This is a genomic window from Paenibacillus taihuensis, from assembly GCF_003386535.1.
Classification (GTDB): Bacteria; Bacillota; Bacilli; order Paenibacillales; family Paenibacillaceae; genus Paenibacillus_Z; species Paenibacillus_Z taihuensis.
In genome coordinates, this window is the sequence record NZ_QTTN01000007.1 from 57,203 (window position 1) to 114,873 (window position 57,671).

Annotated in this window: 53 protein-coding genes (1 of these 53 cut by a window edge); 11 read left to right on the plus strand and 42 right to left on the minus strand. The window is 50.6% G+C overall.

The genetic code is table 11. The features are described 5' to 3' along the window. Window positions 1-5: 5 nt before the first annotated feature. The 6 genes from cyoD to A8990_RS07920 form a co-directional block, all read right to left on the minus strand. Window positions 6-356, minus strand: coding sequence for a cytochrome o ubiquinol oxidase subunit IV (cyoD, locus tag A8990_RS07895; RefSeq protein WP_116188477.1), 351 nt, complete (start codon window positions 354-356; stop codon window positions 6-8). A gap of 1 nt (window position 357) precedes the next feature. After that, complete coding sequence (gene cyoC / locus A8990_RS07900; RefSeq protein ID WP_116188478.1) at window positions 358-984, minus strand: cytochrome o ubiquinol oxidase subunit III; 627 nt, start codon at window positions 982-984, stop codon at window positions 358-360. Continuing rightward, the gene (locus tag A8990_RS07905) at window positions 985-2,958 is read right to left on the minus strand and encodes a cbb3-type cytochrome c oxidase subunit I (protein ID WP_116188479.1); all 1,974 of its coding nucleotides are present in this window, start codon (window positions 2,956-2,958) and stop codon (window positions 985-987) included. A 21-nt stretch (window positions 2,959-2,979) separates the two neighbouring features. Further along, window positions 2,980-4,017, minus strand: a complete 1,038-nt coding sequence (locus tag A8990_RS07910; protein ID WP_116188480.1) for a ubiquinol oxidase subunit II — start codon at window positions 4,015-4,017, stop codon at window positions 2,980-2,982. Window positions 4,018-4,309: 292 nt separating this feature from the next. Further along, a complete protein-coding gene (locus A8990_RS07915; protein ID WP_116188481.1) occupies window positions 4,310-4,612 on the minus strand; it encodes a hypothetical protein in 303 nt (100 codons plus the stop codon). Between the two features lie 109 nt (window positions 4,613-4,721). Next, window positions 4,722-5,255 carry a DinB family protein gene (locus A8990_RS07920; protein ID WP_116188608.1) on the minus strand — a complete coding sequence of 178 codons (534 nt, stop codon included), beginning with the start codon at window positions 5,253-5,255 and terminating at the stop codon, window positions 4,722-4,724. A 212-nt stretch (window positions 5,256-5,467) separates the two neighbouring features. Here A8990_RS07920 and A8990_RS07925 point away from each other — a divergent pair, with 212 nt between their 5' ends. Beyond that, a complete protein-coding gene (locus A8990_RS07925) occupies window positions 5,468-6,211 on the plus strand; it encodes a YjgB family protein (RefSeq protein WP_245995893.1) in 744 nt (247 codons plus the stop codon). A 97-nt stretch (window positions 6,212-6,308) separates the two neighbouring features. On the opposite strand, the gene glgP is transcribed toward A8990_RS07925, so the two are convergent. From glgP to A8990_RS07940, 4 genes are all read right to left on the minus strand, one after another. Then, window positions 6,309-8,507: an alpha-glucan family phosphorylase gene (gene glgP, locus A8990_RS07930; protein ID WP_245995894.1), complete on the minus strand. Its 2,199-nt coding sequence runs from the start codon at window positions 8,505-8,507 to the stop codon at window positions 6,309-6,311. Between the two features lie 205 nt (window positions 8,508-8,712). After that, window positions 8,713-8,817: a YjcZ family sporulation protein gene (locus A8990_RS32025; RefSeq protein WP_245995895.1), complete on the minus strand. Its 105-nt coding sequence runs from the start codon at window positions 8,815-8,817 to the stop codon at window positions 8,713-8,715. A 100-nt stretch (window positions 8,818-8,917) separates the two neighbouring features. Beyond that, on the minus strand, window positions 8,918-10,258 hold the full coding sequence (locus A8990_RS07935) for a phospholipase D-like domain-containing protein (RefSeq protein WP_181909457.1): 1,341 nt from the start codon (window positions 10,256-10,258) through the stop codon (window positions 8,918-8,920). Window positions 10,259-10,385: 127 nt separating this feature from the next. Further along, window positions 10,386-11,165, minus strand: a complete 780-nt coding sequence (locus tag A8990_RS07940; RefSeq protein ID WP_181909458.1) for an SDR family NAD(P)-dependent oxidoreductase — start codon at window positions 11,163-11,165, stop codon at window positions 10,386-10,388. A gap of 109 nt (window positions 11,166-11,274) precedes the next feature. Between A8990_RS07940 and A8990_RS07945 the strand changes: the two genes are divergently transcribed. Beyond that, window positions 11,275-11,775, plus strand: coding sequence for a CBO0543 family protein (locus A8990_RS07945; RefSeq protein WP_181909459.1), 501 nt, complete (start codon window positions 11,275-11,277; stop codon window positions 11,773-11,775). 26 nt (window positions 11,776-11,801) lie between these two features. Here A8990_RS07945 and A8990_RS07950 read toward each other — a convergent pair whose 3' ends face one another. Together A8990_RS07950 and A8990_RS32030 are read right to left on the minus strand one after the other, a co-directional pair. After that, window positions 11,802-13,640, minus strand: a complete 1,839-nt coding sequence (locus A8990_RS07950) for a glycoside hydrolase family protein (RefSeq protein WP_116188485.1) — start codon at window positions 13,638-13,640, stop codon at window positions 11,802-11,804. Window positions 13,641-13,778: 138 nt separating this feature from the next. Further along, the gene (locus A8990_RS32030; RefSeq protein WP_245995896.1) at window positions 13,779-15,005 is read right to left on the minus strand and encodes a hypothetical protein; all 1,227 of its coding nucleotides are present in this window, start codon (window positions 15,003-15,005) and stop codon (window positions 13,779-13,781) included. A 185-nt stretch (window positions 15,006-15,190) separates the two neighbouring features. Between A8990_RS32030 and A8990_RS07965 the strand changes: the two genes are divergently transcribed. Then, complete coding sequence (locus A8990_RS07965) at window positions 15,191-15,880, plus strand: C40 family peptidase (RefSeq protein WP_116188486.1); 690 nt, start codon at window positions 15,191-15,193, stop codon at window positions 15,878-15,880. A gap of 123 nt (window positions 15,881-16,003) precedes the next feature. Beyond that, entirely contained in the window at window positions 16,004-16,618 is a 615-nt protein-coding gene (locus A8990_RS07970) for a hypothetical protein (RefSeq protein WP_116188487.1), read from the plus strand. A 55-nt stretch (window positions 16,619-16,673) separates the two neighbouring features. On the opposite strand, the gene A8990_RS07975 is transcribed toward A8990_RS07970, so the two are convergent. From A8990_RS07975 to A8990_RS07995, 5 genes are all read right to left on the minus strand, one after another. Next, window positions 16,674-17,525, minus strand: a complete 852-nt coding sequence (locus A8990_RS07975) for an RMD1 family protein (protein WP_116188488.1) — start codon at window positions 17,523-17,525, stop codon at window positions 16,674-16,676. Window positions 17,526-17,649: 124 nt separating this feature from the next. Beyond that, window positions 17,650-18,174: a DUF6376 family protein gene (locus A8990_RS07980; protein ID WP_116188489.1), complete on the minus strand. Its 525-nt coding sequence runs from the start codon at window positions 18,172-18,174 to the stop codon at window positions 17,650-17,652. Window positions 18,175-18,363: 189 nt separating this feature from the next. Then, window positions 18,364-19,596: a carboxylate--amine ligase gene (locus A8990_RS07985; protein WP_181909460.1), complete on the minus strand. Its 1,233-nt coding sequence runs from the start codon at window positions 19,594-19,596 to the stop codon at window positions 18,364-18,366. A 23-nt stretch (window positions 19,597-19,619) separates the two neighbouring features. After that, window positions 19,620-20,450 (minus strand): sugar phosphate isomerase/epimerase family protein, encoded by an 831-nt coding sequence (locus A8990_RS07990; RefSeq protein ID WP_245995897.1) that lies wholly within the window; start codon window positions 20,448-20,450, stop codon window positions 19,620-19,622. Then, on the minus strand, window positions 20,450-21,523 hold the full coding sequence (locus A8990_RS07995; RefSeq protein ID WP_116188492.1) for a Gfo/Idh/MocA family protein: 1,074 nt from the start codon (window positions 21,521-21,523) through the stop codon (window positions 20,450-20,452). Before A8990_RS07995 ends, A8990_RS07990 begins: the two co-directional genes overlap by 1 nt. 165 nt (window positions 21,524-21,688) lie before the next feature. Between A8990_RS07995 and A8990_RS08000 the strand changes: the two genes are divergently transcribed. Further along, complete coding sequence (locus A8990_RS08000) at window positions 21,689-22,027, plus strand: YrdB family protein (protein ID WP_116188493.1); 339 nt, start codon at window positions 21,689-21,691, stop codon at window positions 22,025-22,027. Window positions 22,028-22,148: 121 nt separating this feature from the next. Here the strand turns inward: A8990_RS08000 and A8990_RS08005 are convergent, their stop codons facing one another. From A8990_RS08005 to A8990_RS08075, 15 genes are all read right to left on the minus strand, one after another. Further along, window positions 22,149-22,745 (minus strand): YdeI/OmpD-associated family protein, encoded by a 597-nt coding sequence (locus A8990_RS08005; RefSeq protein ID WP_116188494.1) that lies wholly within the window; start codon window positions 22,743-22,745, stop codon window positions 22,149-22,151. Between the two features lie 33 nt (window positions 22,746-22,778). Further along, the gene (locus A8990_RS08010; protein ID WP_116188495.1) at window positions 22,779-25,034 is read right to left on the minus strand and encodes an ATP-binding cassette domain-containing protein; all 2,256 of its coding nucleotides are present in this window, start codon (window positions 25,032-25,034) and stop codon (window positions 22,779-22,781) included. 27 nt (window positions 25,035-25,061) lie between these two features. Continuing rightward, complete coding sequence (locus tag A8990_RS08015; protein WP_116188496.1) at window positions 25,062-25,460, minus strand: SRPBCC family protein; 399 nt, start codon at window positions 25,458-25,460, stop codon at window positions 25,062-25,064. Then, window positions 25,457-25,789 (minus strand): ArsR/SmtB family transcription factor, encoded by a 333-nt coding sequence (locus tag A8990_RS08020; protein ID WP_116188497.1) that lies wholly within the window; start codon window positions 25,787-25,789, stop codon window positions 25,457-25,459. The genes A8990_RS08015 and A8990_RS08020 overlap by 4 nt, the downstream gene beginning before the upstream one ends. 161 nt (window positions 25,790-25,950) lie before the next feature. Then, window positions 25,951-26,859, minus strand: coding sequence for a phosphotransferase family protein (locus A8990_RS08025; protein ID WP_116188498.1), 909 nt, complete (start codon window positions 26,857-26,859; stop codon window positions 25,951-25,953). A 30-nt stretch (window positions 26,860-26,889) separates the two neighbouring features. After that, the gene (locus A8990_RS08030; RefSeq protein ID WP_116188499.1) at window positions 26,890-27,843 is read right to left on the minus strand and encodes a hypothetical protein; all 954 of its coding nucleotides are present in this window, start codon (window positions 27,841-27,843) and stop codon (window positions 26,890-26,892) included. Window positions 27,844-27,925: 82 nt separating this feature from the next. Further along, window positions 27,926-29,560 (minus strand): sulfatase family protein, encoded by a 1,635-nt coding sequence (locus tag A8990_RS08035; protein WP_116188500.1) that lies wholly within the window; start codon window positions 29,558-29,560, stop codon window positions 27,926-27,928. A 19-nt stretch (window positions 29,561-29,579) separates the two neighbouring features. Continuing rightward, on the minus strand, window positions 29,580-30,860 hold the full coding sequence (locus A8990_RS08040; protein WP_116188501.1) for an ankyrin repeat domain-containing protein: 1,281 nt from the start codon (window positions 30,858-30,860) through the stop codon (window positions 29,580-29,582). 117 nt (window positions 30,861-30,977) lie between these two features. Continuing rightward, window positions 30,978-31,955: a hypothetical protein gene (locus A8990_RS08045; RefSeq protein WP_116188612.1), complete on the minus strand. Its 978-nt coding sequence runs from the start codon at window positions 31,953-31,955 to the stop codon at window positions 30,978-30,980. 143 nt (window positions 31,956-32,098) lie between these two features. After that, window positions 32,099-33,445, minus strand: coding sequence for a glycoside hydrolase family 30 protein (locus A8990_RS08050; RefSeq protein ID WP_116188502.1), 1,347 nt, complete (start codon window positions 33,443-33,445; stop codon window positions 32,099-32,101). A gap of 47 nt (window positions 33,446-33,492) precedes the next feature. After that, window positions 33,493-34,839 (minus strand): glycoside-pentoside-hexuronide (GPH):cation symporter, encoded by a 1,347-nt coding sequence (locus A8990_RS08055; RefSeq protein ID WP_116188503.1) that lies wholly within the window; start codon window positions 34,837-34,839, stop codon window positions 33,493-33,495. A gap of 24 nt (window positions 34,840-34,863) precedes the next feature. Continuing rightward, window positions 34,864-36,207, minus strand: a complete 1,344-nt coding sequence (locus tag A8990_RS08060) for a glycoside-pentoside-hexuronide (GPH):cation symporter (RefSeq protein WP_116188504.1) — start codon at window positions 36,205-36,207, stop codon at window positions 34,864-34,866. A 37-nt stretch (window positions 36,208-36,244) separates the two neighbouring features. Beyond that, the gene (locus A8990_RS08065) at window positions 36,245-37,615 is read right to left on the minus strand and encodes an aldehyde dehydrogenase (RefSeq protein WP_116188505.1); all 1,371 of its coding nucleotides are present in this window, start codon (window positions 37,613-37,615) and stop codon (window positions 36,245-36,247) included. Window positions 37,616-37,643: 28 nt separating this feature from the next. Beyond that, window positions 37,644-38,870: a class II aldolase/adducin family protein gene (locus tag A8990_RS08070; protein WP_116188506.1), complete on the minus strand. Its 1,227-nt coding sequence runs from the start codon at window positions 38,868-38,870 to the stop codon at window positions 37,644-37,646. 35 nt (window positions 38,871-38,905) lie between these two features. Then, window positions 38,906-40,384: an aspartate aminotransferase family protein gene (locus tag A8990_RS08075; RefSeq protein WP_116188507.1), complete on the minus strand. Its 1,479-nt coding sequence runs from the start codon at window positions 40,382-40,384 to the stop codon at window positions 38,906-38,908. Between the two features lie 205 nt (window positions 40,385-40,589). On the opposite strand from A8990_RS08075, the gene A8990_RS08080 reads away from it, so the two are divergent. Then, on the plus strand, window positions 40,590-41,243 hold the full coding sequence (locus tag A8990_RS08080; RefSeq protein WP_116188508.1) for a TetR/AcrR family transcriptional regulator: 654 nt from the start codon (window positions 40,590-40,592) through the stop codon (window positions 41,241-41,243). 27 nt (window positions 41,244-41,270) lie between these two features. Further along, window positions 41,271-42,872 carry a xylulokinase gene (locus A8990_RS08085; protein WP_116188509.1) on the plus strand — a complete coding sequence of 534 codons (1,602 nt, stop codon included), beginning with the start codon at window positions 41,271-41,273 and terminating at the stop codon, window positions 42,870-42,872. Between the two features lie 214 nt (window positions 42,873-43,086). On the opposite strand, the gene A8990_RS08090 is transcribed toward A8990_RS08085, so the two are convergent. From A8990_RS08090 to A8990_RS08100, 3 genes are all read right to left on the minus strand, one after another. Further along, window positions 43,087-43,515, minus strand: coding sequence for a VOC family protein (locus A8990_RS08090; RefSeq protein ID WP_181909461.1), 429 nt, complete (start codon window positions 43,513-43,515; stop codon window positions 43,087-43,089). Window positions 43,516-43,664: 149 nt separating this feature from the next. Beyond that, a complete protein-coding gene (gene cysI, locus A8990_RS08095) occupies window positions 43,665-45,386 on the minus strand; it encodes an assimilatory sulfite reductase (NADPH) hemoprotein subunit (RefSeq protein ID WP_116188511.1) in 1,722 nt (573 codons plus the stop codon). 14 nt (window positions 45,387-45,400) lie between these two features. Beyond that, entirely contained in the window at window positions 45,401-47,254 is a 1,854-nt protein-coding gene (locus A8990_RS08100) for an assimilatory sulfite reductase (NADPH) flavoprotein subunit (RefSeq protein WP_116188512.1), read from the minus strand. Between the two features lie 297 nt (window positions 47,255-47,551). Here A8990_RS08100 and A8990_RS08105 point away from each other — a divergent pair, with 297 nt between their 5' ends. Beyond that, window positions 47,552-48,658: a GerAB/ArcD/ProY family transporter gene (locus A8990_RS08105; protein ID WP_116188513.1), complete on the plus strand. Its 1,107-nt coding sequence runs from the start codon at window positions 47,552-47,554 to the stop codon at window positions 48,656-48,658. Here A8990_RS08105 and A8990_RS08110 read toward each other — a convergent pair. The 5 genes from A8990_RS08110 to A8990_RS08130 all read right to left on the minus strand — a co-directional run bounded on the left by A8990_RS08110 (window position 48,644) and on the right by A8990_RS08130 (window position 53,679). Further along, window positions 48,644-48,877 (minus strand): hypothetical protein, encoded by a 234-nt coding sequence (locus A8990_RS08110; RefSeq protein WP_116188514.1) that lies wholly within the window; start codon window positions 48,875-48,877, stop codon window positions 48,644-48,646. The genes A8990_RS08105 and A8990_RS08110 overlap by 15 nt on opposite strands. Beyond that, window positions 48,874-50,055, minus strand: coding sequence for a Ger(x)C family spore germination protein (locus A8990_RS08115; RefSeq protein WP_116188515.1), 1,182 nt, complete (start codon window positions 50,053-50,055; stop codon window positions 48,874-48,876). Before A8990_RS08115 ends, A8990_RS08110 begins: the two co-directional genes overlap by 4 nt. A gap of 15 nt (window positions 50,056-50,070) precedes the next feature. Further along, the gene (locus A8990_RS08120) at window positions 50,071-51,516 is read right to left on the minus strand and encodes a spore germination protein (RefSeq protein WP_245995898.1); all 1,446 of its coding nucleotides are present in this window, start codon (window positions 51,514-51,516) and stop codon (window positions 50,071-50,073) included. A 195-nt stretch (window positions 51,517-51,711) separates the two neighbouring features. Next, a complete protein-coding gene (locus tag A8990_RS08125; protein ID WP_116188517.1) occupies window positions 51,712-53,034 on the minus strand; it encodes an MFS transporter in 1,323 nt (440 codons plus the stop codon). A 60-nt stretch (window positions 53,035-53,094) separates the two neighbouring features. Next, window positions 53,095-53,679: a TetR/AcrR family transcriptional regulator gene (locus A8990_RS08130; protein WP_116188518.1), complete on the minus strand. Its 585-nt coding sequence runs from the start codon at window positions 53,677-53,679 to the stop codon at window positions 53,095-53,097. Window positions 53,680-53,856: 177 nt separating this feature from the next. On the opposite strand from A8990_RS08130, the gene A8990_RS08135 reads away from it, so the two are divergent. Genes A8990_RS08135 through A8990_RS08145 form a run of 3 tightly spaced genes read left to right on the plus strand, consistent with a single transcriptional unit; the run spans window position 53,857 to window position 57,313 of the window. Further along, window positions 53,857-55,167, plus strand: a complete 1,311-nt coding sequence (locus tag A8990_RS08135) for a spore germination protein (protein WP_181909462.1) — start codon at window positions 53,857-53,859, stop codon at window positions 55,165-55,167. A 2-nt stretch (window positions 55,168-55,169) separates the two neighbouring features. After that, complete coding sequence (locus tag A8990_RS08140; RefSeq protein ID WP_116188520.1) at window positions 55,170-56,264, plus strand: GerAB/ArcD/ProY family transporter; 1,095 nt, start codon at window positions 55,170-55,172, stop codon at window positions 56,262-56,264. Beyond that, complete coding sequence (locus tag A8990_RS08145) at window positions 56,261-57,313, plus strand: Ger(x)C family spore germination protein (RefSeq protein WP_116188521.1); 1,053 nt, start codon at window positions 56,261-56,263, stop codon at window positions 57,311-57,313. Before A8990_RS08140 ends, A8990_RS08145 begins: the two co-directional genes overlap by 4 nt. Here A8990_RS08145 and A8990_RS08150 read toward each other — a convergent pair. Both A8990_RS08150 and A8990_RS08155 read right to left on the minus strand, forming a co-directional pair. Beyond that, the gene (locus A8990_RS08150) at window positions 57,305-57,487 is read right to left on the minus strand and encodes a hypothetical protein (RefSeq protein ID WP_116188522.1); all 183 of its coding nucleotides are present in this window, start codon (window positions 57,485-57,487) and stop codon (window positions 57,305-57,307) included. The two genes, A8990_RS08145 and A8990_RS08150, sit on opposite strands and share 9 nt — an antisense overlap. A gap of 87 nt (window positions 57,488-57,574) precedes the next feature. Continuing rightward, a protein-coding gene (locus tag A8990_RS08155) for a GNAT family N-acetyltransferase (RefSeq protein WP_116188523.1) crosses the window boundary here: on the minus strand, window positions 57,575-57,671 show its 3' portion. It continues 380 nt past the right edge of the window; 97 of the gene's 477 nt are visible here — the last part of the coding sequence; its start codon lies beyond the right edge, outside the window; its stop codon occupies window positions 57,575-57,577.

Below are 57,671 nucleotides of genomic sequence, written 5' to 3' on the forward strand. Positions count from 1 at the left end.
TCCGATTATTGAACAACCGAGTTAAACGACATGATCCATACGGAGCCAGCCACGATAACGAGTACGATGAACAGCCCCAGGATAAGCGCCATGACATTGTACTTCGGTCCTTCGCCTTCCCGGATGTGCATGAAGAAGAACAACTGCACGATCAGCTGAATGACAGCCATCGTAATAATGGTGATGATGACACCTGTCTTATTCATGCTCGTCTCGAACACGATAAGAAGAGGGATGACCGTCAAGACGATCGATAAAATGAAGCCAATTATATAAGCTTTCAGCGAACCATGATCATCATGTTCCTCATGCTCATGGTGACCATGTCCGGCCGCGCTAGTATGCTGCTGACTCATTTTACATCACCCCCATCAAGTAAACGATCGTGAAGAGGAAGATCCACACCACGTCGAGAAAATGCCAGTATAAGCTGATTACCGTAATCTTACGTTTGGTCACCGGAGTGACGCCGCGCATCTTCAGCTGAATCATGAGCGCGATCATCCAGACTAGACCGACCGAGACGTGAAGTCCGTGCGTGCCGACCAAGACGAAGAATGCCGTCAAGAATGCGCTCGTCGAGATCGTCGCGCCTTCGTGCACCATGTTCACGAACTCGTTGATCTCAAGACCGACGAAGGAAGCGCCCAGCAGGACAGTGACGATCAGCCAGCCGATGAGCTGACCGACCTTCTTCTTGTTCATCGCGAGGACAGCGAGGCCGCTCGTGAAGCTGCTCGTAAGCAGGATGAAAGTCTCCGCTACAAAGCCCGGTATTTCAAAAAGCTCCTTGCCCGTCGGTCCGCCGTCCGTATGTGCCTTAAGGACAACATACGTGGCGAACAGTGTGCCGAACAGCAAGCAGTCAGTGACGAGGAAGATCCAGAAGCCAAGCACCTTCATCGACTCTTGGTCGTGATGGCCATGGTCATGTGAATGCGAATCCGCGCCTTGCGAATGGCCGTGCCCGATGGCATGTTGCATTTATACCGCCCTCCCTGCTGCTACTTCGGTCTCTCTAACTTCTTCAACCGGTACATAATAATCGGTATCGTATTGGAACGAACGGATGAGCAGCGTCACGCCGACGCCTACCATGCCGAGAATCGCCATCCACAGCCAGCCGAATACGAAGCCGAAGCCTGCCACGAACCAACATGCGGAGAAGACGAACGGTACGCCGGAGTTCTTCGGCATATGAATCGATTCCAACTGTGCGACTGGTACTGGCGGCGCCGGAGCAAAGTTACGGCGCTCCTTCTCTTCCCAGAACGAGTCTCGCTCGCCTGCATGCGGAACAACTGCGAAGTTGTACATCGGCGGCGGCGATGGAATCGACCATTCGAGCGTGCGGCCATCCCATGGATCGCCCGTCGTATCACGTTCACCGTATTTAACGCTATAGAGAATCTGCCATACTTGGAATACAAAACCGATACCCATCAAGAAAGCGCCGATTGTCGACACCAGATTGAGCGGTCCCCAGCCCATATCCCAGCCGTACGTATACACACGGCGCGTCATACCCATGAAGCCGAGCGCATATTGAGGCATGAAGCAGACGTAGAAGCCAATGTTCCATAGCCAGAACGCCCATTTGCCGAGTCGATCATTCAGCTTGAAGCCGAACAGCTTCGGCCACCAGTAATAGATCCCTGCTAGATAACCGAACACAACGCCGCCGATCAACACCTGATGGAAGTGCGCGATCAAGAAGTAGCTGTTGTGATATTGATAATCCGCTGGTGCTACTGCGAGCATGACGCCCGTTGCACCGCCGACGACGAAGCATGGAATGAACGCGAGTGTCCATAGCATCGGCTGCTCCAGCCGGATTCGGCCTCGGAACATCGTGAACAGCCAGTTGAACACTTTGGCCCCGGTCGGTATCCCGATGGCCATGGTCGCGATGGCGAAGAAGACGTTAACGTCCGCCCCAGCGCCCATCGTGAAGAAGTGATGCACCCATGTGAAGAAGGATAAGATACTAATGCTCATCAGTGCGAAAACCATCGATTTGTATCCGAAAATCCGTTTACGCGAGAACGTGGCGACAATCTCGGAGAAGATCCCGAACGCCGGCAATACGACGATATAAACCTCAGGGTGACCCCACATCCAGATCAAGTTGACGTACATCATCGGATTCCCGCCGCCGTCCATCGTGAACAGATGGCCGCCGAGGAACCGGTCGATGAACAAGAGTGCCAGCGTGACCGTCAGAATCGGGAACGCAAAGATAATGATAATGCTGCTGGAAAATACCGACCATGTGAACATCGGCATCTTCATCAGCTTCATGCCTGGCGCGCGCATCTTCAGGATCGTGACGATAAAGTTGATCCCTGTTGCAAGCGAGCCGATACCAGAGATTTGAATTCCCCAGATATAGAAGTTCTGTCCGACGCCTGGGCTTCCCGACATTTCGGATAACGGCGGATAGCTCAGCCAGCCTGCGTCCGGCGAACCGCCGATGACGAAGCTGATGTTGAACAGCATCGCGCCGAAGAAGAACAGCCAGAAGCTGACAGCGTTCAAGTACGGATAAGCAACGTCGCGCGCGCCGATTTGCAGCGGCACGACCATATTAAACAGACCGAACATCATGGGCATCGCCATGAACAGAATCATAATCGTGCCATGTGTTGTAAATACTTCGTTATAGTGCTCCGCTTGCAGAAAATGTACATTCGGCATTGCGAGCTGTGCCCGCATGAGCAGCGCATCTACCCCGCCGCGGAACAGCATGAGCAGCGATGCGATAAGGTACATCATTCCGATTTTTTTGTGATCGACGGTCGTCAGCCATTCCCGCCATAGCCAGCCCCACTTTTTGAAGTAAAAGAGAACAAAGAGGATTGCGATGGATGTTAGGCCGATCGAGACGTCCGCTCCGTAGATGAGCGGATCGCCTGTCACAAAAAATGAGGAAGCGAATGATTTAATACTTGCATACATAGCTATTGCTCCTCCCTCATCCTACTGATGATTGTGATTCATTTCACTTGAATTCGTATTGCTCATATCCGTATCACTCATTTCATCCATGCCTTGCATGTCATGAGTGCTGTTGTTATCGGACTTCGATGTGTTGTCCGAGTCCGAGTTAGAGTCGGCTTTGTCAGAATCTTTCTCTGTGTCCATATCCATATCCATGTCCATATGATGACCGCCGTTCTTGATCACGACTGAATCGAACAAGTCTGAAGGATACGAGGAGAACGTCTGCTCTTCCGATTGACCTGGCTTGGAAAGTGTCTCGTAGCCGGCTTTCGTGAGCTCATTATTCGAGCCTTTAACCGTTTGAACCCATTTATTGAAGTCTTCCTGAGATTCAGCAACAACGTTAAACCGCATATGTGCAAAATCTTTACCGGAGAAGTTCGCGCCAGTACCGTAATATTCACCCGGTCTGTCAGCCTGCAGCCATAGTGACATGGCCATGCCCGGCATCGTATATTCTTGTCCGCCGAGCTGCGGAATCCAGAATGAGTTCATCGGCGCATCGCTCGTAAGTTCGAAGTCGACTTGAACGCCTGCTGGGATGTGGACATAGTTGACGGTCGCGATGTTCTGGTCTGGATACTGGAACAGCCATTTCCAATCGAGCGATGTGACCTGAATCTTAATTGGTTTCACGTCAGTTACTGGCGGCTTCTTCGCCAGTCCGTAAGTATCGCGTGCTGTGTAAGCGCCTAGGATACCGATAATGATGACCGGAATGCCCCACCAGAGCACCTCAAGCACTTTACTGTCGTCCCAATGCGGCTTGTATGGAGCCGTATTGCCTGGTTTGTCGCGATATCGGATGACGATGAACACCGTTATCGCGAGCACGGGTATGACGACGATCGCGCACAGTATTGCGGATAGAATGATCAGCCGGTACTGCGTCTCGGCGACAGGACCTTGCGGATCAAATACGACGAACTTGCCGTCGCAGCCGGACAGAAGCACAGTGCTTACCAATCCGGTAATTAGCAGCATCAAGCCGCGGAGTTTGGAACTTCTTTTCATATGCTACTTCATCTCCTTGCACACGCTTTGGCGTGCTTTCATGGCCCTTTGACGCTAGCATAGCAGAGTCTTGCGCAAATGTTACCCTCGTTAACAAATCCGTCAATCATCTGTTTCATTTCAGACACTTTGTGTTCAACAGTCGTTCAAGATTAGGACAGTAAAGGGCTTTCATCCGCAAAATGAGGAAAAATGGTGAACAGCTGGAGCGAGCCGGTGAGCGTGGAAAATAAAAAAGCCCTTCCGCTTCCTGTGAGGAAGCGAAAGGGCATCATTGAAATATTAAACGAGATTATACGTGCTCAGGCTGGTGTTCTTGCTGCAGCTTCTGACGTTCTTTCGCGAAGCTTGGCTGCAATGCGTGGAACAACGAACCGAGCAGCAGCACTTGAATGCCGCCGATAATAAAACCGAAGCCAACCATAAGGCCCAAGTTGGTGTCCGTAAAGTCGTGCGCGAACACTGCGCTAAGAATGATACCTAGAAGCATCAAGCCGAAACCGATGCGAGGCATTAGTGACGTCCAATACTTGATTTTCTGCGATTGTGACGGAACCCGGATATCTGCACCTGCTGATTTAGTGTTCTTGTTCATGTGTAACACTCCCGAAGTCATAATGTATACGTTTACTATATCACAAATTTGTCACCGGGTGTTCACTTTTTGTTCATTTTTCAAAAAAATATACGGCTATCCTCTATTTCTACGTTTCAGTTCGCTTCAATATACCCAAATATTGCACCCAGGGACCAACATCAGACCGATATCTCTCCGCCATGACGCGGACGATCTGGGCTGTATGGGTGAGATCATGAACGACCCAAGTCGAGATAAGCTCGCTTAATTTCACTTCCCCAAACTCAGGATGCAAGCCTGTTTGATTAAAGTTGGTGTCGGTATGTAAGAGCTCCTTGAGCCTGTCGATGTTATAGGAGCGAACCTGCCTGAACGTCTGCAGCTTGGAATCGATGGATCTATCCGGCTCGTTCTTCAAATGTGAAAACCGATCAAATGGCGGAAACGGCTTGCTCGCGCCTTCCTGCAGCAGAAACGAAATTCTCGGAATCCAGTTTGAACGTTCAGCTTCAATGAGATGGTCGACCACCTCAACCGCATTCCAGGTCCCTTCCCCTTCCCTGCTTTCCAGCCACCCGTCCGACAGCCCAGATAACAATTGTTCAAGCGACTTGGGCATGCGCTCTAGCAGCCCGATTGCTTCTATAAGATTGAAATTCATCATCTAACTCCTCCCGACATTGCTGCAGCCTAACTCTATCATAACCCGTTTCAACTTCAGAGGAAAATAGTTACAAAAAGAATAAGAGGCTGATTCTTTTGGCATATTATACGTCTAGACCTTCGCCTGTAACATTATCGATCGTTTTCTCGTTAAGAGGATGTAGCTTCGATAGCAAGCTTCTAGATTATTCAAAATGGAGATGAAATGGAATGAAGAAGAAACATACGATCAAACTGCTCGTGCTTGCCACACTGCTGACAAGCTCCCTGATGCTCACTGCATGCTCGGGTAACGATGCGGCCAACAATACGAACAAACCTGATACTTCGACGAATACCGGAAATGAACAATCCAATACTGGCGATACTTCGAATGCGCCTACGAATGATTCGGGCAACACTTCGAATGAACCAACAAACAACACTGGCAACACTGGTAATGCAGACAACGCTGGGAATACAGGGAATACAGGCAATAGCTCGTCAGGTAACACCACTTCACCATCGAATAGCGACAACCAAACGACTGTGGACATTAAAGCAATGCTGACGCTCGCGAAGAAAGGTCAAGTGAAAGGGATTCCGTTCAAGGCTGATACCGGATTGATTGATGAAGTCGAGAAGGATTGGGGCAAGTCCGACAAAACCGATTCTGCCGGCAAAGGCTTGTATGCGACCTATGCGAAGAAGCATGCCGTGATCGGCTTCAATAAAGGCAGCGTCATCTTCGATGTTCGTTCCGATGCCCCTGAGCTGCAGAAGCTGACGCTTAAGCAGATCGAAGCGGCTCTTGGCAAAGCTGATAAAGTGACGAAGAACGGCAGCGATACAATCTACACCTACGAAGCTAGCGATACTTTCGAGCTGCGCTTCATTATCTCGAAGGACACAGGCAAAGTGGACCATGTCTCGGTATATTCACCTAAGGATACGATCAACAATATGGCGGGATAACCGCACCAAAAGGAGATTTCCTCGTCCATCAGGGCGGGAAATCTCCTTTCTTTATCCATCGCGATTAACATATGCTTTTGAAGATTAGATTAGCGATTCACTGAAACCCCCAAGAAGCAAGCTCCATCTCAAAATCATTCGCGAAATCCGGGCTAATCGGGGTGACGCGGACGTTCACATTCGCCTTCCAGAAGTTGATCGAACGGTCAAACGATGAGCCTTCGTAGATGTACACGCCCTTCGCCTCCTGCTGCACAGGCTCCAGCTTCACCTTCCATATGCCTTGGCGGCCGTCAGAGCCGACTGCCTCGATGCGGACGTCTCTGAGCCATATCGCGCCAAGCACAATTTCAGCGCGGAATGCGGTTTTGTGCAGTCCGATTCTACCGCTATGGTCGGCTAAAATATCCACTTTCCGTACGCGGACGCCGGACCAGTTGTTGCGAATGAATTGCTTGTAAGCCGCAACCCGTGAAGCAACCTCGAAGCCGTCCGATGCGAACCGCTGTCCCCTGGCGCTCGCCTTCAAGTACACTTTGTTCCAATAGTCGCTGATCATTCGATGCGTGTTAAATAGAGGCGCGAGTGAGCAAATCGATTCCTTCATCTTGTTGACCCAGTCAGCAGGTAGTCCTTGGTCTTCATCTCGCTTGTAATACAACGGAATTATCTCTTCCTCAAGCAGCCGATATAGTGCTTCGCTGTCCAGCTTCGCCTGATGCTCTCCGTTAACGCCAACGTCTCCGTCTGCCGAACCGTCAATCGCCCAGCCGTTTCGCCCGTTATAGCCTTCTGCCCACCATCCGTCCAGCACACTGCAGTTCAGTACACCGTTCACAGCCGCCTTCTGTCCGCTCGTTCCGCTGGCTTCCATCGGCTTGATCGGCGTGTTCAGCCATACATCGACTCCTTGGACGAGCTTCTTCGCCTTATCCATCGCATAGTTTTCGACGATGAATACGCGACCCTTGAACCGCTCTTCACGGGACAGCTCCACAATTCTGCGAATTAACTCCTGCCCTGGTCCGTCAGAAGGATGTGCCTTTCCGGAGAAAACAAGGCACACCGGACGCTCCGAATCGCCGAGGATGCGCGCGAGCCGATCCGGATCGCTGAAGATGAGCAGCGCACGCTTATACGTTGCGAATCGCCTTGCAAATCCGATAATCAGCGGTCCTCCATTAGAGGTGCTAAGCGGTAAGTTAAACGACTGAATCATGCTCGATTTGGCCTCTAGATGAGCCTCCCACAGCTCGCTGCTCGGAATGTCATGAACAGGAGACCATACTTCTGGTTCCGCTGTGCGAATACTCCAGTCGTACTGAAGATAGCGATCAAACAGCCCCTTCATGCCATCAGCCAGCCACGTACCGATATGAATCCCGTTCGTAATGGCGTCGACCGGAATATCCTGTCTCGGAATGTGCGGCATCCAGTGATGGAACAGATCTTGCGTCACAACGCCGTGCAGCTTGCTTACTCCGTTCACCTTCGACGAGGTGCTGACAGCAAGCCGTGTCATATTAAACGCGCCGTTCATCTGACCAAGCGATAGCACACCGTCACGGTCAGTACCGAGCTGCCAGTAATAATCGCTGAAGAAACGGTCCATTAGGTCAATGGAGAACACGTCATGACCGGCGGGTACCGGTGTATGCGTCGTGAAGACGGTGCTTGCTTTGACCACTTCAAGCGCGGTCTGGAAGGGAACGCCTGCTGCGGACAGCATCCGAATCCGTTCAAACGTGAGAAATGCGCAATGCCCTTCGTTCATGTGCCACACATCCGGTTGAATACCAAGTGCCGCAATCAGTCGTGTTCCGCCGATGCCGAGCAATATCTCCTGGCTAATGCGAATGCCTTGTTCACTCGGATATAACGTATCCGTCAAGCGGCGATCCGCCTCGCTATTGGATTCGACATCCGTATTGAGCAAATACACGGTAACGGATCCTACCTGTACGGACCATGCTTTGGCATAAACCAGCCTGCCTGCTATAGGAACCTCAATAATTAATGGCTGACCGTTCTCATCCTGCACGAGCTGAACCGGATAGATGCTTGCGTTCAAATCCACTTTTGGGTACAGATGCTGCTGAGAGCCGCCCTCATCAATGCGCTGCTGAAAATAACCATGACCATAAAATATACCTACGCCCGTGAGCGGAACATTCTGATCTGCCGCTGCCTTGATATGGTCGCCTGCCAATATGCCAAGGCCGCCCGAATAAATAGGTAAAGATTCATCTAAGCCAAACTCCGCCGAGAAATACACTGCACCGCTTTTTTGCATCATTACCACCTCATTCTGCATAATTGCGATTCGCATGTAAGCGCCTAACCTGCGCCCTTTTACTATATGCGGGTAATTGGGCTGCGTGCCCATTCAGCCAAGTCCCTCGGCAAAAGAATGGCTCGAGCGACGCAAAAAGGCAGCTGCTACCTGGCAGCTGCCTTCCCGAAAAGCACTAACTATCTATGCTCATTGCGCCCGTGTCAACTTATCTGAAGCAACCACAGATGACAATGACCAACAGAATAAAGAGAACAAGGATCGAGCCCGAGCTTGTAAAAGCACCACCAACAGGACCGTTAAAACCGCTCATGTATTGCACCTCCTGAAGAATAGAGTCTGTTTAGAATATGAGCGAGGTGCCGGAATGGCTTGGGTGCTTGGAGGGGATAGAATAACTCGGGTTCACATGCCTAGCTGGAATGAGGAATGAGACTGTAAGCGAGACCTTGCCATCTGCGCTCGCCAGCCTCGAACAGTTTGCGGTTGCTTCGCGCAATCTCTCTGAATAGCTGCAGGGCGGATCGATCATCCAGCTCACCAACTGACAAGTCGAGATGTTCAGCGAACAGTTCGTCGAGAAAGGCGCGTGCCGCCTCTCTATCCCAGAATGCTGCGTTCATCTCGCAATTGCCGAATAGCGAATAACGATGCAGGTTGCACGAACCGACCGTGCCCCATTCGCCATCGACAATCATCAGCTTGGAGTGAACCCAGACCGGGCTTCGTTTGCCCTCATCATTTAAACCCGCTATTCCCGCTAAGGTGAAGTGATCGAAAACAGCAAGCGCAGACAGTGCTTCTGGAATGTCTCCTGCCGCCGGTATGAGAAGTACAATCTCCACGCCACGCATTAAAGCTTGCCGTAGACAATCGATAATCTCCGGCACCGTTATGTACTGGTTCTCCATGTAGATGGAACGACGCGCGGCACCGATCGCGGCACAATACTGATCGAAATTCGAGCGTTCACCCGCTTCAATCGGATACGCAGCTCCGCCTGGCGTCGGATGATTGTTGGTAATCCGTCCGCTATGTATCGTCCGCTGGATCTGAACGGTACTGTTTCCTTGCTGGCGAGGAACTTGGGTTGGAAAAGTCAGATCGTTCTCGCTCCCCTCACCCCATCTTCCATCTTCCAATTCGCGCTCGCTCGCTTCGTTCCAGCGTTGAACAAAGTTGTGGTGGACGTCCACCGCTGAAGGACCGGTGAGCTCCATGTACAGATCGTGATTCTGCCCTTCTCCGCGATGACCTGGAGCGACGACGGAATGCGGATTGAGATTGATCCCTCCGAGGAATGCAACCTCGGTTTCGGTACCAGCATCAATCAGCCAGCTCTTCTGGTGCTGACAGTAGCCTGGCTGTGCACGATCCCAGCGAATCCGAACCATAGCGTCGCTAGTGATAAGCCTGTCGAAGTGCTCCGGAGCTCCCCAGAATGCATTCGTCTTCAAGTGCTCTGTTTCGGGATCCGGCCGCCAGAAAAGAATGCGTACATCTAATCCTCGCGCCGCGGCAAGGTTCAGCACATCAAGCGGCGTACCTCTGCCATCTGGCATTTGGCATGCGGCCCACATGAACGTCACGGTCACCCAGACGCTATGCTTCGCTTGTTCAATCGCTTCACAAACACGGCGGAATGCCGGTTCGCCGTCGATGAGCGGCCGTAAGCGATTACCCGTGCGAGGTGGATAAGACGCATGCGGTACGCTAGGTATCCCTGCCAATTCCACTTCATTTGCATTATTCATAGCATTATTCATAGCATTATTCATAGCATTATTCATAGCATTATTCATGGCATTATTCATGGCATTATTCATGGCATTATTCATAGCATTACGCACCTCCTCCCGAGAATCAGATTGATCTGGCAATTTACCGCATCCGATGACCGCCGGTAATCGCCAGCTCCGTGCCCGTCACGGATGCAGATTCATCGCTCAGCAAGAATACAGCGCCGTAAGCGATATCCTCGGCCGTTTGAAGCCGGCCATTCGGTACCGTCGCTTCCCCCATCGCTGCAAGCTGCTCGGGGCTGACTCCCAGCTTCCGATGCAGCTCGATTTCCCCATCGGATGCTACCCAGCCGACCGTAATCCAGTTCGAACGAACCTGCTTCGCCGCGTAGTTATGCGCGATATGTTTACTGAGCGTCAGCATCGCTCCCTTGGAGCACGCATAAGCAGCCAGATCCATCTGACCCATGTAAGCGTTGGTGGAGCCGATATGGACAATTGATCCACCGCCAGTTTCAATCATGGAAGCGACCGCATACTGGGAACAATAGAACGCGCCTTTGATATTTACATCGAACACCGTATCGAACAGTTCTTCGGATGTATTGAGCAGGTTACCGCGCGGATAAATGGCCGCGTTGTTCACAAGCCCATCGATACGCCCGAAAATCTCGACCGTTTTCTGAATTAATTGACGGCAGTCTTCCGTCTTAGTTATATCGGTCTGGATGAATAAGCTCTTCCCAGCGGTCCCCATCTGTTCGATCTGCCGGATAACAGACGCATCGCCTTCTTGTTCGCTCAGATCGGCAACGACGACGTTCGCCCCTTCAGCTGCGCACTTCAGTGAGATCCCTCTTCCGATCCCTTTCATCGCTCCTGTGACGACGATTGTTTTGCCAATTAACCGCTCTCCCATACAATCCACTCCTTTTGCTACTTGCTTCTTCAAGCACATCAGGTATAGCCTAACGATATTACGGTTAAATTTCCAATATAAGTTAATTTTCGGAGCGGAGTGAAACAAGATGCCTGAAGTGATCGGGGTTACCAGCTGGCTGCTTGCCGGCTGGTATTGGGGAGACTGGCGGAACTGGAAGAAATATGAAAGCACCATCCTGTTTATGATTTTTGTCGATACGCTTTATTACTACTCCTCCATTGATCATCGCCTCTGGTCGCTCGAGCCCCAACCGCCTTTTCGCTCCGAAATCATCGCTTTGCTCGGTGAATACGCCGTATTCGTGAGCGCTATTCTTATGTTTCTTGGACGCTTTCCTTCCGGTACTAGAAGAGGATGGTTATGGACGATATTTTGGATTGCCCTATTCTCGCTCAACGAGTGGGCACTGCTTCTGACAGGAACTTTCAGTTACGATAACGGCTGGACGCTGCTTGACTCCATCCTCTTCTGCTGTATCATGTTCCCGATGCTCCGCTTACACCAGAAGAGAACGTTACTGGCGTACGCGCTCAGCGTGCCTATTTGCATCTTCTATATTTGCTATTACGACATTCCGATCCGATAGTTCGTTAAATTGCGGCCATTCCAACCTTACTTCACGCTCTCTTTCACAACGATCCGTTCGAACGTCGCTGATCCGAACTGAACGAAGAAGCGCAGGCTGCGGTTCTCGCCATTTATTCGGGAGATTAATGTCCTTGTTCCACCGACGCATAGATCGATCCAGCCATCCTTCACAATGGCCTCAACCGCGATCTTCTCGTTAAGCCCATCTACGTGATAGAGAGAAGAATCATCACTCATTTGTAGTGAACGCGCGTGCATCCGGTGAATACCGGCTTTCCGGGCTGACGGCTCCAAGCGGACATCATAACCATGTTCGAAATTCGCGACATCCGATACCGAGAAGCCGACATACATATTCGGATAGCGTGCAGTTACCTCGAATGACACGGTATATTCCCCATCGAACGTGCCGATCGTCTTCGCATCGAAGCCGCTCATCGCGTCAAGCTGGAAATCCTCGTAATTCCTTTCCGAGCCATCACTCTCTTCACGAAGCTCAGGAACGAAACCAAGCCCTAGCGATCCGTCTGTCAATTGAATAACCTCACGAAATACAAGCTCGCCAGCATATCTGTCACTTGAGGATAAGAAACCCGCGGCGATACGTCTTCCATCATGAAATGCAGCTGTCTTCGGCACGCGCCACTGTACGCAGTCGAACGTATCCATCGCCGGCCGCAGCCAAGGTCCTTCCGGATTACGGGAATATCGGTAGCGAGCAAGCCCGTCATTGCTGAAAATGAGATAATACCAACCGTTCCACTCGAAGTAATCCGAGCATTCCGGCTCGTCATGATAGCCTGGCACGATGAAGGGCTCAAGCTCCTCCCAATCGGTTAAATTATCCGATACGAGATGTGCGAGGCAGCCTTCGTGCTTAACCGGATGAACGAGACTTGTCGTGACGAGCATGTGGTATTTTCCCTGTTCGTCCTGATACACATGAGGATCTCGGACGGATGATCGCACATAGCGGTCGGAGAGCTCAATTACCGTATTCGTTTTGTTGAAATGGATACCGTCACTGCTCTCTGCCCATGTCAGCTGCGCCGGCGATCCGTCGGTTGCCCGTACCGCATAGAAGGCATAATAGATTCCGTCCTTCTTGAACACTGCGCCCGTACAGATCGAGCCTTCCTCTTTTGCCGTTATCCCGACTGCAACGGAATGATGCTCCCAGGTTCGCAAGTCTTTCGTCGAGACTTGTGCCCATTGATGCGCCCCAAGCCTCCACTTGCTCCCATGGCCTCGCCGATCAAACAGGTAGTACACGCGGAAAGTCTCGCCATCGAAATAAGGCATACAATCGCCGACTCCTGTATTGAACCCTCGCGGCCGCCAATATTGCAATGCTGCCGGTTCTTCACCTAGAACGCGCGACTCCAACTCCGCCGTCGCCGGTTCAGGCGGCACAGCTTCATTCCAGATGCGAACCCGCTCGGTACCTTCATATATCTGAACCCATGCTTCGCTAAGATCAACTGTACCCATCGGCCAATCCTCGTCAACCAGCACGCCATCAACGAATAAACGAACGGAATACCCTACATATTGCAGATGCACCACATGCTTCGAATTTCCGATTCTATCCCAAGGCGCTGATAAGACAAGCGGCTGCTCCTTCGCATCCGTAAACAACTCGGCGATCAAGGAAAGCGCTCTAGTTTCATTCATGATTCCAGTGTAAAATCGAACCCGCACGCTGCCCGATTCCACGGCTGCGAGCACAGCCAAATCTCCTTCTATTCGCCCTTCTACTTCGAGGCTGATAGATAGTTCACGGACTCTTCCAAATGCTAGCCGAATCGTTTCATTTCCTGATTCGACGCTGATTTCAGCAGGAGATACGACATTTTCGTTCATGGCTGATCCTCTCCGATCTAGTTAGGAATGCTAGATTATTCTGGCTTCTCTAATTAAGTTCGCCATGCCGCCACTGCCTCCTTTTGCACACGAACCAAAAAAACCTTCAGCATTTGCTGAAGGCACTCTCTGCTCTCATTATGCACTTGGATTCTCATTCACAGTGGAAATTCCAAGGGCGGTGTTCTCCCACAAGATCTTCTTGACGAGCTCCCACTGCGACGTCTCGCATTGCACCATGAGCACCACTTCTGATGTAATTCGTTTGTCCCCGTTACCGGACTTCTTCATCATAATAAACTTAATGAAGAAGCCGAGTGCAATGCCCAGCACCGCACCAATGATCCCCCATAACACAGGTCCCCACTTTAATTCGAAGCCATAAATAGCGCCAAGCAGCATGAAACACGTTCCTAATATAGCGGCTAAGTCCAGCATACTGTATCCATCCGCCCGATGTATGGAATCTAATACCGAGCGCGGCTCCTTCCACTTATCCATCGGGAAAGCATGCAAATTCCCTTTTGGAATCCCCATCTGTTCCATCGCAGTGATAGCCAGCTCTAAAAAGATCGACTGTTCGAACGTTGCCACTACCAGCATCTTCTTCACCTTCAGCAGTTGAGATAGTTGAAGCTTAGGATCACGATAATTTAATCTTAAGAATTGAGATTGCTCTTTCTCGAACAGCTTGTTTTGCTCAACCGCAGATACGTATGCATCATAGAAGATGAAGGTATAGATGGAAGGCAGATAAAGGCACCACTGCATGTTTATGATTTGTTTCGCTTGGACGAAGTCACCGACAAGGGTGAAATGAATGGATTGAGGCAGATGGGAATAGTACATGATCGCAATTGTATACCCGAATATGAATACGCCTGATATCACTTTATGTACATACATGTGTCCAAGTCCCGGCACCAGCATCGACCAAGCTAAGGCAACCCAAGGAACTCGCTTATCGAGGTAATTCGTATCCCAAGGTCCCATCCGTATGGGATCCAGAGGCGCATCCTCGCGATCAGCCAACAAATATTGTTTATTGATATCCAATGTGGAGCGGTAGGAATCCCATATCGCATACATGTAGATACCAACGTAGAGGATGAACCATCGTTCATTAATGACAGCTTTCGCCGTCTCGAAATGGCCTTGCAGCGTGTACATGATGGCAAGATTCACCTTTGCTTCATTATTAATAAATATTTCCCAGATGATCAAGATAAATGCTTTTGCATAACGATGTAAAATTAGGTTCCCGAATCCGGGGTACGAGAAGGCGAAGAACGTGACAACCCAAGGGTGCCGCAGATGAAGTTGGTTGGTGCTGAATTGGGAAAGATAAGCTCTGGAACGTCTCATTTTGCAGCCCCTCCTTGATCATGAAGAATAAATGCAAATGGAAATTTTAATCCAGTTTTATCTTTACCATATCTAACTAAACCATGTAAACAATTTACAAATCGTGAAATTCTATGATTCTACCAAAATTTACATGTTTCTCCTCCCATTTACGAGGTTTAAGGAAGTAACGGGAGGAGATTACAATGAAAAAAACGTTAATTTCAATTATTGCCGGCTGTACTCTATTAGCAGGTGCATCCAGTGCATTCGCAGCAACAACGACTGTTCAGAAAACGGTGAACTTCCGTACCGCGCCCAGTACAAGCAGTTCAACTTATGGATTTATTCAATCAGGCACCCAACTCACCGTCTTAGAAAAGGTCAATACATACTGGCTTAAAGTACAGTCTGGCAGCAAAGTGGGTTATGTTTCGACGAACTATGTCGGAGCCGTATCCGGCTCTACTTCCACTTCAAATACGACTTCAAGTTCAAAGACAGCAACGGGGACTGCAAGCAAAATCGTATCGACTGCAAAAACATACCTAGGTGACTTTACGTACAAATGGGGCTCGGAGCCGTGGAATACAAGCTACAAGTATTCGGATTGTTCTTCCTTTGTTCAGCTTGTATTCAATAAGAAGAACGGCTTCAGCTTGCCGCGTTCCAGCATTCAGCAATCCAAGGTTGGTTCCTTCGTATCCAAATCTTCGCTCAAAGCCGGTGATCTCGTATTCTTCGATACGAACGGCGACGGCGTCATTAACCATGTCGGCATTTACATCGGCAGCGGACAATTTATCCATAGCTCGCCGACGAACCACGTCGGTACCAATACCCTGACTTCCGGTTACTGGAGCAGCCATTACAAGACTGCACGCCGGGTCATTTAATGCGCTGATGCAGGTGGTTCGATCCAAGTTTTGTCAGGATTAAATCCGACCAAGCTCCTAATAATAATCGAGGCTTTAAGGGGATTCCTTGGCCTAGATGGATATAATTAGGAGGCAAACAAAATGAATCAATTCGGTCAGCAAAACTTTACAAGCGGATATTCCAATTACAATGCTTCCCAAAATCCAGTCATTTCTCATTTTGGCGGCTATTCCGTTGGTCAGTACAATGGTCAGCCTCAACAAGGATTCATGCAAAGCACTTCTTCCGGCGCTGCTTATCACTCCAATGAACAGCCAGTGATTGCGCACTACGGCGGGTACCAAGCAAACAACAATATGCAGCAGTATAGCAGCCAGCCTTACCATGCTTCTCAAGTACAGGGCTCGCAGCCGGTAATCTCCCTCTACGGCGGTTACCAAGCAAACCATAACAACAATATGCAGCCATATAGCGGCCAGCCTTATCAAGCTTCTCACATGCAAAGCTCGCAGCCGGTGATCTCCCATTTCGGCGGTTACCAAGCAAACAACACTATGCACCAGCAGCAGCAATATAGCAGCCAGCAGCCCTACTATGCGTCTCAAGTACACGGCTCGCAGCCGGTAATCGAGCACTATGGCGGTTATCAAGCTTCGAATTCGCCGCAATATGGCGGCTATCCGCAAAATTCCATGCATGCGTCGATGCAATCTTCTCAGCCGGTGATTGCACACCTCGGCTACAGAAGCAACTAGTCGTTAACCAAAAAGGACTTTCGTCCCCTGCCAATACGGGGATGAAAGTCCTCTTTCATGCGTGGGTCGGAACCCAGCCTACAATTTGCAATAGGGTGATGACCACTTCGATGACAATGAGGATCACGACGATCCATTCGACGAAGAGACCGCGAATCGAATGGCTGATGTCGGAGAAGCCCTCGGTGATGTGATATAGAATGTCCGTCTTGCTCTTCAATATCGTATACCGGTCGTTTAATTCGAAGAAATTCATCATCTGATCGTAGAACTGGCTAGCGGATTGATGGGTCCACGTAACCTCCGGCTTGTCCAGAATCATGATATAGGCAAGCGTGTTGAATTCATGCCGAACGATCTTCGCCGTTGTCCTGGCAAGCTCCTTGTTGCCTATTCGAAGCTTTCCCTTCTCTAATCGCTCGATCATCACTTCCAAGCTGTCTTGAATCAGACTCAGCTGCTGCTCGGCTTTCTCAAGCGCAACCGACTTGGCCAGCACCGTCGAGATTAACTCGGGAAAGAAGAACTCATACTCACTCACAACGACATACTCGTCCGTCAGTTCAAGGTTCTCAATGTCCCCGATATGCAGATTGTAGTCATCCGTGAAGTTCTCAGCACGTGATAGATCAATGTCTCGCTCGAACGATTGAAGAAACTTAAGAAACATGTTGATCTCGCCTTTGCCATGGTGATTGACAAAGACGACGCTGCCGAAAGAGAACACCAGCACCTGCTGCAGCTCATTGATGCGCGTAGGATAGATGGACTTCAGCTCTTGCGAGCGCAGGATTAATGGCTGTTCCCAGGTGAACTTCTTCGGGATGCCGAGATGAAGCGCGATTTTGTTCAGATCAATTTCATTGGTGACAGCTAGCGCCCGGAAAGAAATATTTTTGAGTTCCATTTGAAGCTCCGCTTTCTATTAGGGGTGATAGACTTCAGTCTTCACCGGAAAGCATCAAAGTAAACTTGAAGCATAGAAAAGAGCAGTCGGTTTAGGTTCGACTGCTCATGCACGTTATAGCGTCTTATTTTAACAGATTCAAGTATTTCTCAGCTTCTTTAAACTCCGGAGTGTCCTTCATCTGTTCATAGAGGGCTTCGAACTGCTCCGGGTCAAACGTACCGTTATCAATCTGCTGGATATAATTGTCGATCTGCCGGTTCGCCTCATCCGAGTTGGCTGCAAGCTCATCGTGAAGGCTCTTCAGCTTGGCAGGCGGCTCCGTCTGTACGAGCTTATTCAGCTCTTGTTTTACAGTGACCAACTGCTGTTTGATTTCCTTCTCTGCTGCTTTGTTCGCCTTGCTCGTCGACTTGGACGTGGACTTGAGCGAAGAGGTAGTCGAAGAAGCGGCTTCGTTCGCCCGCTCCTGCTTCGCTTGCTGAATCAGATCCGGCAGCTTCTTATTGACCTGATTGACCGTCGCAGCGGTCTCCTTCGTCTGTTTGGCAAAGTGCACGGTATCCATGATGGGTTGTTTAAAATATAGAAATGTACCGCCGAGTATTACAACGAGTACGCTCGTAATGATCAATAATTTACGCAGCATCCGGTATCCTCCTATCCTTTTGCAGAAGAAAATTGCGTTTATGTCTCCAGATTTATAGACGCTAGTGAGACTGGCATTGTTGCAATTGCACCAACTTCTACTTAACCTCTTCACGCTGCTGTCTAATCAGGCGGTTAAGCTGCGAGTTCGATGAACGTGAAAAAAGCCGCAGGAATGCGGCTCTCTGACTCAGTTCTTATGGAAATAATACTTCCGGTAATTGTTGATGTGGCCGAAGTAGTAACGTGATACGCGGAGAATACGTTTCAAGTTCAAATCCTTGCTGTACCAGAGCGACCCCAGCACTTTCTTCTGCTTGTAAAGGTAATTGATCTCTGCCGTTAACGCTGGATCAGTCACATATTTGCGAAGCACGCTGCGCGGAACATTCGTCCATAGCGTCGTCTGATCGCTGTATACGGTGTTCTCATTCTTGCCGTAGACTACATTGTCGATCAAGGCTGCGATCATGTTAAGCCCCGCTGCCCGCACGAAGAAGCTGCTTCTGCCGAGACGCGGGTTTATTTCGAACAGCATATATTTGCCTGTTCGGCTGTCATATTTCATATCGATATTCGAGAAGCCGATATAACCGATCTCCTCGAGAAACTTCTTGATCTTCGCATAAATCGCCATATCCGAACGGCTGATGATCGCTGCATAATTGCCTAGTGTCTTCGGTGTGTACTCCTCAAGCACCGGCTGGCCTAGACACATCAGCTTCACGATTCCATTGTCGTCGGAGAAGCTGTTAATGACACGCATCGAGCTGTCGCCGCCCGGAATAAACTCCTGAATGATGAGCTTTCCTTGGTAATCCGACTTGTTCATGCTTCGAACCATCGTCAAATATTCTTCCTTCGTATCGAAGAAGAACACCTTCTTCTTGCCTTCAAACTCGCAATGTAAGTATTCGTACGCGTTGCTGTTCTCCGGTTTCACGACAATCGGAAATTGGAATTCCATCTCGTTCAGCGCAGTCTCGCGCTCGTTCGGCTCACTCACGATTGTTTTCGGATAGTCCAGTCCGTGCTGCTCGCACAGCTTATAGAACTTGTCCTTCGTATCGAGGGTATCGAGCAGCGATTCGGATATAAAGTGATTCGCGATCAGCCCTTTGAACGTACTGTAATGGCGCGACAGCATGCCAGCGTAGTAGTCCGAACATGGAATGACGACGAGTTTGCGGTTCGGTGAGGCATACTTCTCCAATATCTTCAGCAATGCGCCGGGAAACACGCTCTCATTGTCAAAGCGGTCGATCTGCACGAGTTCGAACAACGAACTGTTCATCGTCGGAATTAGCAGTCGGCTGCACAGCAGAAGCGGCTTAATCCCATATCTCTCATGGATGAGTCTCACATTCCCGTAAGCATTCTCATCGCTTCCTAATATAATCGGCAGAAAATCTTTACTATTCATGGTCTTCTCCTTACCCTTCATCTTCATGGAAATTGTGCTCTTATGTAAGCTATGCTTTCAGCGACCTGATCTTCGCTCAAACCATGCAGGATTAATGGTCCTGTAAAATGCACTGCCGTAAGCAGCTGTAAATAATGATTATAATCGATGATGCCTTGTCCTGCAGCAACAAACTCCGCTTCCCCGTCCATGATGATATCCTTGGCATGGGCAATGACGATATGTTCGCCTAATAAGTCGAATCCCTCGCTCAATATATCATTCATCGAACGGTTACTCTCCGGATTATACAAATTCGCTGCATCCATTACAATCTTGACGGATGGCGAGCTTAGCTCCTTGAGCAGTACCTTCGCTCGCTTCGCATCATATACGATATTGGCTAGCTCAGGCTCGACCCCGAGAAGGAGGTTATACTCCTCGGCAATTTCCACTGCAGCACACATCGTATGAAGCATATCAGACCATGCCTCTTGGCTTCCATTATCGGGATGCCTCCGCCACATGTTGTCGCGATCCCTGCTTCCTGTGCAGAGCGTAATGACAGAAGTTCCAAGTGTGCTGCATGCTTGCGCTATTACGCGAAGACGCTCGATTCCTTCTCTCCGTTTGTTCGCGTCAGGATGTGCCATGTTGAACGTACCGGATATGGCCGACATCTCGATGTTGTTCCGCTCGCAGGCTCCTCTTATTGATCTCGCAAGCCGGGGGTCAATCTCTTCTGGCATGGATGACAATCCCGCGCAGGACATATTGAATTGCGTCTTCCGCAGATCATGCTCACGGATCGCCTGCAGCACCTCTTCAACTGATTTTCGGCTGAATGTTTTCGCGAATATCCCGAGCTCCATCATTAGACGGCACCGGTAACTTCGGACAGTTTAACCTTGCCGCCGCCGAGTGCTGCAGATCTGGCGAGCGCAACCATCGCTCTCATATTCTGAATACCATCATGGATCGATGCGCCGATCTGTGGCATACCGCCCAGGATTGTATTCGCAAAGCCTTCAAGCTGAAGTCTGTAGAAATGCGCATCTGCTCCGATCGGTCTGCGATAGACGCCATCTCGGGCCGAGAACACTTCCACGTCGCTCGCCTTGAACAGCCAAGGATTGTACGTTTTCGCGGTGACACTTCCATGCTCGCCATACACTTCGAAGCCTTCGTGCCAATCCATACGCACCGCAACGGTGAGATCCAGCTGACCAACGGTGCCGTTCGCATATTCGATTGTGCACAACCAGTTATGCGCGCCGAATTTCTCCGTATGCCATGCATGCACGCTCTCGATCTCGCCGCCTAACCATCTCGCCGTATCCACAAGATGACTGCCATGCGTCATCATATAATAGCGCTGCTTGTCCAGCTTCGGATTGCCTTCTGGTCTCTTCGCTGCATCACTCGTAATCATAACAGGCATCACATTATCCGTCACCGTATATCGGTAAGTTGAATCACAATACCATGCTTTCAGCGCCAGCATCTCGCCCATCTCTTCATCAATAAACTGCTTCGCATAAGCGATGCCAGGATCGAATCGCTTCATATTGCCGACCTGAAATGTCAGATTCGAGCGCCGGACCATCTCTTCGAGTTCCTCGCATTCCTCTATCGTTACGCCTAACGGCTTCTCGACAAGCACATGTTTTCCGGCGAGCACAGCTTTCTTCGCCATCGGAACATGGAATTGATCCGCAATCCCAATAATAACTGCTTCTATCTCAGGATCGGCGAGCATCTCATCGTAATTCGTATATGTTCGCTTCGGGATAAATTTACTGTTCATCTTCTCTACCAAATCTTCAGCAACGTCGCAGATGGCAACGAGCTCCACATGGTTCGCTCTCACGCAAGCTTCCAAATGAGCAGCTTGTGAGATAACGCCGCAGCCAAGCACACCGACCTTTAACTTGGTGGCATGTATCATCTATGTATTTCACCTCTGTCTCCTATCGATGATTCTACAATAGCATCACACGTAGCAAAAACCAATTCGTACCGGCAAAACAGCCAACTATTTACAGTATCGACTTGCGATGCTATACTCCGAAATGCTGACCAGTGCATAAATCAGGAGGAGCTGAATGCCCATATGATCATCATTAAAAATATCAATTTATTGCTTCGATTTCTATTGGAATTATTCGCTTTGGGGTCACTCGCTTACTGGGGATGGCACACAGGGAATCGAACGATTTGGAGAATCGTACTAAGCGTTGGAGCCCCGCTTCTCGCGGCAGTCGTCTGGGGCATGTTCGTCGCGCCAAAAGCTTCGATCGTTGTGCCGACTTGGCTTCAACTGCTCCTGGAAATTGTCGTGATGGGCTCAGCTGCTGTAGCACTCTATGCAGCAGGACGGGTAACGCTCAGTACCGTTTTCTTGTTGATTTATATTGTAAACCGCATCCTCATTTATGTGTGGGATCAGTGAATGTAAGTCGCCTCCATTCCTCCGAGCGAACAAAACCGTCGCTCCCCCGCTGGTACCTAGCCTCGAGAGAGAAAAAAAGGGCCGTCCCTCAGTCATTTATGACTTTCGGAACAGCCCCCTCTTATTTATCGTCGATCCCTTTCCCGCTCAAGATATGCTCCATATACTTCTCGACCCTTGCCGTCCTCGTCTTGGACTGTTTCGGCTGCGAGAAATGCAGCAGATAACCTCTTTGCCGCCCTGGCGTCAGCGATTCAAACGCCGTCTTGAGCGCCGGATTCTCATCGAGCTTCTCTTGAAACTCCTCCGCGACTGGAAATTCGGTCGCTTTCTTAAGAACAACCTCTTGCCCGGACTTCTCAATCGCAATCGCTTCGTAGATATATGCTCTGATGGTGAGCTCCATATCGAGAATTTCCTGCAAGCTCGTGAACCGCAGCTGGCGCGCAGCCTGCACATTCTCCGTCTGCTGAATGAGAATGCCATGAGGATCTTTCAACAAGACGCCTTTGTGGAAGAGAATCGCACAATATTCCTTGAAGCCGTGGATGAGCAAAACATTCTTATCTTCCAGCGTATAGCAAGGATGCATCCACTTGAAATCCTCCGTAAGCCCGCTCTCCAGAACGATTTCTCTGAGCTTCTCGAATTCTGCCTTCCAGCTGGAAGCCATGCTAATAAACTTATCTACTGTCGGATTTTTGATTGGATCTGCCATCCAGCAGCACTCCTCTCTACTCTCTATATTAAGTTACTTCAAATATCTGCCCGTGATCGACTTCTCTTCATGTACGATCGCGGTAGGAACCCCTTCGAATACGACTTGACCGCCCTTGCTTCCTCCGTCCGGGCCCATATCGATAATCCAATCCGCTTGGCTGATCACCTCGAGATTGTGTTCGATGACGATCACCGTATTCCCGGTATCGACGAGGCGATTCATAATTTCCAGCAGGTGCCCGATATCTGACATATGCAGTCCGGTCGTTGGCTCATCCATGACATAGATGCTGCCCTTCTTGTGCAGCTCGCTTGCGAGCTTGATACGTTGGCATTCCCCGCCGGATAGCGTGCTGAGCGGCTGACCGAGCGTGATATAGTTCAGACCGACATCGCTGAGCGCTTGAAGCTTGCGAACAACTTCCTTCAATTCGAAAAATTCGAGCGCCTGCTCCACCGTCATCTCGAGCACATCTGCTATGGACTTGCCGTTCAGCTTGTACTCGAGCACCACTTCCTTGAACCGTCTGCCTCCGCACGCTTCGCATGGCAGCTCGACGCTGTCCAAGAAGGACAAGTCGATCGAGATTACGCCTTGGCCTCCGCAGTTCTCGCAAGCACCTTTGGAGTTGAAGCTGAACAACCCTTGATTCACTTTATTCGCCGTTGCAAAAGCTTTCCTTACATCGTCCATAATGCCCGTATAAGTAGCGGGGTTCGAACGCGTCGATACACCTACCGCGGATTGATCGATGACGATGGCGTCCGGATGGCTGCTGAGGAACACATCGTTGATGAGCGTGCTTTTGCCTGAGCCAGCTACTCCTGTAACGACCGTCAATACGCCAGTCGGAATATCGACACTGACGTTCTGCAGATTATGCAGCTTGGCATTCTTAACGGACAGCTTGCCGGATGGCTGTCTGCTCTCCTGCTTCAGCTCGAGCGGACGCTTCATATGATTGCCTGTCAGCGTGCCTGACTCCAGCAAGCCTGGGAAGCTGCCTTCGAACACAACGTTGCCGCCGCGGCTTCCCGCGTAAGGGCCGACATCGACGATATGGTCCGCCACTTTGATAACGTCCGGATCATGCTCGACAACGATGACCGTATTTCCTTTGTCGCGCAGCTTCTGCAGCAATTCATTCAAGCGATGGACATCGCGAGGATGCAGTCCAACACTAGGTTCGTCGAAAATATAAGTGACATCCACCAAGCTGCCGCTCAGATGCTTCACCATCTTGACGCGCTGCGACTCGCCGCCGGACAGCGTATCCGTCTCGCGGTCGAGCGTTAAGTAGTCGAGACCGATGTCGACGAGGTGCTGCAGACGGTCCGTCAATGATTTGATAACCGGCGCTGCGACCGGATCGTCAATCTCGCGCGCAACACGGATAAGCTGGCCAACTTCCATTGCGGACAAATCGGCAATGTTGTATCCGTTCAATTTGCAGCTGAGCGTTGCTTCACTCAGTCTTGCGCCGCGGCAGCTGGAGCATGTACCTTCGATGATATATGGAGCAACCGCTTTTTGTGTACGCTCCGACATCGTCTTCACGTCGCGCTTGATGTATTTATTCGTAAACTTCTCGATGCAGCCTTCAACGGTAATGTTCATGGATTTTCCAGCGAACTGGACTTCCACTTTTCTTGCTTTGCCGTGAAGCAGCAGCTCTAGTTCTTCGTCTGTATAATCAATCAGCTTCTTATCCGGATCGAACGAGCCAGATTCAATTTGCATCGACAAATCGAAGCTGCCCGCCTTGTAATCAGGGAACAAAATGGCTCCTTCATTCAATGACTTGGACATATCAATTGCCTTATCCATATCAACGACAAGACTGCGGCCGAGACCATTACAATCCGGGCACATCCCTTGCGGATCGTTGAATGAGAACATGTTCGCTTGACCGACATAAGGCTTTCCCGCACGGGAGAACAGCAATCGAAGAATGGGAGAAATATCCGTAATCGTCCCCATCGTGGAATGGGAGCCGCCGCCCAGACGCTTCTGATCTACAATAACTGCCATGCTCAAGTTCTCGATGGCGTCTGCATCCGGCTGCGGAACGCGAGGCAGAAAATTGCGCACGAACATGCTGAAGTTCTCATTCAGCAAGCGCGTCGATTCTGCAGCAATCGTATCGAACACAATCGATGACTTGCCCGAACCGGAAACGCCGGTAAAGATCGTGATTTTCCGCTTCGGGATTCGTAAGGTTACGTCCTTGAGATTGTTCTCTCTCGCGCCTGTAATTACGATATACTCCTGGTTCAATTCGGTCATGTTAACATCCTTCCCACATAAAATTCATTACTCGGACAACAGCATCTCCAACTGACCGCCCATACTCGTCCAGCCATATTTTGCGCCGCCAAGCGCTTGCGGATTGGAAATTCCGGATTGCTCGAGATGCAGATTCACTTTGCCCTCTCCCAGATCCTGCAGCGTCCATACGACTGTGTGCTTCTCGTTTCCAGTGCCCCATGTATAAGACAGCTTGTTAGGCTCGTCGACGATTAGAACTTCACCTTCTACGATGCCGTCCCAATACTCAGTCGGCTTCTGGCGGAACGTAAACTTATATCCGACCTCCGGCTTGAAGTTGTTCTCCATCACCCATTTGGCAAGCTTATCGGGATCCGTAATTGCGTTCCAAAGCTTCTCGATCGTTGTCGTATATTGAAAATCCAGATTTAACGTTAAACTCATTCTTCTTCCTCCTCCACTAGCAGTTCGTTTAAACGCAGCATATTGGTACTCCAAAACCTGCTGTAGAAAGCGACCCAGTCTTGAATTTGTTGAAGTGGTGCGGCGTTTAGCCTGTATCTCGTCTCCCTGCCGACCTTTCGATCAACGACGAGTCCGGCTTCTTTCAATATGTTCAAATGCTTGGATACCGCGGTGCGGCCCATGTCAAACTTGACGGTCAACTCATGAAGCGGCGTCTCCTCCGTCTCGGACAACAGTTGAATGAGCCTTCGCCTCGTTGGATCTGCAATCGCGTCAAATACATCACGTGACTGATTGTTATCGCTCACAACACCCTCTCCTACGGTCTCATTCGACTGCCTAATCAGACACCATTTGGTGACGTTTTTATTATATGCCACCGTTTGGTGTCATGTCAAACCCAATTTAATAGGCCCGGAAAAAAAAGAAAAAGCCCGCTTCCGCAGGCTTCCTCCATCAACCGATTCTATTAGCTCGAGATTATCTGGTCGCATCTGGCTAATGCCCATTCGAGCACCACCGTGTCTGCGTCTCCCGCCGCAGCGCTTTGGTAGATCACATCAAGCCCGATACGAAGCTGGTAGCAGCGCAGTGCTTCTGCCCGCCCCCGTTCCGTAATCTCGGGATGACGCTCCTCGATATAACTTGCCTGCGCTTCCATACATTCGAGCCACGTCCGCCAGAAGAAGATGTTCGCCACGTCGTAGAGTGGATCGCCGAGCATCGCTTCGCTCCAATCGATCACTCCGGTAATGATGCCGCCATCCGTTAGCACATTATTCGAACCGAAGTCACCATGCACGAGTCGGCGAACGTCAGGGCAGCGCGGCGCGAAAGCTTCAATCACTTCAAAATAAGAAGAGAGCCGCTCGTTGACGAGGTTCGGATGCAGTATCAGTGGCTCCCAATCATAGCAGCGTGGATCCGATATGCTCACGATATAATCCCGCCAGCTCAGGAAGCGGCCGATCCCATTTTCGTCAAAAGAACCATATCCGCTCGTTTCGGCAGCACTCGTGCTCCCCATCGCTTCCATGACTTTCATCACAGACGGTGCGATTGCCGTCAGCTCAGAAGATTGCACATCTTGCAGCGTAATGCCAGGTGCCCGCCGAGAGATGCAGTAAGAAAACTCATCATCCAGGTCACCGATTCGGATGATTTCCGGTATCGGCAGTTCCGATGAAGTGAAATGGCGATAACAATAATTATCCTTAAGAAATCCCTTCGCCGAACGATTGACCCGTATTATGCATCCCACATCGTCGATGCGCACTGCAAATGCTTGTGAATCCTCCCCTTCTGAAACACGCTCAAATGCAGAGAATTCTGCTCCCATATCTCGTGCAACCACATCCATAACTATCTGCGGCTTCATTCGGACACACCTTTCTCGTACGCAGAAATCTCACTCCTGTGACGGTAATGCCACTTGTTTCAAAACTTGCTCCAATATTGTTGTCCGTTCCAAAAGCGCTTTAAATTGCCCATTAAAAGAAGTTAGCGCGATGAATTCCCCAGGCGAATCCAATATCGTTTGGAACTGAGAATTGTCTATCTTCAGCTCCTTGGCTTTGTTCGATTGAATGGTATTGATGTGGAGGTCATCTTCCACGATTTCCTCAAGGAGGATGCCGTCAATCCATTCTCCATGCTCAAAGCTCCGTTTCGAGTCGTTTAAGCTGATCCATTCTGACTTCGCTTCAGGGGCAATTTCTTCTATACTGTCCAACTGGACCTGTTTCAGAAAATGACGGAGAACGAATACGTATGGCTCGCCATTACCGAGTTCTCCGCGGTTGGACGTGACCAGCGGCCCTGGACCGTAATCTCTAACAAGCGCACAGTAAGCTTCCGAGAATGCGACTTCAAACCATGGATATCGCTTGGAGAGCGCCCAGCGGATGGCGGCAGGTTTGGCCCAGCCAACGAATCGTTTGCGTGTTCCTTGGTTCGATTCAACGAACACGATCGCTTTAATGTTCTTCTGGTGCGCAAACATGATCGCCATGATGTACAGACGCGAAGTGAGCCATTCGTTGCCATTCCCTAAGTTAATAACGGTGTAATCCGCGCTGCCGTCCGCTAACAATTGCGCTCGAATATCGAACACTTCGCTCGTATAATGCTCGCGCTCCATGAATTGAATCAAGTCTAACTGGCTCATAGATATGCTCGGGGTAAACGACTTCGATTCGGATAGCTCGACGGATACGCCTGCAAAATCGACTTTTTTCACACGTTTCAACAACACTTCCAGCAACTCTGGCATATGCCTGCGAAAAATCAAGAGAAAGATGCAAATCACGACCGGCCACATAATGGCTGAGACGAGTGTATCGATATCCAGGCTAACGGCCATCTGAACACCTGCTCTCCGTAAGAGTCGTTCACAAGTGCTTGCGAAATCTCTTACGAATATATGCAGGGATTGCATATCGATATTAATTGCAATGTATGGTCACATGCGATTCTTCGCTCTCACCGTAGCCGATACGTATCGCTCTGGCCCTTACGGTTACGGTTGATGTCCGGTTACCGAGAACAACCGGCGAGGTGTATAAGCGCCAACGGGGATACTCGTCATCATCCAATGTATAAGCGATTGAAGCACCTTGCGTTCCGCAGCATAACAGGAGCACCACAGGTGCTTTGAACTCATACCGTTGCCCCGCCGCTACATCCTCCGTACCAGGCGCGCCATCTGCGATAGGCACAAATTGAACCGGAGCTGTCACCGGCTGAATCCCGTTTGGCCACATCAGATTTGCCATCTGCGCTTCCGGTATCTCCCCCATATCGCCCACTCGCGTTCTCCACTGATCCAGCTCTTCGCTCATACGATCAAGCACTTCGCGATAATTCGAATCGCCAGCAAGGTTATGTACCTCATGCGGATCGCTCAAGCAATCGTACAGTTCCTCAGGCGGACGACCGCCTTCGATCAATCGCTTCTGGAGCGGATTCAGCTCGCCAAGCGCGTACAGGCGCCACATCTCCTGCATGATTCCGTGATTATGCCCGTACGGAACCCAGTCAAAATAACATTTCTCCGGGTAACAGTTGCGAATGTACTTATACCGACCATCTCGTACAGCCCGCACCATATCGTAGATTTCATCATGACGGTCCCTTGCAGCGAAGACATAAGTTCGTTCAGGCAGATTCAAAGTAGGTGCAGCGAGAAAAGCTTGTCCCTGCATATGTTTCGGCACAGGGACTCCGGCTAACCGCAGCACGGTCGGTCCGAGATCGATCATGCTGACCAGCTGATCGGTTGTCGTTCCCGGTTCCAGTCGTCCCGGCCAGCGAACGATAAGCGGGACATGGATGCCGGAATCGTACAGCCATCTTTTGTGCCGCGGAAGTCCTTCGCCGTGATCGCTCCAGATGAACACAACGGTATTATCCGCTAGACCATCATCTTCCAGCTGTTGAAGCAGGCCACCAACTCGATTGTCGTTAAGCTCCAGGTTGTCATAGTGGAGCGCGAGTGCTTCGCGGCTCTTCTGCGTATCAGGCAAATATGGCGGCACCAACACATCGTCAGGATTCGTTGTCAGCGATTCATATGGACGCCACATTCCGCTTTCGTGCGTGGCCATGAGGTTAAACACAGCGAAGAACGGCTGCGTATGATCCGAACGGTGTCTCCAATGCGCCGTATTTCCATTTTCGTCCCATGCGGTGATCGGAGCTTTGAATTGATAGTCGGTCTTCTCATTATTCGTACAATAATAGCCGCTTGCTCGCAAGTATTCGGTGAACGTCTTCACATATGGCGGAGGAACGACTTCATATGGCGTTGGCGTATGCTCGGTATGCTCCGGTTCCGAAGTCCGATGATGATGCGCTCCGATAGAAGTCGCATACATGCCCGTGATAATAGCATTTCGGCTCGGCGAGCATACCGCTGCAGTTGAATAAGCGTTGGTGTAAAGAGTGCCCTCGCTCGCTAGTCGATCGATATTCGGCGTCCGCGCAACATTGTCCCCATAACACCCGAACCTCAGGCTCGTGTCTTCAAGGGAGATCCATACTATATTCGGCCTATCCGATTGAGTAGAAGGTTTTGACATGGCGCCGTCTCCTAGAAACTTAGTTTTGACCTCTCTCCGATTGGTAGCGGGAGATCACCGCATTCACACCTTCACTCCCATTCAACTGACCAGGAATCTGTGCGCCGGCTTGCAGGAGCAACTCGGCTGCTGCTGCGTAATCTCCTTCGGGATCGCGAAAATGCACAGAGCCCCACATGCAAGTGCCTAATGCTGCGCCGCCATGTCCGTGCTTCAGCTCCGTAGATGCCCCATGCGCCAGGAGAAGCCGCACGAGCTCGGCGTTTCCGTGCACCGCGGCGCTGTGGAGCGCCGTGAAATCCGCAGGACTGCGTCTGACATCTGCTCCGATCCCGGCTTCCAGCAGCAATCGAACAGCTGCCGCATTATGGTTCCAAGCTGCATCTGCGATCGTGCTTTGCTCGTCGACGGACAGCGACTCGACCATCTTCGGGTCCTGCGCAAGCAGAGCTTGTACGCCGGCTTGATCTCCGGTCAAGCAAGCATACAGAAGCCTTTGCGATGCAGGGCGATTAGCCAAAATCACCGCAGCAATCTCCTCATTCTTGCAGCGCGCAGCAAGAAGCAGCGGCGTCATATTGGCACCAAGCTTGTACAAGTAGATATGCCCGCCATTGGAATCGCCTGACGTGAAGCGCCCTTCACCAACCCGTGCATCCAGACAGCCGGGCTCCTCATCCACCAACCTGCGCACCAATTCCACATTTCCGAGCTGTATCGCCATATAGATATCCGCAGCCGCGCCCTGCTCCACGAGATAGCTGCATTTTGCGCAGTCATGAATCGCCCACTGTGCAGGTGCGCTGTAATGGTCGATGTCACGCATGTCGATGTCGGCGCCATTCTCGAGTAAGTAATCGATGATCGCTGGATCTTGCGCAAAATGCAGCGGAACTTGTCCATCCGGACCGCGCTCATTGACCGCTGCCGGGTTCTTCTCTACCATCTCTCGCAAAGCCGCCATCATGCCAAGCGCAGCGGCTGCATGAATATCCACAGGCGCACCTCGTTCGATCAAGTAAAGAGACAGCTCATGATGGTCATGATGCAGCACGCCGAACCCGCCAGCCCACCAGGAACTTTTTGCACTCAGATCAGCCCCGTTCTCAAGGAGTAAATCTACCATCTCTTGGCTTCCGCTTGCTGCAGCGGTGACAATTGCAGGCGAATCAAACGAAAACCACGGCTCATTGATCCGCTCCACTAGGAACGGAAACTCACATAAACACTGGCTTGCTGCGGGTGTATCCTGACTAGTAACTGCTTGTTTGAATCGCTCTATCGCGTGCTGCTCGTCCATTGTCTCTACCTCCGAATCGTTATCTATCTCCTACTAGTTTATCTGCTTATTCCTGCCAAATCTACGCCGATTTCATAACAAAAGGCTGCCGTAATCTAATTACAGCAGCCTCCGATTCTACCGGCTTAGTTCTTGCACAAGCTCTTTGAATTTCGCGTATGCGGGCTTCGGCGTGTAGTCATCCCGCATAATCCCGAAATGATGGAACAGGTCCTCTTGATTGCTATCCGCATCACGCAGACCAAACAAAGCATAGTGAGATATATTCAGCTGATCCCGAAGCTCATAGACCTTTCGAATAAGCGCCTCGAGAATCATCGTTTGCCGCTCTTCCGTCCGCACCAGCTGCGTGAACGGATTCCTTCCCGTCGGCCACCCGTTCTCCGTGACTCGAATGGCAACATTCCGCGGAATGCCGGCCTTCATCATGTCCTCTTCCCTAAGCTTCGTCAGCGTTCGCTCCACTGCTTCGGAAATTTCTTCAATCTCGAGGGGCTCTTCATCAAACACATCAATATAGAAGTTATGTCCGACGAAATCCAAGCAGTTGATAAAGGTATCGCCGCCTTGCTCCCCGAGGCTGTCCCAGAAGTTGGGAACCGCAACTGGCCCATCCGGCACCGATCCGAAGCCGATAGGGAGTTGCAATTGCAGCTTGTTTGCTTCCTCTTTGGCGGCAAGCACTCCGCGTATCAATGCCTGCTGCGTATACGGTCTCGCACCTTCCATGAAGCTTAAGTTCGGCTCATTCGTAATCTGAAGCGAACGCATCGACGTTCCGTAACGCTCAATCACTTTCCGTACAAAATCAAGCCATTCTTCCATATGGAAGCCGGACTCCTGCATGCTGCCAATAACCAAATCGCCCATCAGCCCGTGCCCCTGAAGCGCGTCTCCTCTTGCGAAATTTCCCTTCTCCGAAGCTGGCCCCGCGTATACAAAATAATTTCGAGGAACGAGCTGCTCCTGCTCACCGCGAAGATCATCTACCGCCTGCCGCACTTTCGCATAAACATCCTCCGGTCCTGTAGCCAGCCCAGTCGGTGTTCCCGCAGCGCTCAGCGGATAGATGCCGAACGTTAACCCAGTTCTCATCGACAATTGCCTTCACTCCTTTAATCGATCACCATCATACTAGTATGACGCTCATCTCATGAAATATAAGTGAAGTTACCCATCTTATGGGAAAAAGAAACAAGCTGATATCGGCACGATGCCGACATCAGCTCGCCATATCCTTATACTTCGCTCGTCTCCGCGATGATTGTTGTCACACTCTCCGGAGCAAATGTCCACTCGTTAAGCGGCAACCCGCTGTGTCTACCTGCAAAGCTATGCTCTTCAGAGGTGAACACTACCCCCATGTGCTTGCAGTAGCCAAACTCGAGGCTGGAAGTGATCGCTTCTTTGCTATTATTGATCACAACCAGAGTCGCAACATGACCGCCTTGATCTGCATAAGCGACCACTTTAAGCTCTGGATGTGTGGACTCTACCTCAACTCGAATGTACCCTGGACGAATGAATTTGCTGAACTGTCCAAACACCCACAGCCGCTTTGTCTCTTGGAACTTGCCCTCTGCTTCATCAATATAGACAAGCCCATCGCGGAAATCATAACGAGATACGGCGATCCAATACTGCCATGAGGTGACTTGACCGATCGTCAGATCCTCATGGATCAAATTCGCCATCACAAGTGCAGACGACATCCCGAAGTCCTTGCCGCCTTCCATCTCCGTCCATTCGGACATCCAGATTGGCAGCTCCGGCTGTTCTTTCTGAATCAAATTTGCGAACTCTTCTTTGAAAACAATGTTGGAGACATGCGGGACGTAGGAGTGCACAGCGATATTATCTATATATTTCATGAGTTCCTTATCTTCAGCGAGCTTGTAGTAGTACATTCTCGCGCTTGACCATTCCCCTGCCTCCAGTGCAGAAATACGAACCGGAAGTCCTTGATCCTCAATACGGCGTGCGAGTGCGCGATATACCGACACGCATTCCTCCGGCTGATAGTGGCAGCCCTCTTGGCCATTATGCGAAGCGTTCCACAGCCACATGGGTTCATTGATCGGAGCAATCCAATCAACCGGCAGTCCTTCGACATCGATGAGATGCTTAACGACATCAACTAAATATGTTGCGAACGCATCCTCCATGCCTTCTTTGAAATTGGATCTTCCTTCTTGATGACCGCTCGTCAGACCGGACTGCGTCATTCTCGGCGTCGGACTGTTCGCGAACGCGACGATTCGCTCTGCGCCGCTGGCTACCGCTTGCTTCATCACCGCGACCGCCTGTGCATCGCGGCTCCAATCGTACTCCCCCTCGGACACTTCGTAAGTCTCCGCGCGGCGCCATGGATCCTCAATCTCTTGACCGTCGCCGCCGCCGATGTTATGTCGATAGATCGTTAGGCCGATTCCGGATTGCGGATGAAACAACAGCTCGAGCAGCCGCGTTACTTCATTCGGCTGCCAGCTGCCGGTATGCTGCGCCCACCAAGCACCGGACGCGCCGAAACCCTCCATCCGTTGCTTCTTATTCGCCAGCTTGATTTCAATTCGATTCTCGCTCATACGTTCACCTTGTCCTTTGTAGTAGTATTTTCGCTGGGACGGGACGGTCACTTCTTGATCGTGTCCAATTCCAGTAGAATCCGATTGTAGAACGTGTCATTAAGCTTATAGAACACCGTAAATACAAGAAGCGATATTGCGACGAGAATCATAGGGATACACGTCATCAGGAAGACAATGCCGTCAAGCGTATGCTGCGATTGCACAATGTTAGGTACGAATCCGATCACGGCGAGCGTTGTTCCGACAATAAAATCCTTGGACGCTTCGCTGAAGCTGCCGACGACACCAGTAATCGACACGATCGTGGAGTTGTTGCGTTCCCCCGTCTTCCATGCGCCATAATCGATGATGTCCGCGGTAAATATAGGTACAATCGCCGACGTAATGCCAAGCGCCAGATAGAGCATAATGCCGCCGATGTAGACAATGTAGAAATGCGTATCGACGATACCTCTCGAGAGGAACAGAAGAAGGTAACCGGCAATAAGGATTGCGCACGCTAGGATAAAGGCCGACTTCTTCGTAAGCGCTCTCATCAATTTCGGAAATATAATCATCATGACGACCTGCGACAATCCGACCGTAATGCCGAACGTAGCGTACATCCCTTCATTGCCCATGTTGTACTTGAAGAAATAGAGCGCGCTTCCTGTCGTAATGAACGTGCCGACGTGCAGCAGGAAGCTGACAATCTGAATGACTAGCAGCTGATCATTCTTCGCTACGGCCTTCAACATCTCTTTAAGCTTTATTTTCTCCGCCGCCTCTACGCTTGTCCGCTCTTTATATTTCTTGATGAAGAGCAGATTGCTGACCATGAAGAGTGCCGCGAAGATGAGCGCGAGACGGAAATAGCCTTCTGCTTGAGTAGCCGCGATGACAGCAAGGAGCGGCAGCACTGCCCCCACCGTGGTGAAATCTCCGAGCACCGCGCCGATTCCCGGAATGACCGAGAGCTTCTGCCGCTCCTCGACATTCCGTGTCAGCGTCGGGAACACCGATCCCATAGCAGTACCGAATATGGTGCCGAACAGACCTCCAAGGACAAAAACGATCGCAACGTAGAACAGCAGCTTCGTGCCAGTGAAGCCTGTATTCGTGAAGATGGCGATATTAAGCGGAGGAATGAGCAGCGTACCGACGAGCAGCCAAGGTTTGATTTTGCCCCAGCGGGTCTCGGTTCGGTCAATGACAACCCCCATCACCGGCGAGAAGCACATATTCAGAATCTTGGAGAAGAAGAACAGCGACCCAATGAAAGCAACAGGCACAAGCGAGACATCGCTTAGAAAAATCATAATGTATGAGGACACGAAACCACTGAGCAGTCCGTTGCCATAGGCATTGATGCCATAGAGCCATTTGAAGCTTAAACTCGGTTTATCGTCCATCTGAGATGTTCACTCCGTTCCATCTTATGCTTGTCTCTGTTTGAGTTCCGACAGCACGCTCAAATACTTGGTTTCCGATAGATCGTAACGGCTGAGCGGCAGCAATGCGAGCAGCGCCAGTGCGCCGGGAATGAACGTAAACGACAAATGAATCCCGTTCAGCGTAGATACATTCTGCGCGACATTCGGTACATAGCCGATAATGGACAATGCAAATGCGCCAACGGAACCGCCAATTGCTGAAGCAACCTTTGTTTTGAAAATATTGGTCGAGAAGACCATCCCTTCTTGCCTTACGCCCGTCTTCCATTCTCCGTATTCAACCGTGTCCGCGAGCATCGACATGCGAACAATATCACCCGCTCCATCCATGAACCCGCCTGCGACGTTCCAAACGAGCAACCATTCCAACGAATGGTAGCCAGAGAAATAGAGACCGATTGAAGCAGCGCTCGTTAATGCAGCCGTATACATTGCAACTCGTCTCTTGCCTAACTTCCGGGCGAGCCAAGGCGTACAGATGGCACCTGCCACGGAGACGATCGCATAAAGTCCCATGAAGACGGGGATCATCGATTCTGCATCATAGTTGTATTTGAGGTAGTACAACGTGAAAACGGATTTAATGGAGAAAATGGTTTCGCCGATGAGCATCGAGATAATTAACATCATTAATGGTTTGTTCGTCTGGAACAGCTTCCACACATGCCGGAGCTTAACTGGCTTGCGCTCTGACTGCTGATGCTTCTCTTTCACATTGAAGAACGTGATCAGGGTAAGCACGATACTTGCCGCTGCGAAGACGATCGCGACCATACGCCAACCTACTCGGTCATCCCCTCCGCCGAAAGCATCAACAAGCGGCAGAGTGATCACATTCACGCCAATAATGCCAATGACTGCGAGCGTTCGCGGAATCATCACGACGCTGCTGCGTTCCTGCGGGTCCTGGGTCAGCGAAGCGCTCATCGACCAGTACGGAATATCCATCGCCGCAAACGCAATCCCCCAGAGGATGTACGTACTGTACGCCCAGGCCAGCCTGCCGCCGGAGCTGAGCTCCGGCGACCAGAAGCATAGAATAACGATCGTCCCCATAACGAACGGGCCGAATAACAAGTATGGCCGGAATCGCCCCCATCTTGTTCGCGTGTTATCGACGATGTGCCCCATGATCGGATCATTGATGGCATCCCACATGCGTGCGATGAGGAATAACGTGCCGATGGCGGCTATTGAAATGCCGAAGTAGTCGGTATAGAAGACGACCAGGTACGTGCTCATTAGTCCGTAAATGATGTTGTTGCCCAAGCTGCCCATACCATAAGCGAACTTTTCTCTGAGCGTTAATTTATCCAGGTTCGCCATATTGTTGGTCCTCTCTGCTTTTCTATGCAGTAAACAATTACTTGAACAGTTGCCGGATGATCTGGAGCGCGCCTTTTACTTTGCCATACCGCAGAGGAAGGTCAAATTGGGTCGTTTGGGTGAGGACACTCTTCTGGTGGGTGAAGCAGTGATAGGAATGTACGCCGTGGTACGCGCCGGATCCGCTGCCGCCAACACCGCCAAACGGCAAATTCGGATTCATGAACTGGTAGAGCGTGTCGTTGACGCTTCCTGTTCCGAAGGAAAGCTCACGGATAACTCTCTTCTTCACATGGTCGTTCTCGGTGAACAAGTACAAGGCAAGCGGCTTCTCTTGCTGCTGTATGACCCTAAACGCCTCTTCCAAAGAGTCGTATGGAAGAATCGGGGCGATAGGTCCGAAGATTTCTTCCTTCATGACCGCGTGTTCCCAGGATACATCGGTTAGAATTGTCGGAGCTAACATACGCCTCTGCCGATCCGCCTCGCCCCCGTGGTAAACAGTCGGTCCTTCCAGCAAGCTGTTCAAACGGTCGAGATGCCGCTCGTTAATGATGCACGTGAAGTCTGGGTTCTCTATTGGATTCGCCGTGTATAGTCGGATCATCTCGTCTCGCAGTTGCTCGCGAAATCGCTGTTCAATCGAGCGATGGACATAGATATAATCAGGCGCGATGCACGTTTGCCCGGCATTGAGCAGCTTTCCCCACGCGATTCTGCGGGCGGCAAGCGGAATGTTCGCGCTCTCGTCGACGATGGTCGGATTCTTCCCGCCGAGCTCTAGCGTAACCGGTGTGAGATGCTGACTTGCGGCAGACATAATGATCTTGCCGATCGAACCGCTGCCCGTATAGAAAATATGATCGTATCGTTCCTTCAGCAGCGCCGTCGTCTCTTCCACTCCGCCTTCTATGCAAGCGATATAGTCGGAAGGGAATGCACCTGCGAGCAGCTTGCAGATTAGAGCCGATGAATGAACGGCAAGCTCCGATGGCTTCACAATCGCGGTGTTGCCTCCGGCAATCGCACCAATGAGCGGCGTTATCGTAAGCAGGAACGGATAGTTCCAAGGTGCAATAATGAGATTCACGCCGAACGGATCGCGGTAGATCCGGCTGCTGCTGCCGAAATGCGTCAGCGGCGAGCTTACCCGCTTCGGCCGCATCCATTTCCGAAGATGCTTGAGCGTATGAGAAATTTCGAACTTGATGTAGCCGACATCCGCGAAGAAGCCCTCCATCTCGCTCTTGTTCAAGTCATCGTGAACCGCTTTTAATATCAACGCTTCGTTGTCTGCAACAAGCCGATATAGCTTCTCCAGCTGCTGCTTGCGGAACTCGTAGGATCTTGTGGCGCCTGTCTGAAAATAAGCCCGTTGTGATGCGACAAGCTCGGAGTAGGATAGCATCTCGCCGCTAACCTCCATTCGGATATAATCATTTGGTATTCTTGGTCGCCTGCTTGGAATAGCTGTTCAAATACATGTAGCGCATCAGAAAACTCTCTAACGGATGGATCGGTTGGATCGATCCGAACAGGGATGCGCCGATTAGCGCTTTGCAGTTCTTCTCCATCACCATCGCCACCGCGGTCGCATCGCTTCTCGTGCTTCCGCAGCAAAGCGCGCCTTTCTGATGGAGCAGCACTGCAGAGGCACGCTTGAGCGCTGACCTGATCGCCGTCTTAGCATGTATCGGTACAGTCTTCGCAGAAGTACCGACCAGCTGAGCAAAGTCGTCCAGAAGCGGACGAACCGTTATGTCCGCATGCGACACAGCCGTGACGCTCGGCGTGTCAGAATGAACGATATAGTTAATGTCATTAAAAATATGATAAATGTCATTAAGTAACCTTGCTTCCTCTCTGATAGAAGCATTCAGCAGGTGCAGCTCTTCGCTTTTCACTTCCGTCACGACGCCATTACTTAACTTGAGCGTAAACCCTGATGACGTACGCTCGCTTTCAAAGTAGAAGCCAGAGTCGTAGTTGTTTTTGAGGTTGCATGATTCAGACTTCTGCGCTCTGCCAGATAATCGCGAGATCGCATATTGATTCAGCAGAACAGGGTCAACGCTGCTCCGTCCGCTTAGCTTCAAGTACTGTTTCGCGACATATTCCGCGCATGCAGCCTCCAGATCGGAAGCAGCTTGGAACGCCACTTCATTATTCGCTCCGAAGCAAAGTGCGCCATGCTTAGACAGGATCACCGCATGCCCGCTCGTTTGTTTCAACGCCTTCGCCGCCTTGCGAGCCAGCTTCTTCGTTGTCGGTAGAGCATAGTCCGCGCAGATCACTTCGTCACCGAGGAGAGGATACTTCCCGTATACCTTCATTCTCTCCACTCCAGCGGCACTTACAACAGATGCATTCTCCTGATGGGTATGAATGACGAAATTCACATTCGGATCGTGCAGATACACTGCTGCATGCATCGCTTTCTCGGAAGACGGCTTGATGTCGCCGCTATAACTGCAATCCGCTATCGCCACTTCGACGATATCGTCCGCAGTCAGCTGCATATAGTCTCTGCCTTTTGGCGTAATGACGAAATGCGTATCACTGATCCGGCAGCTCACATTTCCCCAGGTGCGGGCGATCAGCTTCGACTCTACGAGCTTTCTGCCCGCCTTTACGACAAGTTCTTTCGCTTCAAGCGTATCCATAGACGAGATCCTCCAGCCTCTAGCTCAGCAAAGGTTTAAACGTTGACGGCAACATGGCGAAATACGCGGTCAAATCTGACGAGTACATCATCGATCATCTCATCTGTATAGGCTGCGCTTGTATAGAGCCTGCTGCCTGCAAGTGTCACAATGCCCTCTGCCATGTATGCCGCACCCATATGCTCCATCTCTTTTTTGCGCTCCGAGGTTGCTTTGAGAACGCCAGGTATTCGCCACGGCTTCGACCAATCGATCGCGTAATGCAGCGTGCCGACCGTTTCCAAGTGGCAGATCGAGCCTTGGTTGAACGCGACAAAAGGCAGCTTATGCTTCGCGATAAGCGCTTTCAATCCTGCCGTGAGGACATCCCCAATCTTGCCCGCTCGCTGCACTGCATTCGTACGATCCAATTCTTCCAGCATATAATAGCCGGCGACGCAGCTCAGCGGATTGGCCGCCATCGTACCGCCGACGAGCGCCTTCTTATGCTTCTCACCTGACTGCAAGCCAGCCGACAGGTATTTCATATACGCTCTCTTGCCGCCGAGACCGCCTGCTCCCGGATAGCCGCCGGCAATGACTTTGCCAAACACGGTCAGGTCCGGTGAAACGCCGAAGTAGCCTTGTGCTCCTGCCATTCCGATTCGAAACGCAGTAACGACCTCGTCGAAAATAAGCAGCGCGCCATACTTGCGGCACAGCGCTTCGACGCCTTTATTAAACTCTTTATCAAGCGGTCTTGTTCCGCTCTCGGGACCGACCGGTTCGATTAGAACCGCAGCCGTTCCGCCGCGCAGCTGATTGAAGCGCAGCTTCCGTTCCAGATCGATCAGATCGCCCGGGAAGAATTCCTGCGTATATTTGAACATGTGACGCGGAACACCATGCGCTTGCGTCCACTTGGAGCCGGGAATCCGGATGCCATACGCAAGCTGGTCGCTCCAGCCGTGATAAGCGCCGCCCATCTTGAGGACATATTTCTTCTTCGTCGCAAGACGCGCCACACGAATTGCAGCCATGCACGCTTCAGTTCCTGAGCCGAGCATCCGGAACATCTCGACCGTTTCAACATGATCTGCGATCTTCTTCGCTAGTTTATATTCGTATTCATGGAATAGACCCGTTGAAGGTCCGCAATCATTCAGCAAATCGATGACTTTGCTTCTAACCGCGGGAGGATTGCTTCCGAGCACGGTCGGACCGCCTGCCTGCAGAAAATCATAGTACTGATTGCCGTCGATATCATAGAGATAAGCGCCCTCCGCCTTCGTGAACACGAGAGGGAACGGATGGTTGAAGGCAAGATTATGCTGCACGCCGCCCGGAATAACATCTACTGCTTCCCCAATCATCGCCTTCGACTTGGCGCACTTCTTCTCATAGTACTCCTGCTCGTACGATCTCAACGCTTCCGGCTTGATTGTATGGATCGGCTGCTTTATCAATTCATCCAGCTGAGCAATGATTGAAGCTGTATCTGGGTACTCTGAAATTGCATAGTTGTCTCTATCCATGGTAGCCCTCCACCCTTGTCATTGGAACCGGTTTCAGCATATTGTATAAGTGTGAGTGAACGTTCACTCACGATTTCAGTATAGTTGGCTATGCCGAATTGTCAACTGAAATGTATGCAGGATTGCAATAGCGAACTTGTGTGTTAATATTGTGAGTGAATGTTCACTCACCAACTGCCTTTCACACTGATTCGAGGTGCTTACCATGATTGACGACTACTTCTCCGATTCGTTCAAGAAGATCTCGCAAGAGAAACGGGACAAAATCCTCGGCGCTGCTATCGTCGAGTTCGCCGAACGCGGGTTTGACAGCGCTAATATTAACACGATTGCTCAGAAGGCTGATATTAGCGTCGGCTCGCTCTATAAATATTTTGGCAGCAAGGAAGATCTGTATCTCATGATTATTCGTATCGGCATCGAATCCACCAAGAAAGTGCTCAAAGAGATCATGCAAGGAGATGCCGATTTCCTAGGCCGCATTGAGAAAATCATCCGGACGATTCAGTTCCATTCCAGAGAGAATCTTCATCTGACCAAGCTCTATAATCTGATGGCTGCCGAGAGTAAATCCGAGCTGGCCGGCAGAATTGTGTCCGAGATGGAGAACGTAACTGCCGGGCTCTATGCTTCGTTCATTGGAGATGCACAGGCCTCCGGCAAAATTCGGGCGGATATTAATCCGAAGCTGTTCGCGTTCTTCCTCGACAACCTCTTTATTACGCTGCAGTTCTCCTACTCCAGCGATTACTACAAGGAGCGGCTGCGGACGTTCGCGGGAATCGATATTCACGAGCAGGATGATCTGGTTGCCGAACAGCTGATGAAGTTCATAAAAGGCGCTTTCTACTTGAATTAACCTATCCGTGCGAGAGGATGCTGGTTCATGGCAGCTTATGTGATTGCGTATGACGTGGGGACGACGGGGATCAAAACCTGTCTCATCGAAGTATCCGGAACGATCAAGCTGATCGCTTCCGCAACGGAGCACTATGAACTGCATGTATTGGAAAATGGCGGCGTCGAGCAAGACCCCGAGGACTGGTGGCATGCCATGAGCGTGACGACAAAGCGCGTTCTAGAGCGGTCGGGCCTCCCTGCTTCGAGCATTCAGGGCATCTCCTTCTGCGCTCAGATGCAAGGACTTGTTCTCGTTGACCGGCATGGCGTGCCTGTTCGGCGGGCGATGAGTTACATGGACCACCGGGCGAGACTTGAACTGAAAGAGGGCATCGCCAATGGGATACAGATTGCAGGCGCGAATGTGTTCAAGCTGCTCAAGTCGTTGGCAATTACAGGAGCTGTAGCATCCAGCGTCAAAGATCCGGTCTGGAAGTACAAATGGGTCGAGCGAAACGAGCCTGCCATCTTCAGCAAGGTCTATAAGTGGCTCGACGTGAAGGAATATCTCATCTGCCAATGCACGGGCGAGTTCGTCATGACGCAAGACAGCGCGTTCGCCGCTCTGCTCTACGATACACGCAAAGGCAAGGAATGCTTCAGTGAATCCGTTTGCACCATGTACGGCGTCGATATGACCCACCTCCCTCGCATCGTGCGGAGCACCGATATGGTGGGACGACTCACTGCGAATGCTGCAGCATATCTGCATCTGCAGGAAGGCACGCCGGTTTTTGGCGGCGGCGGCGATGTATCGCTTATCGGGGTTGGAGCCGGCGCGGTCGAGCCAGGCAGCACGCACATCTACTCCGGCACCTCCGGCTGGGTGTCGACGGTCGTGAGCCGGCAGCTCGTCGATGCTTCGGCGATGATCGCAGCCATTGTTGGCGCGAATGCGGGGACTTATAACTATTTTGCAGAGCTGGAGACGGCCGGAAAATGCTTGGAATGGGTCAAGGATCACCTTGCGCTCGATGAGATCAACATTTACTTGGAGAAGAAGCATGTGTCGGAGGCATACGAATCGCCGTATGAAAGTCTGTACGATTACATGATGGATGCGATCAAGAACGTGCCTGCCGGAAGCAACGGCGTTATCTTCACGCCTTGGCTCCATGGCAACCGCAGCCCATTCGAGGACGCGAACGCGCGCGGCATGTTCTTCAATATCGGGCTCGATACGGGCAAAACCGAGATGATCCATGCGGTGCTCGAAGGCATCTGCTATCACTTGAGATGGCATCTCGAGGCGCAGGAGAAGAAAGTGAACACCTCTCGGGTGATTCGCTTCGTCGGCGGCGGCGCTCTTGCCCCGCTCACCTGCCAGATTCTATCCGATATTCTCGGCCGCGAAGTGGAAACCGTCGAGAATCCGCACAATGTCGGCGCAGTCGGCGCCGCGATCGTCGCAGCCGTTGGCCTCGGCTGGCTCGGCAAGGTCGATGATGCCAAGCAGCTGATTCAAGCAAGTGCGCGATACATGCCCAACATGGCGAACAAAGCCGTCCATGATCGGAACTTCAAAGTGTTCAAGGCGCTGTACAAGAACAATAAGAAGGATTTTCTGCTGCTTAATGCAGGGAGATAGATGGCGTAGCTCCATATTTATTGCTGCGCGAGAAAGGCTGCTCTCGGCAGCCTTGGAACCGCGTTTTTGGCGGTTTCCTTTATTGAGAGAGCGTATTTGCTCTCTCAGTCCGGTTTTCCGCTCTTTCTGACGCTGAGAGAGCGTATATGCTCTCTCGTCTGCTCAATCCCCGTTCCCCACACGCTTGCTCCGCAGAACCAGCTCCATCACATTCTCACTCATAGAACCAAACATGCTCCTTCGTGTACCCGCCCCATGCCACGAGTTTATTGCGATTGATGTCATGGAAATGAAATGCCCATCCGCAGCCGATGTCGCCCTCAATCGGACTTACATTGACTCCTGCTTCCGATAATCGGCTGTGAAGTTGCTCAAGATCAGGAACCCGCAAGCATACACGCACACGGTAATTGTCCCTATCCTTCACATACCAGTAGCTCGTCTCATCCGTATGATCGGGTTGAAATAAACAGATTCGGCAGCCTGAACCCAGCCTCAGCTCTGCGATGCCGAGTACCGGCTCAACTAGCTCGAATCCCAAATAGTTAACGTACCACTCCGCCGATTGCTGAATGTCCTTGACCGGAATCTCGAGCGTAAAATCTTTGACAACCTGCTGCTTCACATGGACTTGATCTGCCAATTCAACCCTCTCCTTGATTGGAAAATATTTCATACCCTCTCTATTCGATCGACGACATCAGCAATCCTTCACCTGCCGCAATGAAATTGTCCGAACGAAAAAAGCTGCTGAAATTAATCAGCAGCCCTCATCGTATTCAGCCAACTCACTCAGTCGTGAAAATCCAGACCCGAGTGTACTTCCTTCACATATTCCGCGCGGATGCAGAAGTCGCCGAAATGCTCGCCTTCTCTGCGCTCCTTCGCATACCGGAGCAGGATCGGGCGCAGCTCGCTAAGAATCTCGCCTTCTCCGATATTTTCTCGGTAAAGCTTGTTCAGCCTGTTGCCGGTAAAGCCGCCGCCCAGGTACATATTGTACTTGCCTGGCGCCTTGCCGATGAACGATACTTCCGCCAAAGCCGGGCGGGCGCAGCCGTTCGGGCAGCCGGTCATCCGAATGACGATCTCGTCGTCGCGCAGCCCTGCTTCATCCATGACGAGATCGAGCTTATCGATCAGCGTCGGCAGGTAACGTTCCGACTCCGCCATCGCCAGACCGCATGTCGGCAGCGCCACACATGCCATCGAGCTGCGACGCAGCGCCGAGTATACTGCGCCATCGGTCAGCTTATAGGTCTCAATCAGCTGATCGATTTTCTTCTTCCGCTGGCTGGACACGTTGCCGATAATCAAGTTCTGGTTCGGCGTTAGGCGGAAATCGCCTTTATGAATCTTTGCAATTTCCCGCAGTCCTGTCATCAGCTGATAGCCTGCATCGTCCTTCACACGGCCGTTCTGGATAAACAGGGTGTAGTGCCAGTTGTTGTTGCTTCCTTTTACCCAGCCGTACCGATCGCCATTATGGTCAAAATGATACGTGCGCGCCTCTTGCAGCTTCCAGCCCAAACGCTGCTGCAGCTCATCAATAAACCACTCGATGCCGCGATCGTCAATCGTATATTTGAACCGCGCATGCTTACGAACCGCACGGTCGCCGTAATCACGCTGAATCGTGACGGTTTTCTCCGCAACATCAATCATTTGCTCAGGCGTAACGAACCCGATCGTACGAGCAACCTGCGGATACGTCTTCGGATCTCCATGCGACATCCCCATGCCGCCGCCAACCACAACGTTGAAGCCTAGCAGCTGACCGTTCTCATGAATGGCAATATAGCCGAGGTCCTGCGAGAATACATCGACTTCGTTCGCCGGCGGAATCGCGATACCGATCTTGAACTTCCGCGGCAAATACACTTTGCCGTAGATCGGTTCTTGCTCCACGCCGTCGTCGCTCGAAGCCACCTTCTCCTCATCAAGCCAAATTTCATGGTACGCCCGTGTATGCGGATCAAGATGCGCGCTGACGCGCTTCGCCCACTCATATACCTCTTCATGTACATCGGATTGATAAGGGTTCGGGTTGCACATGACGTTACGGTTAACGTCACCGCAGGCAGCGAGTGTGCTCAGCAGCTCCTCGTTGACCTCTTGAATGACCTTCTTCATATTCCACTTAATAACGCCATGCAGCTGGAACGACTGCCGCGTCGTCAGACGAATCGTATCGTTCGCGTATTTCTGAGCGATTCGGTCCATCATCAGCCACTGCTCCGGAGTCACGACTCCGCCAGCCGCTCGGACACGCACCATGAACTGATACGCGGGCTCCAGCTTTTGCCGATTCCGTTCATTCCGAACGTCGCGATCGTCCTGCATATAGCTGCCGTGGAACTTCATCAGCCGGTTATCATCTTCGGAGATCGAGCCGGTGATCCGATCTTTCAAAGATTCCTCCAGCGTTCCCCGCAAATAATCGCTTCGCTGCTTAATCGCCTCGACATCGCTGTGCGGTGCACTGTTCGGCGATAGCAAGTTATTGTCAGACATGCCGCTTACCTCCCTCAATAGACATCCCGTTGATAACGTTTCTCTTGCTGCATCTGCGACAAGTATGCCGCTGCGCCTTCTTCGTTCAAGCCGCCTTCTTGCATAATGATTGCCAGCAGCGTCGCGTGTACATCATGCGCCATTCGCTTCTCATCGCCGCAAATATAAACAACAGCGCCTTCTTGCAGCCATTGATATAGGTCTTTACTGTGTTCCATCATCCGATGCTGGACGTATACTTTCTGATCCGTGTCACGCGAGAAGGCAACGTCCATTCGGGACAGAACCCCATCCTTCAGCCAGCGCTGCCATTCCACCTGATAGAGGAAGTCCGAGGAGAAATGCTGATCGCCGTAAAACAGCCATGTCTTGCCTTCTGCGCCCTGCTCTTCGCGCTCTCCAAGGAATGCCCGGAAAGGAGCAACGCCAGTGCCGGGACCGATCATAATAATCGGCGTGTCTGAATCGGACGGCAGCTTGAAGTTCGGGTTCTCCTGTACGAACAGCGGCAGGTTATCTCCAGGCTCAAGCCGCTCGGAGACGAAGGTCGAGCAGACGCCGTAGCGGACTCTTCCCAAGTTCTCATAATGCACTTTGCGTATTGTCAGATGTACTTCGTCCGGGTATGCTTTCGAACTGCTTGCGATGGAATATAGTCTTGGCGGTAATTTGCGCAATTGAGCCGTGAAAGCCTTAGCGCTTAACTCCTTCAAGTCATAATCCTGCACAAGGTCGAGCAGATCCCTGCCTTTGCAATACGACCGGAGCTCTTGTTCTTGACCTGGCTCTAGCAGCTTCTTCAGCCCTGAGTCCGGGGCTACTTCCGCAAACTTTTCAATTAAAGCAGGCGTCAGAACCGTAATTTCATACTGGCTTGTGAGCGCTTCTCTGATCGAAGTACGATCCTTGCTCTTCGGCAGCGGAACTTGCGCATCTGCCTGCCACTCCATCGCTTCAATGATTTCATCTACGAGACGCGGATGGTTCTGCGGGTAGATGCCGACACTGTCACCTGGCTCATATTGAATGCCCGAGCCTTCCAGCGAAATCTCTAGGTGACGCGTTTCCCGGTCAGAGCCGCGTCCGTTCAAGTTCAAATTCTCCAGAACGGATGCTTGGAAAGGATTCGAGCGCGAATACTCTGTCGAATCCTCGCTCATAGCTGCTGCTGCATCGACGGAACCGCTGTCAGATGCCGGCGCACTCGCCGCTGCTGCTGCGGACTGTCCCACTGCAGCAAGCACGCTTGCGAGCCACTGCTGCGCCGAGTCTTCGAAGTCAACATCGCAGTCGATTCGCGGTGCAATCCGCGTCGCGCCAAGCTCTTCCAGACGCTGGTCGAAGTCTCGGCCTGTCCTGCAGAAGAATTCATAGGACGTGTCGCCGAGCGCCAGCACCGAGAATGACATGCCGCCAAGCTGCGGCGCGCGTTTGCTATGGAGATATTCATAGAATGAAATTGCATTGTCTGGCGGATCGCCTTCGCCATGTGTACTTACGACGATGAACAAGTTCTCTACTTTCTTGAGCGCGTTCGGCTTAAAATCAATCATCGATGACAAGGTGACCTGCATCCCCTGGTCCTGCAGCTTGCCGGCCAGCTTCTTCGCCAGTTTATGGCTGTTGCCTGTCTGCGATCCGAAGAGCACTGTCGCTTCATTGGACACCGCCGAGCTTGCAGCTGGTGCATTCGCGACTGGCGCGCCTTGCACGGCAGCTGCTCCTCCCGCTTGCACGCCGCCAACCTGCTGTAGAGCAGCCAAATAGCCGCTTAACCATATTTTCTGTCCTTCCGTCAGTGTAGGAAGCAAGCGGTTCAGCAGCTCCACTTGCTCTTGTCCGAACGGACTGTTCGTTACTTGCAGCATCTCCTACGTACACCTCGCTTTTCGCAGCTGGATTAATTCCGATTATTCGGATCCCAATTTCATCTAATCTTAATCATAACCGTACCACGCGCGGCTTGGGAGAACAATACAGATCATTTTATAGCATTTATAAGGTATTCCAATAAAGCGACAAAAAAAGCAGCCGATCCATGCGATCGACTGCTTGTATCTACAATTCCCTTGTTGTTATATCGTTTGCAGACAGAGCAGCTCGTATAAAGCAATCCCGTACAGCCAATACTTGGAGATATTTCAGATCTGCAAGGAGCAATCAGAATGATACCAGCAGCCGAGAAGATTTCGGCAACACAGCTTGGCTTGATTTTATTCACTTTCGTGATCTCAACGATCAACTTAACGGTACCAGGCCAAATGGTGATGTTCGCCAAACAAGATGCTTGGCTGTCCGTTCTTCCATCTGCCTTAACGGGCTTAATAACGATTTGGATCATGACGACGCTCGCACACCGCTATCCTGGACTTACGATCATTGAGTACGGCACCAAGATTATGGGCAAGTGGTTCGGGGCTTTTTTGGCGCTCAACTATATCTATTATTGGTACGTCTCGATCTCAACCATTACATTGCAGCACACGGCGTTCATCACTACATTGCTGCTGCCGAGAAGCCCCATGCTTGTCGGATGTGCAACGATGTTATTGCTGTGTGCTTTTGCCGCGGTTGCTGGCATTGAAGTCATCGGCAGATGCAATCAGTTTCTGACGCCGCTGCTCATGCTGTTCATCTTGCCGATCTTAATTCTCGCCATCAAAGACGCTAATCCCAATTATCTCAGGCCAGTCCTGGGGGATGGGATAAAACCGGTCCTTCAAGGCGCATTCCTGCCGGCTGGCGCTTATATGAATCAACTATTCATATTGGGCTGGCTCTTACCTTATCTCAACCAGCCCAAACTGGATCGCAAGCTCTCGCTTATGGCGCTCGGCAGCATTGCGTTCATCATTTTGTCCATTGTGTCGCTGTCCATCATGGTGCTTGGACCACTCACCGGCAAGCTGACCTATTCTTTCTTGAGCGTCATCCAATACGTCGGTATTGAGGGTTCCATCGAAAGGCTGGAAGCTATCGTCGTATCGATCTGGGTACTAGGCTACTTCATAAAAGAATCCGTATCCTTATTTATTCTCTGTCTTTGCATCAGCCAGCTCTTCCGCATTAAGAATTATCGGGATATTGTATTTCCCGTCACGCTGCTGTCCGTACTTGGTTCCGTATGGATCTTCAAGAATGCAGCAGAGCTGCTCAATTATATTGTGTTCACGTTCCCGCTTCTGGCGTTCATGAATCAGACATTATTGCCGCTAATATTGCTTGTCATTGACTCCGTTCGAAGAAGACTGGCCGGTTCACGAGTGGCGTAGCAGCTTCATTCCAATGGGTTCAAACAAGAGCTTGAACGGAATGGTAAAGCCCGGCAGATCTTTATGCGCGAGACAGAAGGAACCGAGAACAGCCCCCATAAGCATTATGACGCCATACAAGGCGGCTTCTCTTTTCTTCTTCCGTGCCAGCAGTGAGCGGATGCTGATGAATGACCATGCTCCAAGCATCAGCCAATAACCTCCGATTTGTGCGATCATTTAATAATCTCCTTGTCGTTAAACTGCAGTGGCGGACCTGCCATGCCGGATCCCAGGATGGACAACTGAACGGCAACGGAAACTTCCGCTTCAGGAAACTTGTCCTCCCAACTGTTCTGAAGCTGCTTCCATAGTTTCGGATGCTCTCGGTACAGTTCTTGCCCGATGCCAAGACTATCGGCCCGATACTTCTTCTGAAGCTGCGAGATGAGATGGCGGACTTGCTCTTCTATAGATTTCTCCAGCACTTGTTCAACGAGCGCTCGATTCTTCGGTCTGCTGACATCCAGATGGGTGTTATTCTCCACAATGCTCCCCTTGCCTTGCAGCTTCAGCTTCACTTTAACCTTGTCCCCTTGTACCTCTGTAACCATTCTCCGTTTCGTTGCGTTAAGAACGATGCCCACTATTCCTTGTCCATTCGGCAGAACGGCATTAATACGCCCTTGCTTCATCCGATCCGCTGCCCAGAGGAAACCGCTTGTTTCGTTACCGTTTAATATTCCGACGAGTTTGGCGTCTTTAAATATCGCCGTCCCGGCTTGCCTGTACAACTCGTTGCGCTTCTCTCCCCCTTGTGGATTCACTTCCGGCTCTATGACACCCATCACCGGACTAATCCCCTGGCTTGATGCAGATATATAGTAGTCTCTCAGCGTAACGGCCACTTCCGTATCCAATCCTTCCAGTTCCTTGATGGACTCCACCGACACTTGCTCGAAGGGATATCTGGTCTCAAGAATTCGCTTTCCCTCTCCGCCTTTTACAACCATGATGTATGTTCTTAACCGCTGCCTGGGATCATGGGCGAATACGTCAAGTACATCGTTAATGCCACGCCGTCCCAGAGATTCACCGATGAAAATAACGCTGCGATGAGCAGTAAACAACCGCCGGGAGCTCTTCTTCTGTATAAGCTCGAACGCCTCGCTCGCATTGCTGCCCTCGGCAGAGAGGACAAAGAATTTCTCCTGTTGGCCGGTATCTCCGCTTCCAGTCCCGCCCTGAGGAATGGCGATTTGGATCGATAAGATGTATTTCCCACTCTTCGATAAGTCGAATGCGGAGCCTGTGATGAACGCCAGGTCATTGATCTCCGTACGGTCCCAGCAGCCGCTCAACAGCAGCAAATTGGCGAGCAGACCAAGGCAAAGTAGTTGTTTCATGAGATGTTTCATGAGACGAGTTCCTTTCTATTCCGAAGGGGGTCGGAGAGTCCTTGCCCAGATCGGCGAACGAATCACGATATCCTTCAAGCTGCTTAGAGAGACTGGCGTAAAATAAGGAACGCCGAATGAGCGCAGCGACGAGACATGCAGGAGGATGGCAATGAAGCCAAGCACGATGCCGTAAAGTCCTAAGGTGCCCGCCAGAAATAACATCGGAAAGCGCAGCAATCGAATTCCGTTGGCGAAGCTGTATCTTGGTATTGTGAACGCCGCGATCCCTGTGATGGACACGATGATGACGACCGGAGCCGAGATGATTCCCGCCTGGACAGCTGCCTGCCCGATGACGAGAGCGCCGACGATGCTGACAGCTTGACCGATCTGTTTCGGCAATCGTATTCCAGCTTCTCGCAGCGCTTCAAAAATGATTTCCATGAGCAGCGCTTCGATCAACGCCGGGAAAGGGACCGCTTCTCTTGCAGAAGCGATGCTAAGCACGAGATTCGTCGGAATCATTTCCTGGTGGAAAGTCGTAATCGCTACATAGAGAGGCGGAGCGAATATCGCAATGAAGATGAATAGAAAGCGGATCCAGCGCACGAAGGTTGCGATCGGCCAGCGCACATAATAATCTTCGCTTGCTTGAAGTCCTGCCCACAGCGTCATCGGAGCGATGAGCACGAACGGAGTGTTGTCAACGAGGATGGAAACTCTCCCCTCAAGCAGCTCTGCGGCAACGACGTCCGGACGTTCTGTACTATGTATTTGTGGAAATGGCGAGTAAGGCAAATCCTCGATGAATTCTTCCACATACCCGGAATCGAGAATGCCATCAATTTGAATGCGATTAACACGTTTCTTTATTTCGTCAATTAATGAAGCATCTGCTACTCCGGCGATGTAAGCGATAACGACTTGTGTTTGAGTAAGCTCACCTAATGTGACGGATTCCATCTTGAGCCGAGGCGTCTTCATCCGATTGCGCAGTAGCCCCATGTTCGTCATGACGTTCTCAACAAAACCGTCACGCGGGCCGCGGATGACCGGTTCGGAAGAAGGCTCTTCAAGGCTGCGCTGTTTCGTTCCGTTTGCTTTCACCATCATCGCCGCTGGCTCTGCTTGAGCAAGCACAATGGCATACCCGTTAAGCAGCTGACGAACGATGTCTTTCATGTTAGTGGTGACTTCGATGGTTCCAGCAGAGAGGAAGGTCTCCGCAAATTCTTCGAGCGGAAGCTTCTTCTCGGCCTGCAGCGATATCATCGATTTCAGAATGTGATCGTCAATGACCTCTTCATTGACAAGACTGGATAAGAAGATGACCAGCCACTCCATAGTCTCGACGGCACCGCTCGCATGACGAACTTTACGAAACACAATGTCCGAGCAATGCTCGAAAATCGTATGGAGCGCTTGCTCATTTTGGTTCAAATCCGATGATACCTGTATGTTGACGTCGAGCTCTGGCATTGCAGGCTCTCCTATGCGCCTCGGCTGCAATCGCATCCATTTCCTCAATCGTTTCATGTCGTCCTCCCTGCCTTACCCTGCATGATCGGATATGTCATTTTCCCCTTGTGAAAAAGAACTTATTCGAATGGAACAAGAAAAAGCCCGCGGAAACCGTGGACTTATCGCCTGTTATCTGATTGTAGCTCAAGCAGCTCAGGCTGCCTGAACCTTCGCAAATTTACGGTAAAGCCAAGCACTTATGATGGACACCATTGAGATGACTGTTAGACCCCAGATGATATTATCGAATGCACGAACCTGCGGCAAGGATTGCTGCCATACGAGCGCGCTGCCCGAAAGCGCAACCCCGAATGCTCCGCTGAAGAACTGCAGCAATTGGAACAGCCCCATGCCAGAGCCTACGCGCTCCTTCGGAAGCATGCGTGACAGCTCATTCGAGACCGCACTGCTTATTGCAGTGAAGCTTACGCTTATCAAGATGTACACGATAGCCACTTCGAAATACGAATACTTCGCAGTCAACGCCATCAGAATGATTGAAATAAGCAGCATGAGCGGTGCGTAACGAATCAGACCTTTGTTGCCATAACGGTCGATAATGAGACCAACTCGGTTCGATACGACCATCGCAAGAATCGCGCCAGGGAACAGAACAAGTCCGGAACCGCCTGGATTCAAGCTAAAGACATGTGACAGAAGCTGCGGTGCGATGAACAAGAACGAGAAGCTGACCATATAAGCGCCAATACCGATCCCGACAAGCGTCAAATACCGTCTTTCGCGGAATAATGCTGGCATCACGAATGGATTGGCTGCAGTGCGAATCCGGATGGCGAATAGAATTAAGACGACCAACCCGGCAATCAAGGCGATGAAGCTTTTGTTCGTCAGGAATAGAAGCAAGCCTGTTGTCCCGCTGCCCAGCAGAATCGCACCGATGAAGTCGAACGAACCGCTTGTAGCCTTCTCTCGAGGCAGCATGAAGTAGAAGAATGGAATGAGAACCAGATTAAGACCCGTAATACCGAACAGGAAGTGCCAGCCTAAATACTGAACGACGAAACCGCCAACGACAGGGCCAAGTCCAAGACCGAGTGAGATGGATGAGAGTACGCCTGACATCGCCCGTCCTCTGCGGGACACAGGGATATACCGGGTCAAGAGCACCATGCCAAGGGACGGAATTGCGCCTGCACCCGCTGCTTGTATGAGTCTTGCACCAAGCAGTACATCGAATCCATTGCTGAATATTCCTATGACCGATCCGATACTAATCAATAAAAGTGCTGCCGTGAACAGCTTATGGATTGGAATAAAATCCGATAGCCGGCTGTACGTAATCGATGCGATCGCGAAAACAATCGAATAACCGGTAACAATCCATGACGTCGTAGATGGGCTAAGCGCAAACTGCCCCGCAACCTTCGGAAGCGCCAAATTGAACATCATCGTGTTCATAATGACAAGCACGATTGTTATGCCAAGTATCGTTCTTATAGATTTTTCATTATTCATAACACTTAATCCCTCCACCCCTAATTTGAGAACGATCGTTCTAGAATTAACATCATAAAATTAGCGTGTCTTTAGAACCGACATCGTCATATCCACAATATGGTTTAGTTTGTCTCTATCTTCGGTTGTTTTGACCATCACTCGCAGCCCGGTCAACGCATTGACGAAATACGATGCCAACCAATCGGCGTTTAAACTGGCAGCAATTTCTCCAGTATGCTGACCTGCTTCAATCAGCTCGCGAACATATATCTCTGTACGGTTCAGGCGTTGATTAACCATTTCTCTGCATTCGCTGTCATGCGTGGAGAGCTCGACAGCCGTATTCACGATAAAGCAGCCTCTCGGAGAATCGTCTTCTCTCTGTCTCACCGTTCTCTCGAACATGGAGCGAATCGCATCAATTGGTGATTTCTCCTGTTCCTGGCTCACGACATAACGATGAGCGATCATCTGATCATAACGTTGCAATGCTTTCATAAACAGCGAATGCTTGTCTCCGAACGTGTCGTACAAACTGCGCTTATGAATGCCCATATGCTCAACAAGATCGGACATCGATGTCTTCTCGTAGCCTTGCTCCCAGAACAGATCCACCGCTTTAAGCAGTACGGCATCTTCGTCGAATTCTTTCGCTCTTGCCATCGCAGGTCCCCCGCTTTCGACTTGATCTTAACATATTGAGAACGATCGGTAAAGAATAATGTTTGACAGCTTGTCCAAGGGAAAATATGTCATAACAACGGGACGATTCGGACATAATGTAAGCGATGCTGCTTTAATTTAAGACTTCATATCAACATTCACATAAGGAGAATGCCTGTGTTTACCTTGGATGCTGTAAAGGTCCACTTCTCTACAAATCCCGATTTTGTTCTCAGCCGGATTCATATTGGTGATGAAGTCATCTCCGTCACAGGACTGAAGTCGTTGATTAACTTCCCGCAATCGGTCCATTTGCTCCGCGAGCCGCTGCTTGCGTTAGAACCATTCACGGTTCAGAAGCTCGTCGAGATGGGACAAGAACTGCCTGCAAGCTCCGACCGAATCATTGATGAAATCCTGAATGGCATGTTAATTGCCGTTCATGACGCTACTGATGTTTGTATTAGTATCATTCCCGTCCCGCAGTCGCTTAGCCGTTCCATCTCGAATCCACTTACGGAGAATAATGTACGCGGCTCGAGCTCTGCATTCAACGAGGACATCGACACGAATCTCGGGTTGCTCCGTAAACATGTCAATTCAAGCGAGCTGCAAATTAATCACTACTCGTGCGGAAGCATGACGAAGAACACCGTCACGCTTTGCTTTCTGAATCAGAGCATCGACCCCAACCTGCTGCATTCGATCACTCAATTGCTTGAATCCGGAGCGAATTCTGACCTTTCAACGTTGAAAGATCTGTCGAAGCTATTTAAATTCCCCCTTCTCACGCTCGTAAGCTCCTATTTGGTATCCGAGCTGCCGCAGACGGCGTCCCGTGCTTTGAAGGATGGGAAAGTCGTCATTTTTATCGAACGGCTTCCTTTCGCCATTATTTTGCCAAGCTTGATCTCAGATATGTTCATGACGGAGGACGATCTGAACCATCCCATGATTTATTCGGTACTACTTCGTTCATTGCGTGTAATCGGTGCACTAATGACATTAATGGCGCCGGGATTGTACGTCGCGATCGTTTCCGTGAATCCGGATGTGCTTCGCTTCGAGCTCGCGCATACAATCGCCATAAGCCGGTTGGATGTGCCTTATCCCGCAATTATCGAAGCATTGCTGCTGCTGCTCATTCTTGAGCTGATTATGGAAGCGATCATCAGACTTCCTTCCAGCATCGGTCCGACAGTCACGATGGTTGGCGGAATCGTACTGGGTGAGGCCGTGGTGCAAGCCAAGCTGGTAAGCAGCTTGCTCATTATTGTCCTTGCAGCCGTCACCATCGCGAATGCGACTGTCGTCGGCTTCCAGAACTCTTATTTAATCCGTTTGTTAAAATACTTGCTGCTTTTTCTGTCGGCTCTGTTCGGGGTGACGGGCTTGCTCGCCGGAATTGTCATTATCTGTGCGTACTTGTCCAGCTTGACAACGCTCGGGGTACCTTATTTGCAGCTAAAACAGCCAAAGGGTGAATAACGATGACCAACTCTTTCAATGTCACACTCGCGTACATCATTACGCATATCGGATTAATCTTCTTCATCTATCCGACCGACGTGATTGAGAGCACAAGTCAGTCGCATTGGATGCCTGTGGTAACGGCTTTTATCTTCCATCTGGTCATTGTCTTTACCTATTTGAAAGGGCTCAGCTATTTCGAAGGGCGAAATCTTGTGATGATCATGACAAACAGACATCCATTGCTCGCTTGGCTTACACTGCTTCCTGTTCTGCTCTATTTACTTGACGTCATTATCTTAATGGTTCGGGCCAATGCCGAGATTATCTCGATTGTATGTCTCGCCAATACGCCCCTCTGGATGCTCATGCTGCTCATGCTGCTCATTCCAGGTTATATGGTCATCAGAGGAAATGTAAAAAGCCTGCTGCGATTAGCGCTGCTGATCAGTTTCCTGTTTGCACTGCCATGTTTGTTTGTTATATCGGCATCCTTTCAAAATATCGACTGGCGTTATGTGCTTCCGTTAATCCCCCGCAGAGAAGCCTTTAATTATCTGGCTCATCCTTCTTTCTACAAGAGCCTGTTCGCATTTACCGGCGTATTCCTGCTGCTGGGGTACTTTCCATCATTCGCCAAAGTAAAGATGAAGTCTATCTTTCTTGGCGGCTTGGTGCTCTTGCCGATGTATCTGATCTCGGTCTACGTTCCCATCTTGACGCTGGGGGAAGAAACGGCGCTGCAGCTTCAATATCCGTACATATTCGCGGTAGATACCCTCGAGATCGATTGGTTAATGTTCGATCGTGTGACTGTGTTCCTGCTCATGAGTCTCATTGCATTCGGCCTGCTCTTTATCGGCTTCACTATTTGGCAAATCATGTATACGATTAAATATAGCTTCAAGAAATGGAACTCCACATTGATTGTCTTGATTGTGCTGTTAATTGTGTATACCGTATGTCTTTGCATCCCAGATTGGCAGCTCGTGGATCAGTTCTTACAATGGAATACGTTTTTACGTATCTATATTTCGATCGTTACGCCTTCCATTATTTTCGTCCTTGGCTTAATCCATCACTCAAAAGTAAATCGCGAGTTGAACTCAATATGAAGCCAATTCTTGTTGCCGCAGCCCTTTCCCTGCTTCTGTTAACCGGCTGCTGGGATAATAAAGACATTAACCACAGAGCTTTGCCGATCGCCATGGGCATCGGTTATAAGAACGGAGACTATACCGTTTACTTGGACATTCCGAAGGTTAGCGCATCCGAGAAAGGAATAGAAGTTTATTCTGAGCATGGGAAGTCCATTAATGAAGCCATTGACCTAATCAGCATGAATCTCGAGAGTCAAGTCGACTTGCTCCATCTGAAAGTCATTGTGGTCGATAAGCCGTTCGCGCTGCATGGGCTCGAAGAAGGAATTGCCAGCATCATACGTTCGCGTTATATCGCGCCTAAAACGGTATTTGTCATCTGTGACCAGCCTCTTGATCGGTTCTTCAAGCGTATCGATGATTCCTCTAACGACGGCAAATCGATCTATGATTTCTTCCAAAAGGATGCGGGCTGGAGCCCTCAAATCGCATTCACCCAGGTTTGGAAAATATTCCGAAGCGTCCATTCCTACACGAACGACGTCGTTCTCCCGATCATTAAGGCCGGCGATACGACCATACTTGAAAGCACAGGCTCTGCCATCATGAAGAATGGCGTTATGGTAGGCCGATTAACGAATGAGCAGACCTTGCTATACAATGTTTTTAACGGCGACAATCTGATGGGGAAAATCGAAGTGATGAACCATGCCACTGTGCAAATCGTGAGCAACAGACTCCGCTGCCGCGGCCGCTTCCAACAAGGCAAGCCGATTCTGAAGAGTACGTTGTACTTGAAGGTCATCATTGTTGATACCACAGGCAACCCTTCGACGGAGAAAATAAAGACAGAACTTAAGATCCTAGTTACAGATCGGTTTAATGAGATTTTCAAAATCGTTCGGCGTGACAAAGCAGATATTTTTGGGCTCGGCCAGCATTTTCGCGACGATTTCTCCCGGAAGGAGCTGTCTCAGTGGCGCGAGAAATATTTGCCGCAGCTGCAGATCGAGCTTGATGTGAAGACGGTTGTCCGTAATACAGGCAACTTGAAGTCACCATAGGTATATGCGAAACCCTGGCCAATTGACCAGGGTTTGCTTGACTTGTCTAGCATCGTTGTGCAGCAGCCAGCTGATTCCCGAGATGACGAACCATATCCAGGAGTTGAAAAGAAGAAACCAGACAATCCCTTCCGCCGCCAGTTCGAGCAGAAACTCTACTATTGCATCAAGCATGAGGCCTGCCTCCCGCTTCGTGATCTGATGGTCGCAATAGCGCTACAGTTTCTTCATATGCGATAGATATTCATTTCACGACAACAACTATAGCGTAAGCACCGTAATCTGCTCGCCGTGTATCACTTCGCCATTGTCGCGGAAGCCGAAGCTTTCATAGAGATTCTTCGCAGGCAGATTCTCT

Bases quoted from the DNA above. Each gene is read 5' to 3' on its own strand.
- A8990_RS07980 (WP_116188489.1), bottom strand. From the start codon at position 18,174: ATGCTGCGTAAATTATTGATCATTACGAGCGTACTCGTTGTAATACTC.
- A8990_RS08130 (WP_116188518.1), bottom strand. From the start codon at position 53,679: ATGGCAAGAGCGAAAGAATTCGACGAAGATGCCGTACTGCTTAAAGCG.
- A8990_RS07995 (WP_116188492.1), bottom strand. From the start codon at position 21,523: ATGATACATGCCACCAAGTTAAAGGTCGGTGTGCTTGGCTGCGGCGTT.
- A8990_RS08010 (WP_116188495.1), bottom strand. From the start codon at position 25,034: ATGACCGAATTGAACCAGGAGTATATCGTAATTACAGGCGCGAGAGAG.
- A8990_RS08060 (WP_116188504.1), bottom strand. From the start codon at position 36,207: ATGGCGAACCTGGATAAATTAACGCTCAGAGAAAAGTTCGCTTATGGT.
- A8990_RS08070 (WP_116188506.1), bottom strand. From the start codon at position 38,870: ATGGATACGCTTGAAGCGAAAGAACTTGTCGTAAAGGCGGGCAGAAAG.
- A8990_RS07925 (WP_245995893.1), top strand. From the start codon at position 5,468: ATGAAGAAGAAACATACGATCAAACTGCTCGTGCTTGCCACACTGCTG.
- A8990_RS08080 (WP_116188508.1), top strand. From the start codon at position 40,590: ATGATTGACGACTACTTCTCCGATTCGTTCAAGAAGATCTCGCAAGAG.
- A8990_RS08115 (WP_116188515.1), bottom strand. From the start codon at position 50,055: ATGAAACATCTCATGAAACAACTACTTTGCCTTGGTCTGCTCGCCAAT.
- A8990_RS07940 (WP_181909458.1), bottom strand. From the start codon at position 11,165: ATGGGAGAGCGGTTAATTGGCAAAACAATCGTCGTCACAGGAGCGATG.
- A8990_RS07905 (WP_116188479.1), bottom strand. From the start codon at position 2,958: ATGTATGCAAGTATTAAATCATTCGCTTCCTCATTTTTTGTGACAGGC.
- A8990_RS07990 (WP_245995897.1), bottom strand. From the start codon at position 20,450: ATGATGGAGCTCGGGATATTCGCGAAAACATTCAGCCGAAAATCAGTT.
- A8990_RS07965 (WP_116188486.1), top strand. From the start codon at position 15,191: ATGAAAAAAACGTTAATTTCAATTATTGCCGGCTGTACTCTATTAGCA.
- cyoD (WP_116188477.1), bottom strand. From the start codon at position 356: ATGAGTCAGCAGCATACTAGCGCGGCCGGACATGGTCACCATGAGCAT.
- A8990_RS07915 (WP_116188481.1), bottom strand. From the start codon at position 4,612: ATGAACAAGAACACTAAATCAGCAGGTGCAGATATCCGGGTTCCGTCA.
- A8990_RS07920 (WP_116188608.1), bottom strand. From the start codon at position 5,255: ATGAATTTCAATCTTATAGAAGCAATCGGGCTGCTAGAGCGCATGCCC.
- A8990_RS08030 (WP_116188499.1), bottom strand. From the start codon at position 27,843: ATGGCCGTTAGCCTGGATATCGATACACTCGTCTCAGCCATTATGTGG.
- A8990_RS08000 (WP_116188493.1), top strand. From the start codon at position 21,689: ATGATCATCATTAAAAATATCAATTTATTGCTTCGATTTCTATTGGAA.
- cyoC (WP_116188478.1), bottom strand. From the start codon at position 984: ATGCAACATGCCATCGGGCACGGCCATTCGCAAGGCGCGGATTCGCAT.
- A8990_RS07970 (WP_116188487.1), top strand. From the start codon at position 16,004: ATGAATCAATTCGGTCAGCAAAACTTTACAAGCGGATATTCCAATTAC.
- A8990_RS08145 (WP_116188521.1), top strand. From the start codon at position 56,261: ATGAAGCCAATTCTTGTTGCCGCAGCCCTTTCCCTGCTTCTGTTAACC.
- A8990_RS07935 (WP_181909457.1), bottom strand. From the start codon at position 10,258: ATGAATAATGCAAATGAAGTGGAATTGGCAGGGATACCTAGCGTACCG.
- A8990_RS08100 (WP_116188512.1), bottom strand. From the start codon at position 47,254: ATGCTGCAAGTAACGAACAGTCCGTTCGGACAAGAGCAAGTGGAGCTG.
- A8990_RS08035 (WP_116188500.1), bottom strand. From the start codon at position 29,560: ATGTCAAAACCTTCTACTCAATCGGATAGGCCGAATATAGTATGGATC.
- A8990_RS08065 (WP_116188505.1), bottom strand. From the start codon at position 37,615: ATGCTATCCTACTCCGAGCTTGTCGCATCACAACGGGCTTATTTTCAG.
- A8990_RS08120 (WP_245995898.1), bottom strand. From the start codon at position 51,516: ATGCCAGAGCTCGACGTCAACATACAGGTATCATCGGATTTGAACCAA.
- A8990_RS08050 (WP_116188502.1), bottom strand. From the start codon at position 33,445: ATGAGCGAGAATCGAATTGAAATCAAGCTGGCGAATAAGAAGCAACGG.
- A8990_RS08105 (WP_116188513.1), top strand. From the start codon at position 47,552: ATGATACCAGCAGCCGAGAAGATTTCGGCAACACAGCTTGGCTTGATT.
- A8990_RS08140 (WP_116188520.1), top strand. From the start codon at position 55,170: ATGACCAACTCTTTCAATGTCACACTCGCGTACATCATTACGCATATC.
- A8990_RS08055 (WP_116188503.1), bottom strand. From the start codon at position 34,839: ATGGACGATAAACCGAGTTTAAGCTTCAAATGGCTCTATGGCATCAAT.
- A8990_RS07945 (WP_181909459.1), top strand. From the start codon at position 11,275: ATGCCTGAAGTGATCGGGGTTACCAGCTGGCTGCTTGCCGGCTGGTAT.
- cysI (WP_116188511.1), bottom strand. From the start codon at position 45,386: ATGTCTGACAATAACTTGCTATCGCCGAACAGTGCACCGCACAGCGAT.
- A8990_RS08015 (WP_116188496.1), bottom strand. From the start codon at position 25,460: ATGAGTTTAACGTTAAATCTGGATTTTCAATATACGACAACGATCGAG.
- A8990_RS07975 (WP_116188488.1), bottom strand. From the start codon at position 17,525: ATGGAACTCAAAAATATTTCTTTCCGGGCGCTAGCTGTCACCAATGAA.
- A8990_RS08110 (WP_116188514.1), bottom strand. From the start codon at position 48,877: ATGATCGCACAAATCGGAGGTTATTGGCTGATGCTTGGAGCATGGTCA.
- A8990_RS32030 (WP_245995896.1), bottom strand. From the start codon at position 15,005: ATGAGACGTTCCAGAGCTTATCTTTCCCAATTCAGCACCAACCAACTT.
- A8990_RS07985 (WP_181909460.1), bottom strand. From the start codon at position 19,596: ATGAATAGTAAAGATTTTCTGCCGATTATATTAGGAAGCGATGAGAAT.
- A8990_RS07950 (WP_116188485.1), bottom strand. From the start codon at position 13,640: ATGAACGAAAATGTCGTATCTCCTGCTGAAATCAGCGTCGAATCAGGA.
- A8990_RS08075 (WP_116188507.1), bottom strand. From the start codon at position 40,384: ATGGATAGAGACAACTATGCAATTTCAGAGTACCCAGATACAGCTTCA.
- A8990_RS08045 (WP_116188612.1), bottom strand. From the start codon at position 31,955: ATGAGAACTGGGTTAACGTTCGGCATCTATCCGCTGAGCGCTGCGGGA.
- A8990_RS08125 (WP_116188517.1), bottom strand. From the start codon at position 53,034: ATGAATAATGAAAAATCTATAAGAACGATACTTGGCATAACAATCGTG.
- A8990_RS08150 (WP_116188522.1), bottom strand. From the start codon at position 57,487: ATGCTTGATGCAATAGTAGAGTTTCTGCTCGAACTGGCGGCGGAAGGG.
- glgP (WP_245995894.1), bottom strand. From the start codon at position 8,507: ATGATGCAAAAAAGCGGTGCAGTGTATTTCTCGGCGGAGTTTGGCTTA.
- A8990_RS08040 (WP_116188501.1), bottom strand. From the start codon at position 30,860: ATGGACGAGCAGCACGCGATAGAGCGATTCAAACAAGCAGTTACTAGT.
- A8990_RS32025 (WP_245995895.1), bottom strand. From the start codon at position 8,817: ATGAGCGGTTTTAACGGTCCTGTTGGTGGTGCTTTTACAAGCTCGGGC.
- A8990_RS08005 (WP_116188494.1), bottom strand. From the start codon at position 22,745: ATGGCAGATCCAATCAAAAATCCGACAGTAGATAAGTTTATTAGCATG.
- A8990_RS07910 (WP_116188480.1), bottom strand. From the start codon at position 4,017: ATGAAAAGAAGTTCCAAACTCCGCGGCTTGATGCTGCTAATTACCGGA.
- A8990_RS08025 (WP_116188498.1), bottom strand. From the start codon at position 26,859: ATGAAGCCGCAGATAGTTATGGATGTGGTTGCACGAGATATGGGAGCA.
- A8990_RS08085 (WP_116188509.1), top strand. From the start codon at position 41,271: ATGGCAGCTTATGTGATTGCGTATGACGTGGGGACGACGGGGATCAAA.